The 57671-nt window shown below is 37.3% G+C and carries 43 protein-coding genes and 2 pseudogenes (1 of these 45 running past the window's edge); 27 read left to right on the top strand and 18 right to left on the bottom strand.

Annotation, left to right across the window (positions count from 1 at the left end; all coding sequences use genetic code 11):
- The 3 genes from FJR04_RS19250 to FJR04_RS19240 form a co-directional block, all read left to right on the top strand.
- Positions 1-247 carry the 3' portion of a hypothetical protein gene (locus tag FJR04_RS19250; RefSeq protein ID WP_168497736.1) on the top strand. Its footprint begins 197 nt before the window's first position, so only the last 247 of its 444 coding nucleotides appear in the window; its start codon lies beyond the left edge, outside the window; it ends in the stop codon at positions 245-247.
- A 214-nt stretch (positions 248-461) separates the two neighbouring features.
- A complete protein-coding gene (locus FJR04_RS19245) occupies positions 462-698 on the top strand; it encodes a hypothetical protein (RefSeq protein ID WP_168497734.1) in 237 nt (78 codons plus the stop codon).
- Positions 688-1050, top strand: a complete 363-nt coding sequence (locus FJR04_RS19240; protein WP_168497732.1) for a type II toxin-antitoxin system RelE/ParE family toxin — start codon at positions 688-690, stop codon at positions 1048-1050. Before FJR04_RS19245 ends, FJR04_RS19240 begins: the two co-directional genes overlap by 11 nt.
- A gap of 68 nt (positions 1051-1118) precedes the next feature.
- Here FJR04_RS19240 and FJR04_RS19235 read toward each other — a convergent pair whose 3' ends face one another.
- Positions 1119-2606: a DNA methyltransferase gene (locus FJR04_RS19235; protein ID WP_168497730.1), complete on the bottom strand. Its 1488-nt coding sequence runs from the start codon at positions 2604-2606 to the stop codon at positions 1119-1121.
- Positions 2607-2803: 197 nt separating this feature from the next.
- Here FJR04_RS19235 and FJR04_RS19230 point away from each other — a divergent pair, with 197 nt between their 5' ends.
- Both FJR04_RS19230 and FJR04_RS19225 read left to right on the top strand, forming a co-directional pair.
- Positions 2804-4156 (top strand): NB-ARC domain-containing protein, encoded by a 1353-nt coding sequence (locus FJR04_RS19230; protein WP_168497728.1) that lies wholly within the window; start codon positions 2804-2806, stop codon positions 4154-4156.
- 98 nt (positions 4157-4254) lie between these two features.
- A pseudogene (locus FJR04_RS19225) lies at positions 4255-4985 on the top strand (Uma2 family endonuclease).
- A gap of 103 nt (positions 4986-5088) precedes the next feature.
- Here FJR04_RS19225 and FJR04_RS26555 read toward each other — a convergent pair.
- A complete protein-coding gene (locus FJR04_RS26555; protein WP_168497726.1) occupies positions 5089-6471 on the bottom strand; it encodes a Rid family detoxifying hydrolase in 1383 nt (460 codons plus the stop codon).
- Positions 6472-6592: 121 nt separating this feature from the next.
- Between FJR04_RS26555 and FJR04_RS19215 the strand changes: the two genes are divergently transcribed.
- From FJR04_RS19215 to FJR04_RS19200, 5 genes are all read left to right on the top strand, one after another.
- Complete coding sequence (locus tag FJR04_RS19215) at positions 6593-6829, top strand: hypothetical protein (protein ID WP_168497724.1); 237 nt, start codon at positions 6593-6595, stop codon at positions 6827-6829.
- Entirely contained in the window at positions 6826-7179 is a 354-nt protein-coding gene (locus FJR04_RS19210) for a hypothetical protein (RefSeq protein WP_254445322.1), read from the top strand. The genes FJR04_RS19215 and FJR04_RS19210 overlap by 4 nt, the downstream gene beginning before the upstream one ends.
- Before the next feature lie 33 nt (positions 7180-7212).
- On the top strand, positions 7213-7341 hold the full coding sequence (locus tag FJR04_RS26520; RefSeq protein WP_256366802.1) for a hypothetical protein: 129 nt from the start codon (positions 7213-7215) through the stop codon (positions 7339-7341).
- A gap of 77 nt (positions 7342-7418) precedes the next feature.
- On the top strand, positions 7419-8120 hold the full coding sequence (locus FJR04_RS19205; protein WP_168497722.1) for a DUF433 domain-containing protein: 702 nt from the start codon (positions 7419-7421) through the stop codon (positions 8118-8120).
- The gene (locus FJR04_RS19200) at positions 8117-8362 is read left to right on the top strand and encodes a hypothetical protein (RefSeq protein ID WP_168497720.1); all 246 of its coding nucleotides are present in this window, start codon (positions 8117-8119) and stop codon (positions 8360-8362) included. Before FJR04_RS19205 ends, FJR04_RS19200 begins: the two co-directional genes overlap by 4 nt.
- A 170-nt stretch (positions 8363-8532) precedes the next feature.
- Here the strand turns inward: FJR04_RS19200 and gcvH are convergent, their stop codons facing one another.
- Together gcvH and gcvT are read right to left on the bottom strand one after the other, a co-directional pair.
- Complete coding sequence (gene gcvH / locus FJR04_RS19195; RefSeq protein ID WP_168497718.1) at positions 8533-8922, bottom strand: glycine cleavage system protein GcvH; 390 nt, start codon at positions 8920-8922, stop codon at positions 8533-8535.
- Positions 8923-9002: 80 nt separating this feature from the next.
- Positions 9003-10169 (bottom strand): glycine cleavage system aminomethyltransferase GcvT, encoded by a 1167-nt coding sequence (gene gcvT / locus FJR04_RS19190; protein WP_371718415.1) that lies wholly within the window; start codon positions 10167-10169, stop codon positions 9003-9005.
- Positions 10170-10356: 187 nt separating this feature from the next.
- Here gcvT and FJR04_RS19185 point away from each other — a divergent pair, with 187 nt between their 5' ends.
- Together FJR04_RS19185 and FJR04_RS19180 are read left to right on the top strand one after the other, a co-directional pair.
- Entirely contained in the window at positions 10357-10854 is a 498-nt protein-coding gene (locus tag FJR04_RS19185; RefSeq protein WP_168497714.1) for a pentapeptide repeat-containing protein, read from the top strand.
- Between the two features lie 134 nt (positions 10855-10988).
- Positions 10989-12341, top strand: a complete 1353-nt coding sequence (locus FJR04_RS19180; protein WP_168497712.1) for a C1 family peptidase — start codon at positions 10989-10991, stop codon at positions 12339-12341.
- Between the two features lie 159 nt (positions 12342-12500).
- On the opposite strand, the gene FJR04_RS19175 is transcribed toward FJR04_RS19180, so the two are convergent.
- Entirely contained in the window at positions 12501-13310 is an 810-nt protein-coding gene (locus FJR04_RS19175) for an alpha/beta fold hydrolase (RefSeq protein WP_168497710.1), read from the bottom strand.
- 94 nt (positions 13311-13404) lie between these two features.
- Positions 13405-13899, bottom strand: coding sequence for an NUDIX hydrolase (locus tag FJR04_RS19170; RefSeq protein WP_168497708.1), 495 nt, complete (start codon positions 13897-13899; stop codon positions 13405-13407).
- A 516-nt stretch (positions 13900-14415) separates the two neighbouring features.
- Here FJR04_RS19170 and FJR04_RS19165 point away from each other — a divergent pair.
- Positions 14416-14589 (top strand): hypothetical protein, encoded by a 174-nt coding sequence (locus FJR04_RS19165; protein WP_168497706.1) that lies wholly within the window; start codon positions 14416-14418, stop codon positions 14587-14589.
- 369 nt (positions 14590-14958) lie between these two features.
- Here FJR04_RS19165 and argH read toward each other — a convergent pair whose 3' ends face one another.
- The 8 genes from argH to trmD all read right to left on the bottom strand — a co-directional run bounded on the left by argH (position 14959) and on the right by trmD (position 21853).
- On the bottom strand, positions 14959-16347 hold the full coding sequence (argH, locus tag FJR04_RS19160) for an argininosuccinate lyase (protein ID WP_168497704.1): 1389 nt from the start codon (positions 16345-16347) through the stop codon (positions 14959-14961).
- 84 nt (positions 16348-16431) lie between these two features.
- Positions 16432-16644, bottom strand: coding sequence for a hypothetical protein (locus FJR04_RS19155; protein WP_168497702.1), 213 nt, complete (start codon positions 16642-16644; stop codon positions 16432-16434).
- 101 nt (positions 16645-16745) lie between these two features.
- Complete coding sequence (gene larB / locus FJR04_RS19150) at positions 16746-17531, bottom strand: nickel pincer cofactor biosynthesis protein LarB (RefSeq protein WP_168497700.1); 786 nt, start codon at positions 17529-17531, stop codon at positions 16746-16748.
- Positions 17532-17565: 34 nt separating this feature from the next.
- Positions 17566-19350 (bottom strand): ABC transporter substrate-binding protein, encoded by a 1785-nt coding sequence (locus FJR04_RS19145; protein ID WP_168497698.1) that lies wholly within the window; start codon positions 19348-19350, stop codon positions 17566-17568.
- 25 nt (positions 19351-19375) lie between these two features.
- Positions 19376-20008: a PIN domain-containing protein gene (locus FJR04_RS19140; protein ID WP_168497696.1), complete on the bottom strand. Its 633-nt coding sequence runs from the start codon at positions 20006-20008 to the stop codon at positions 19376-19378.
- Positions 20009-20058: 50 nt separating this feature from the next.
- A complete protein-coding gene (locus FJR04_RS19135; protein ID WP_168497694.1) occupies positions 20059-20535 on the bottom strand; it encodes a hypothetical protein in 477 nt (158 codons plus the stop codon).
- A gap of 34 nt (positions 20536-20569) precedes the next feature.
- The gene (gene ispF, locus FJR04_RS19130) at positions 20570-21052 is read right to left on the bottom strand and encodes a 2-C-methyl-D-erythritol 2,4-cyclodiphosphate synthase (protein WP_168497692.1); all 483 of its coding nucleotides are present in this window, start codon (positions 21050-21052) and stop codon (positions 20570-20572) included.
- A 90-nt stretch (positions 21053-21142) separates the two neighbouring features.
- Positions 21143-21853 carry a tRNA (guanosine(37)-N1)-methyltransferase TrmD gene (gene trmD / locus FJR04_RS19125; protein ID WP_168497690.1) on the bottom strand — a complete coding sequence of 237 codons (711 nt, stop codon included), beginning with the start codon at positions 21851-21853 and terminating at the stop codon, positions 21143-21145.
- Between the two features lie 515 nt (positions 21854-22368).
- Here trmD and FJR04_RS19120 point away from each other — a divergent pair.
- The 4 genes and pseudogenes from FJR04_RS19120 (at position 22369) to FJR04_RS26675 (ending at position 31489) form a co-directional block, all read left to right on the top strand.
- Positions 22369-23232, top strand: a complete 864-nt coding sequence (locus tag FJR04_RS19120) for a cyanophycinase (RefSeq protein WP_168497688.1) — start codon at positions 22369-22371, stop codon at positions 23230-23232.
- A 173-nt stretch (positions 23233-23405) separates the two neighbouring features.
- Positions 23406-26105, top strand: a complete 2700-nt coding sequence (gene cphA / locus FJR04_RS19115) for a cyanophycin synthetase (RefSeq protein WP_168497770.1) — start codon at positions 23406-23408, stop codon at positions 26103-26105.
- 407 nt (positions 26106-26512) lie between these two features.
- A pseudogene (locus tag FJR04_RS26680) lies at positions 26513-28420 on the top strand (PAS domain S-box protein); the annotation flags it as partial.
- A 60-nt stretch (positions 28421-28480) separates the two neighbouring features.
- Complete coding sequence (locus FJR04_RS26675) at positions 28481-31489, top strand: response regulator (RefSeq protein WP_371718412.1); 3009 nt, start codon at positions 28481-28483, stop codon at positions 31487-31489.
- A 232-nt stretch (positions 31490-31721) separates the two neighbouring features.
- Here FJR04_RS26675 and psb32 read toward each other — a convergent pair whose 3' ends face one another.
- On the bottom strand, positions 31722-32462 hold the full coding sequence (gene psb32, locus FJR04_RS19105) for a photosystem II repair protein Psb32 (RefSeq protein ID WP_168497683.1): 741 nt from the start codon (positions 32460-32462) through the stop codon (positions 31722-31724).
- 189 nt (positions 32463-32651) lie between these two features.
- Between psb32 and cysH the strand changes: the two genes are divergently transcribed.
- A complete protein-coding gene (gene cysH / locus FJR04_RS19100; RefSeq protein ID WP_168497681.1) occupies positions 32652-33356 on the top strand; it encodes a phosphoadenosine phosphosulfate reductase in 705 nt (234 codons plus the stop codon).
- A 102-nt stretch (positions 33357-33458) separates the two neighbouring features.
- Here the strand turns inward: cysH and FJR04_RS19095 are convergent, their stop codons facing one another.
- On the bottom strand, positions 33459-33905 hold the full coding sequence (locus tag FJR04_RS19095; RefSeq protein ID WP_168497679.1) for a type II toxin-antitoxin system VapC family toxin: 447 nt from the start codon (positions 33903-33905) through the stop codon (positions 33459-33461).
- A complete protein-coding gene (locus tag FJR04_RS19090; protein WP_168497676.1) occupies positions 33905-34189 on the bottom strand; it encodes a hypothetical protein in 285 nt (94 codons plus the stop codon). Before FJR04_RS19090 ends, FJR04_RS19095 begins: the two co-directional genes overlap by 1 nt.
- Positions 34190-34472: 283 nt before the next feature.
- Here FJR04_RS19090 and sbcD point away from each other — a divergent pair, with 283 nt between their 5' ends.
- Complete coding sequence (gene sbcD, locus FJR04_RS19085; protein ID WP_168497768.1) at positions 34473-35732, top strand: exonuclease SbcCD subunit D; 1260 nt, start codon at positions 34473-34475, stop codon at positions 35730-35732.
- A gap of 100 nt (positions 35733-35832) precedes the next feature.
- On the opposite strand, the gene FJR04_RS19080 is transcribed toward sbcD, so the two are convergent.
- Positions 35833-41280 carry a translocation/assembly module TamB gene (locus FJR04_RS19080; RefSeq protein ID WP_168497674.1) on the bottom strand — a complete coding sequence of 1816 codons (5448 nt, stop codon included), beginning with the start codon at positions 41278-41280 and terminating at the stop codon, positions 35833-35835.
- A 295-nt stretch (positions 41281-41575) separates the two neighbouring features.
- Between FJR04_RS19080 and FJR04_RS19075 the strand changes: the two genes are divergently transcribed.
- The 8 genes from FJR04_RS19075 to FJR04_RS19040 form a co-directional block, all read left to right on the top strand.
- Positions 41576-41995: a DUF3110 domain-containing protein gene (locus FJR04_RS19075; RefSeq protein WP_168497672.1), complete on the top strand. Its 420-nt coding sequence runs from the start codon at positions 41576-41578 to the stop codon at positions 41993-41995.
- A gap of 54 nt (positions 41996-42049) precedes the next feature.
- Positions 42050-42976 (top strand): N-acetylmuramic acid 6-phosphate etherase, encoded by a 927-nt coding sequence (gene murQ, locus FJR04_RS19070; RefSeq protein WP_168497670.1) that lies wholly within the window; start codon positions 42050-42052, stop codon positions 42974-42976.
- Positions 42977-43831: 855 nt separating this feature from the next.
- On the top strand, positions 43832-45040 hold the full coding sequence (locus FJR04_RS19065) for a response regulator (protein ID WP_168497668.1): 1209 nt from the start codon (positions 43832-43834) through the stop codon (positions 45038-45040).
- 357 nt (positions 45041-45397) lie between these two features.
- On the top strand, positions 45398-45760 hold the full coding sequence (locus FJR04_RS19060; RefSeq protein WP_168497666.1) for a response regulator transcription factor: 363 nt from the start codon (positions 45398-45400) through the stop codon (positions 45758-45760).
- Between the two features lie 71 nt (positions 45761-45831).
- Entirely contained in the window at positions 45832-46305 is a 474-nt protein-coding gene (locus tag FJR04_RS19055) for a chemotaxis protein CheW (RefSeq protein WP_168497664.1), read from the top strand.
- Between the two features lie 140 nt (positions 46306-46445).
- Positions 46446-51398, top strand: coding sequence for a GAF domain-containing protein (locus FJR04_RS26265; protein WP_217359429.1), 4953 nt, complete (start codon positions 46446-46448; stop codon positions 51396-51398).
- A gap of 89 nt (positions 51399-51487) precedes the next feature.
- Positions 51488-55153 (top strand): hybrid sensor histidine kinase/response regulator, encoded by a 3666-nt coding sequence (locus FJR04_RS19045; RefSeq protein ID WP_168497662.1) that lies wholly within the window; start codon positions 51488-51490, stop codon positions 55151-55153.
- Positions 55154-55310: 157 nt separating this feature from the next.
- Positions 55311-57671 (top strand): helicase (locus FJR04_RS19040; RefSeq protein ID WP_168497660.1); only part of this gene is annotated, 2361 nt, incomplete at its 3' end.

The following is a 57671-nucleotide window of genomic DNA, read 5'->3' as shown; positions in this document are numbered from 1 at the left end:
CTTTAAGAGTCCGACTTTTGAAGAAGTAGCAAGATTGGACACGAAAAAGGTTCTAGGGTATTATAATCCAAAAAGTATCGAAGGAATAATCTATCAATCTACCTTAATAACTTTAATTCAATCTTGGTTAAGAGATTTAGCTTATCATTGGAAAAGTGAAAATCCTCCTTACATTGAGGAAATGAAGGAAATTGGCTTATTTACTCTTTTGTTTGATTGCACTACAGAGGAGTTAGAACTATTATGATTATTATTTATTTAGAAACTAATTCAATTATGGCAATTGCTAAAGGAAGAAACAAAGAATTAGAAGATTTTGTCTATCATTCTTCAGACAATTTAAAATTTGTCATAATGATGAACTTGAATATAATTTTCATCTGATTATAGAATGATATAGTAAAATTTAATATAAATATCTTCTGTATCAAAATTAGTTAAACAAAAAGCAGCTAGAAACTATGAAAGCCTTAGAAGTTACTGGAAAAATACAAGAAGGACAATTAACCTTAGATTATCCTTTAGAGATTGATAATTTTAATACTGTCAAGGTAATTATTCTTTTACCAGAAGCGGATGATTTTGATGATACTCCAATTGAGGAAATAAAAGAGAGTTTAAAAATATCATTGCAAGAAGCAAAAGCCGGAAAAAGAATACCTTTAGAACAAATGTGGGAAGGAATTGATGCAGAATAATTCTTTCTTAATGAAGATTGATTTAACTCCTGAATATCAGAAAAATTTAAAAAATTTAGCTAAAAAATACCGAAATATTCGTTCTGATACTCAGTCTTTCATTACAGAATTGCAAAAAGGAAATTTATTAGGAGATAGGTTAACTGGTTTTGATGAAGATATTTATATTTATAAAGCTAGAGTCAAAAATAGTAATCTTCAAAAAGGTAAAAGTGCTGGTTATCGGGTAATTTATTTACTTGAATCGGAAACCAGCATTTTATTGTTAACAATTTACAGTAAATCTGAACAAGAAGATATTACTGATTATGAGATTAATTCTATTTTAGACGAGTTTTATAGAGATGAATGAAAAATGCCAATAAGAGAAATATCATAAATGTTGGGTTGACGCAAGGAAACCCAACCTACTAAAAGTTATCAAATATCTAATTCTATTTGATTAACTTTCACTTCTTTGTGTTTTTCTGCACTTTTAAGAACTTCATTAATTAAGGGAATATTTAATTTTTGTTTGTTTTCAATAATATCTTCAATGGTCACAATCTGTATTTTATCACAACTATAATTACTATAATGTTTGTTTTGATAAAATCCAGCAGATTTTGCTGTTTTAATCATATCTTTAGTAGGATTTTCTAAGGTTATAAATATAGCTATACTGGCATTTTCTAGCGTCATTGTTCCTAGTAAATCTCGGATGTCTCCCGATTTGACTTTACCTGACTTCACTTGAAAAATTACCTTTTCTGGTTCACCTTTATCACCATAAAATGAACCAATTCCATCTACACCTTTATCTGCACCTTTTTTAGTGTTAATTCTGGATCGATTATTAGTATAAGTTAATATTGCCCATTTTTCAAATTCTTTACGAGTGCGATCATCTGCTTTATTCGCTAATGCTTTTGCACTTTCTATATCTTTAGGAATACCATGAAGTTTGATAATATCTAAAACTCCTTTACCAAAGCTGTCTTCTAATCTTTTTAAAATTAAACTTATGCTTTGATAAGTAATATCAATCCCTATCCATTGTCGGTCTAATTTTTGGCAAACTGCAACAGTTGTACCACATCCACAATAAGCATCTAATATTACATCATTTTCATTAGAACTTGCTTTAATTATTCTTTCTAATAATGATTCTGGTTTCTGTGTTGGATAACCTAAACGTTCTGGATCATTAGCATTTAATATATTAATTAACCACCAGTCTTCAGGTATTTTTCCAAGAGGATGAGGTTTATAGACTTTATTAGTACCTTTATGTTTTCCCCACATTGCATCATCAGTTCGTCCAATTCCTTCCGCTTGATAGGGTATCCTAATTTTATCTGCGTTGAAAATGTAATCTTTTGTTTTTGAATATCTAAAAATTACATCATGTCGTCTACCAAAATCCTTTTTAGGAGAACCTCCACCACGATAACACCAAATAAGTTCATTTAAAAAATCTCCACCCTGAGAACAAAAGACAGCATCTAATATTAACTTTAAATAGTGACTAGAAGTAGGATCACAATGTAGATAAAAACTTCCTGTAGGTTTTAAAACTCGATGAATTTCTGTTATTCTTAAAGTCATACTCACTAAATAAGCAAGTAAACTTCCCTTTCCTAAAACATTACTTAAACCTGAAATTAAAGCAATACATTGCTGAGTGAATAAACCATGATAATTAGTAATAATTTCATCTATTCCATGAATAGCGTGATCATCCCATTCCCAAGTATCAATAAATGCTTGTGCTTGCGCTTTATCTTCTGAACCAATATTATTATAAATTTGATTATAATTTCGTTTGGAATTAAAAGGAGGATCAATATAACATAAGTCAACAGACTCATCTTTTATATAACGTCTTAAAACTTCTAAATTATCACCATAATAAAGTTGATTAACCATTATTTTTGTCAAATTACTTTGCTTAAATAAACCCTTATTAATCATTTTTATACCAAATTACTTTTTTGTCATGTCAGAAAATATGGGATATTCCCTGATATTTTATTAAAAAGTATGAAGAAAATACCTGATAATACCTGATAATCTGTTTCCAGATTGAGTTATAATGGCTAAAACTATTAACTCATCTAACTTTTATGACTGTTACAGAAATTTTACAATTTGTAGATAATTTAGTATTTACCAAAACTGATAAACATTTGGATGATCTCCAACAAAAGATAATTGAGGAACTATTTAATGGCAAAACTTATAAGCAAATTGCCAATATTTATGATTATGATGAAGGTTATATTGGTGATGAAAGTAGGAATTTATTTAAAATTTTGTCTGAAGGTTTAGGAGAAGATATTAATAAATCTAATTTTTGTTGGACTTTAGAAAGAGTTAAAAATTGTTCTAAAATTGTTAGCTTTGGAAATAATAATAATATTAATTGTTACTCTAATCATCAAAAATTAAATCATCAAGAACAGAATAATAATACAGAAGAATCTAAATCCTCTTACCATGATTTAACTTTAGCACCTAAAATTAATCGTTTTTACGGAAGAAAAAAAGATTTAGATTATTTATCTAATGGGATATTAAATCAAAACACTCATTTAATCTCTGTTTTAGGATTATCTGGAATTGGTAAAACTACCCTTGTAAAAAGATTTGTTGATCTAAATCTTCAACAATTTGAAGTAATTATTTGGAGAAGTTTAAAATTTCCTAAATCTCTGGATTTACTTATTGATGATTTATTGAATGTTTGCAAACAAGAAGCTAAAGAAACTATAGATAATAAATTAAAGCAATTATTTAATATTCTTAAAAATAAAAAATGCTTAATTATTTTAGATGATCTAGAAAATATCTTTGTTAATTGTCAATTTGCAGGACAATATAAACCTGAACATCAAGATTATAAAACCTTCTTACAAATGATCACAGAAATTGAACATCAAAGTTGTTTAATTCTGATCAGTCAAGAAAAATGCCAAGAAATGATATCATTAGATAGTGAACTTTACCCAATTCATTCCTTAGAACTATCAGGATTAAATAATGCAGCTACAGAAATATTAAAAAATCAAGGATTAAAAAATGAAGAAAATTGGTTAGACTTGATTAACTTATATGAAAGTCATCCTAAATATTTACAGTATATCAGCATCTTAATTAAAGAAGTATTTCAGGGAGAAGTTTCAGAATTTATCAAAGAAAATAATTTGATATTAACAGAAGACTTCAAATCTCTGTTTGATTCAATATGGATGAGATTATCTGATCTTGAAAAAGAGATATTATTAAAAATAAGTCAACATAATCAACCTATATCTAGAGATGAGATAAAACAGTCTTTATCATTGTCATCAATGGATATAATTAACGGGTTACAATCACTAACAAGAAGATTTCTATTAACAAAATTAGAAAGTGATCAAAAATCATATACTCTCTCTGCTGTTTTTAGAGAATATCTAAGAATTTATCATCAGTAATCAGACTTATTTATTCTCAAAGTTCGAGTACATTGAAAGAATTAATTTCAATAACTAGTTAAACTAGAATTTACAACCTGAATACAGGAAAACCCATCATGATCATTGCTACCCAAGACTACCAAATCACTTGGGAAAAACTACCTGATGATTACATCCTCCCAGATGATCCAGTGGACAATATCTACCAACCAGCCCAAGCCGCAGCATTGACTGAAAGCCTCCAACTAGCAGGTAAACTTTCCCCCAATTGCCTCACACCGACTAACTACGGTATCTGTGCCACCGTAAATGGCAAAATTGTTGTGAAAGAACCTGATTGGGCTTATATACCGGAAATTTGGGCAACTAAAAAAGAAGTCTTTCGTAGTTATACACCCCAACTACAGGGAGATATTCCGGTTATCGTTATGGAATTTATTTCTGATACAGACGGAACAGAATATTCTATTAAACCAACTTATCCGCCTGGAAAATGGTTTTTTTATGAAAAAATCTTAAAAGTATCCAATTACGCCATTTTTGAACCAGATAGCGGTAGTTTAGAATTTTACCAGCTAAACTCTAATACAGGTTTGTACACTTTGCAAAATCCTCACGAAAACCAACTTTACTGGATAGAGGAAATGAACCTTTACTTGGGAGTGTGGGAAGGGACAAGAGAAAACCTAACTGGTAAATGGTTAAGGTGGTGGGATAAACAGGGAAATTTGTTGTTGTGGAGTTCAGAGTTAGTAGAACAAAAACAACAAGAGATAGAAAAAGAAAACAGCGTGCTGACAAATTAGCAGCCCAATTAAAAGCATTAGGTATTGAACCAGAAAATTAGGAAATTATCAATAGACATTTCTAACAAAGAATGTAGAGACGTTCCATGGAACGTCTCTACAAGGGTTATGAATGACGAATATTGAATTTTACCAGGTGTCTATTTAACCACCAATCACTGCGATACACTCAATCTCTACCAACACATTTTTAGGTAAACGAGAAACCTCCACACAAGCACGCGCTGGGGCGGTATCTTCGGAAAAATATTTTGCATAAACCGCATTTACAGCGGCGAAATCATTCATATCAGCTAAAAATACACCAGTTTTTACCACATCTTTAAATGTAGCCCCTGCTTCTGTCAGGATAGCTTCAAGATTTCTCATTACTTGTTCAGTTTGCTTGACAACATCTTCGGTATAGACAACATCACCTAAACGAGGATCTATGGCAATTTGTCCAGCTACAAACAACATTTGCCCAGAAGCGAGAATTGCTTGATTATATGGTCCAACTGGTGCAGGTGCTTTATCGGTGCGGATTACTTTACGAGTCATAATATTTATCTCTTTTGGCTCTTTTGCTAATGGTGTTTCTGGTTTACCGAATTCTAAATCTGTAGATGTTTGATAAACTTCTCCATCTGGCATTATCGCACCTGTGAGGTCAGCATTTTCAAAGGTTGCACCGTAAATATTCGCGCCGGTTAAATCTGCTTTTTTGAGATTTGCATTGTCCAGATTTGCTCTAATCAAATTTACTCTTTGTAGTTCGGCTTTCCCTAAATTTATACCTTTCAGACAAGTTTTTTGGAAATTTACACCATTGAGGTTTGCCGCACCCAAATCAGCTTCAGAAAAATTCATACCTGATAAATTTTTCTGTGATAAATTAACACCCCGAATCTTTGCTCGTAGACAATTCGTATTTTTGAGCGCGATATTAGTGAGATTTATTGCTTGACTCAAATCGCAATCTGTCAAATTAGCTTCACTAAAATTAGCAGAACTGAGGTTAGTTCTGGCAAGGTTTGCATCTATCAAAGAGGCTTCAGTGAAATTTGTATTTTGTAGAATGGCATCTCTCAAGTTAGCACTATCCAAGTGCGCGTTACTAAAATTAGCACTATCTAACTTTGCTTTGCTCAAATTGGCATTATCCAAGTTAGCATTACTAAAATTAGCACTATTTACAGTTGCTTCCCTCAAGTTTAAATTGTCGAGGTTAGCATTACTAAAATTAGCACTACTTATATCTGCTTTACTCAAATTAGCACCACTCAGGTCTGCCCAGGTTAAATTCATCCCCGAACTATTTACCAACTCACTTAAATTAGCATTTATCAGAGATGCCCTAGTGAGATTTGTATTTCTAAGATTTGCTTTACTCAAATTTGCATCATTCAAATCTACCCCTGTTAAATCTGCACTTGTGAAGTCTATTCCACTCAAATTTGCACCTATAAGATTCACCCCTCTCAGATTTACAGAATGAAACTGGCGTTCCCCAGCGGCGTATTTTTCTAAAAGTTCTTCAGCGTCCATAATGCACCATTGAATACTATTGCAATAGTATAAAACAATGCCTAACGCTAAAATACAGGTATTGATAGCAATATTGCCTAATGACTAATTGTAGTGTTACAATAGCACCATCCAACACTATATGACAAAAATAGGAAAATCAAGAGAAAATGAAAGTATAGAAATACTAAGCATTGCCATTATGCCTGAAGGAAAAAGACTAAACATATATTTCACTGATGAAGATGATTTAAAGCTTTATGCAGAAATATCAACAGAAGCGAAAAACGAAAAACGCTCGATGAGCCAAATGGTAAAAATACTTGTCAGTGATGCGATCGCGAAGCGCCAACACCAAAAACAAAAAGAACTAACATGACTACAGAGCAAAGACTTGACCGCGTAGAAAGTGAATTTGCTACCATCCGTCAACTACTAATCTCAGCCGCTACCTATGCTGAGTCAGCCAATCGGCGGATTGATGAGTTAGGTATAAAACAAGACCGCACTCAAATCATGCTGGATGAGTTAGGTGCAAAACAAGACCGCACTCAAATTATGCTGGATGAGTTAGGAATGCGGGTTGATGATTTGGGTATGAAACAAGACCGCACCCAGACACAACTTGACCAACTAGGAATGCGAGTTGACCAATTATCAAGTAGAGTAGATGAGTTTATCTTTCATACTCAGCGCCTATTTAACAAAGCAGGTAGTGAGATAGAGTAAACAAAGGTAAGAACTGAAAGATTAGAAGTATTAATGTTAAAACTTGATCGGAACTATGAAGAGCAGAAATTGCAGTTTCAGGAGTTTCAATTGACAACTAATGCAGCACTAGAACGGATTGACAGAGTTTTAGACTATTTGTTGAGACAGTCAGGAAGTTGAACAGCTTGGGTTTAGCGATGCTAAACCCCTGAATATAGCTAATAATTAAAAATAAACGTCTCTGGTAGGTACATAAAATGATGCAACTTTATGGAAAAACTGATCCAAGAGATATTCCTTCCTACTCTATTAGAGATGCAGCTAAGTATCTCCGTATTCCAGCAGGAACAATTCGCTCTTGGACAGTGGGTAGAAATTATCCCACTATTAATGGTGCGACTTTCTTTAAACCAGTTATTGCTACAAAGGACTTTAAACCAACGTTACTTTCATTTACTAATTTAGTTGAAGTTCATGTTTTAAGAGCAATTCGTCAACATCATAAAATTCAACTAGATAATGTCAGAAAAGCTCTTGACTACATTGATGAGCATTTTCAACTACCGCACCCCCTAGCGCGTGAAAAATTCCGAACTGATGGTGTTGATTTATTTATTGAAAGATACGGTTCTTTAATTAATGCTTCTAAAGCTGGACAAACAGATTTAAAAGAGGCTTTAAATGCTCATCTTCAACGTATTGAACCAGATGATACTGGATTAGCAATTAAACTCTATCCTTTCACTCGCTCTCACGAAGAAAATAACCCTCGTATTGTTGTTATTGATCCTCGGATTGCTTTTGGTCGTCTTGTAATTGCTGATACCGGAATTGCTACCAGTATTTTGGCAGAACGATTGAAAGCCGGTGATTCTATTGAGGATTTATGCGATGATTATGACTGCGATTCAGTAACAATTGTAGAAGCTATTCGTTGTGAATTACCTAATGCTGCATGACCCAACCCCAATCAATTACATTTTTCATAGATAGATGCTTAGGTAAAAAATCTATTCCCGAAACACTTCGCACAGCAGGTATCACTATTGAAATTCATGATGATCACTTTGATAAAGGGGCTTTAGATGTAGATTGGCTACCACAAGAAGGAGTTTTGATGAATCTATCTGAGTCTTCCTCTCTTCTCTCCGTGTCCTCTGCGCCTGGAGCGGTTCGTTTCTCTTACCCCAACCTCGAATGAATCGCATAATGCCGATATTGCCAAGAGTCCAGGAAAATCTGGTCATAATCAAAACACAATACTAATTGTCTGCTGAGGGCGATCGCTACTAGGATCAGAATATACTCTTTTCCATAGAGATGTTCCAATGGAACACCTCTAAGTTATTGAGAATATGAATGTTAAATTATTTACTCCCCTTCTACCAAAGCCCGATATTCATCTGCTGTCATAGCTTCCTCAATTTCACCAGGATCATTAACACGGACTTTAATAAACCAACCTTCACCATAAGGATCATCAGCTACTTGTTCAGGATCGTTAATTAACATTTCATTCCGTTCTATAACAGTACCAGTAACTGGTGAATTCAGTTCTTCTACGGCTTTTACTGATTCAATTGTACCAAATCTTTCTCCTAACTCAATAGCATCACCCATCTCTGGTAGTTCTAAAAAGACAATATCACCTAATTGATCAATAGCAAATTCGGAAATACCAATAGTACCAATGTCGCCATCTAGACGAACATATTCATGAGAATCTAAGTATCTCAAATCCTGGGGATATTCAAAAGACATATCACTTCCTCTTCCACGTTAAAAAATAGTGTTACAAGAGTAACCTAAAACACATTATTCCTCAAAAATCGCAAAGGTTATCAGTTAGTAACACGATTCTTTGCACGATAAAATGGGCGTTTCACCACTGTGGCGGGGTAAGATTTGCCGCGAATTTCCACTTCTAGCTGCTGTTTAAGGGTTGCTAACTGAATGGGAACGTAAGCTAAGGCTATGGGATAACCAAGTGTAGGTGAGAGAGTACCACTTGTTACTTCTCCCACAACTTGATTTGATGATAATACGGAGTAGCCGTGGCGGGGAATATTCCGTCCTTGTGTTTGTAAACCTACCAGTTTACGCTGCACTCCTTGGGCTTTTTGCTGTATTAAAACTTCCCGCCCCATAAAATCACCTTTGGTATCTAAATGTAACAGCCAACCTAAACCAGCTTCTAGAGGAGTAGTAGTATCGTCTATATCTTGTCCATAAAGTGCCATTGCAGCTTCTAAACGTAGAGTATCTCTACAACCAAGCCCACATGGAACAACACCAACATTATATAAACTTTGCCACAAATCTATCCCCACAGTAGAATCTACCATCACCTCAAAGCCATCTTCTCCGGTATAACCTGTACGTGCCAGAAATGCGTGTTTACCAAAAATGGTGGTTTCTAAATGTCCAAAAGCCTTAATGGGAGTTAAGTCTGCTGTGACTAAGGATTGGAGATGATTAGTAGCTGTTGGACCTTGAACAGCAATTAATATCTTATCCCGTGAAAGGTCTTGGAAGTGAACTACATCAGGATCAAGATGTGCCAATATCCATATTTTGTCTTTATCAATAGTTGCAGCATTGACGATAATTACTACCTTTTGGCTATCAGTGCTGTCTGTGCCTTGGTAGTAAATAATGATGTCGTCAATAATTCCGCCTTGAGGATTTAGTAATACTGTATATTGTGCCTGTCCAGGTTGTAAACGACTCAAATCCGAAGGAACTAAATACTCAAGTTGAGAAATTAGATTTTTACCTTGGAGGGTAAATTTGCCCATGTGGGAAATATCAAACATCCCCGCAGTGTTTCTAACAGCATGGTGTTCTTGGGTAATACTGCCATATTGTATGGGCATTTCCCAACCACCAAAGCTGGTAAATTTGGCTTTGAGTTCTATACCTATTTGATATAGGGGGGTTCGCGCTAGAGATTGGGATGCGGTGAGGTTTTGGGGGTTTTCCTCATGCGGGACTGCCGACGGGGTAATATTTTTTTGATTAGCCACAGATGGTTATTTATATTTATGGGCGATGCTGACGACGAGGGAAGCGATCGCACTTCAACTTCTATTCATCCTACGGGATAGCTTCTAATTTAGCAGAGAATTATTTATAACTCCTTCCTGCGGTTAAATTATTAATAGTGGAATTGTTGAGATTTATTAAGTGAAGATTATGAAGTATCAACCAATATTGGCGAGTGTGATTTTAGCCTTAGTGCTGTTTGTGTTTCCTTTCTCAGCCCAAGCGGCAAGTTCTTCTAATGTCACCAGTTCCATTATGAACCAGGGAGTCGCAGGTAATGACTTTTCTGGTCAAAGTTTAATTGGAACTGAGTTTACGAGTGTGAAATTAGAGAATACCAACTTTAGCAATGCTGATTTGCGTGGTGCTGTATTTAACGGTACTTTGTTGGATACTGCTAATTTACACGGTGTAGATTTTAGTCAAGGCATTGCCTATTTAACAAAATTCAAAGACGCTGATTTAAGTGACGCAATATTTACCGACGCAATGATGTTGCGTTCGGTTTTTGATAACGTTGATATTACTAATGCTGATTTTACTGATGCGATATTAGACATGGTACAGGTAAAAAAGCTCTGTATTAATGCCAGTGGGATTAATTCTAAAACAGGTGTAGATACTCGCCAATCTCTCAAATGTAAGTAAAAACCTTAACCCCTTCCCTACTTTAGAAGGGGTATTAAGAATAATTGAGTAATTCTAAAATTGTTACATCTGTCTGAAGACATATTTTATAATTTTTATACTTTATCACCTGTGGATAACCCCCATAAAATTTTATGTCTAAAAAAGCTGTATTATCTTATGTCGTAGATCGAAATACAGGTTTATGGAAAGCATTGAGCGGTTGTAGTGCTTCCCAGCAAGAAATCCCCGGTTCTCACGTCTATGAGACTGAGCGATTTACAGAAGCAGAATTACCACCACAGGTTGATCTCCGTCCCTTTATGACTCCTGTAGAAAATCAAGCAGGTGCTAACAGTTGTACAGCAAATGCAGTTGTGGGAGGATACGAGTATATCATGAATCGTGTTGGACAAGAGATTGATTTTAGTCGTCTTTTTGTCTATTACAATGCCCGATTACTAGGACTAGAATACTTTGGTCAAACAAAAATTCAAGACCAAGGAAGTAGCATTACTTTAGCATTAATGAGCTTGCAAGAAAAAGGCATTTGTCATGAATCAACCTGGTCTTATGAAGTGACAGATAGCGGTAAAGTTAAAAATGTTAATATTAAACCTATTTTTCATGCCTATAACGAGGCTACCGAACTTCTAAATGTTCCTGATTTTCAATGGGAAACACCAGAAGAAGTTCCTATTGATCTTTATGCCATGAAACATTGTTTAGCAGAAGGTTATCCTTTTGTTTTTGGACTCACTTTGTTTAAGTCTTTTGATCAAGTGACTGCCAAAGGAAGAGTACCAATGCCAGATTTAAACAGTGATTCAGGCAGAGAAGAACATGGTAAACACGCTATGCTTTGCGTAGGTTATAAAGATAGCGCGGAAGTTTTTATTGTTCGTAACTCATGGGGAGAAGAGTGGGGAGAAGACGGGTATTGCTATATTCCCTATGAGTATATGACTAACCCCGAATTATGTTTTGAATGCTGGAAAATTAAAGGGACGACTGAATTTGATTTAACTGCGGATATTTGGGTTGAAGAAGATGAAGATTTTGATGAAGAATTTTATGAAGAAGAAGATGAAGAAGAAACAGATAATTGCTATTTAACTCTTGTTGAATCCATTGCAGTTATTTGTTTATATGGTGCGGCTGTAGATGGCTTATCTGATGAAGAGTCCGAATTATTAGCAGGACTTTATGAAACTTATGAAATTGATACTGAACTACTAGAAGAGAAAATCAATAATCTCATAGAAATTGGAGGATTTGAACTGCTTTATAATGCGGCAGTGCAAATTATTCTAGCCGAAGATGCAGCCGAAGAAACTTTCCAAATGTCTGTAGAATTTGCTCTTGCTGATGAATGTTTTAGTGATGAAGAATATGAATATTGGTCTCAGTTAGCACAAGATTTAGAACTTGATAACGATAGAGCAACAGAACTCTTTAATGAGATTCTAGAAGAATATGATTATGAACCATTTGATACTCTGTTTTAAAAGATAGCAAATTTATCTGCGTTTATCCGCGTCCATCATCTTCTATCTGCGGTTAATTCTTTCCTTCCTGTACCTGACAGAGATAGAAATCGCTATATTCGCAAATAACAATATCCCTGATTGATTAGAGAACTCAGGGATATAACTCTAGCAAATTCCCTATTGATTAATGAAATCCCCAATAGCTTCAGCGACAACTCCAGCACAAGATTCAGGTAAATTACTTTCTCCATGAGCAATCATCTTTAACTGAATATTAGGAATTAGTCGAGCATAAGTATTACTTCTTGATATAGCGATCGCATCATCTTCACCACCTTGTAAAATTAAACAGGGAACTTTAATTTCAGGTAAGTTTTTTTCCAGTAATTCCGCTTCTATTTCTGGTTGCTTACGATTAAAGAGTAACTGACAAGCGGTAGAGTATTGCAACAATGTTTTTCTTAAATCTAAATCAGCAGCAATTTTTTCTTCCCAACCAATCAATTTAATTAAGGGACGAATAAAACGTAAAAACTTAATTATTAAGGGAGAAACATTAAATAAGCGCCGTCTTTTTTGCCAATATTCTTCTTGTCCTTCTGCTGTTACACCTTCAGGCGCTAACAATATCAAACCATAGATTTGCTCTGGATATTTTAAAGCATAACTAGCAGCAATCCAAGCGCCTAAAGAATTACCCACTAAATAAACTTTTTCTAATTTTAAAGCTTCTAGAAAATGGGATAAACATTCTACTTGCAAATCTATGGAATAGTGAACATTAGGATGTGCTGATTCACCAAAACCTAATAAATCTGGTGCAAAACAATGGTTATTTTGCGCCATTATTTCCATTATTGATACCCATTCACTACCATCATTCCATGCACCATGTAGAAAAACTGTGGGTATTCCTGAACCAACCTCACGCCAAAACAATACCCCTTGAGAAAGTTTTCTGCGGGAGTTGCGAAATAATATATTCATCTTAAATTTACTAATTTACTTATCCAAGTTTGGCAATTCCCAATTATAGATTTTGGATTTAATTTAAAAACCCAAAATCTTAAATCTTCATCTTTTATGCAAGTGTAGTTAATCCATTCAAATAGTCTTGTAACTGACGACAATGATCATGAGACATATCTGGTTTCGGTAAAGAAACCGGGGGGAAAGCTTGAATTTCTATGACTTCTAAAGGATCTTTAATAACCATTTCTCCTTGGACTTCGGCTTCAACAGTAATACAAATGGAGTGAATGCGGGGATCACGGTTTGGTGAAGAATAAACTCCGACTAAACGGCGAATTTGGACTAATTCTAGCCCTGTTTCCTCCATCAATTCCCGACCAACTGCATGAGGAACATCTTCTCCCCAGTCCACCATACCACCAGGCAATGACCAAAGACCATCATCCTTCCTTCTAATTAACACAATCTGGCCATCAGGTAAAATGGGGATAATACTTGTACCAGTAATGGGATGGCGAAATATAATACCCAATACCGTTTGTCCAAAGTGCCATAAGCTACGAGTGGACTGAATCATTGGCTTAAAAAAAGCAAGAATGTTCAAGTTTCAAATTGCTTTATTGTATTCTAGATTTTACTAATACTTGTATAGTCTCAATTACCAAAATTATAATCAAGTTTTTATTTATACAAATATGTGTGATTTAGTTGATTACCCTAGAAATATTCCTAGAATAACCTAATTTTACCATTTGCTTTAAATAACTGCATTATTAGTATCGAAAGCAGTTTATATGGATATTTAAATAACATTATATCCATGACCATCAATTATAAATACCCAGATACTGAGATTGATTCAGGACATTTTTCGTAATTGTCTAAACTTATCAAATATATGGCTTATATGTAAGAAAAATAACAGACAATAGGGAGTAATACCCATGATCAGCCCAAATTTAGTTTGACAATAAGCTTTTTCGTAAGATATAATGGTATGCTGTTTCAAGTGTATTGATTGCTGCACTAGGCTAGAAAAGTATATCAATAACATCGGTAGCTGATATGGCCTAAGTAATGCCTAGATGCCAATTTTTTGTTGTTTATTCATGAGGTGAATATGGCAAAGCGCCGTAACCCGAAAAAAGAGAAGGCGCTACGAAACCAGGCTTACGCCAGAAAGTTTCGTAAACGGACTACTACAGGTAGAATGGGCAGACGATTCCAACAAAGACCGCCCAAGAGTGAAGAGGAAGAATCAACAGGGGCAGCAGCAATGGACGCTGCTGATTAATGTATAGCAGGTGACAGGGAACAGGTGACAGGTGACAGTGCTATAAGCCTTTTATTGTCTAAGTTCTAGGATTAGTTGATGTCCTAACCGCCTTGCCCATAGCTATATCTGGTTAAATTTTATCCTTTCATATTTTGAATTTTTAGGGTGTACATGAGTACACCCTTATTTGTTTTGAGTTGTCAGTTGTCAGTTGTCAGTTGTCAGTTGTCAGTTGTCATTGGGAATACATAGTATTTATTTTCCCCCTGCTCCCTTCCCCCTGCTTCCCTGTCTCTTCTCTGTCACCTGTCACCTGTAACCTGTCACCTTCCCCCTGCTCCCCTGTCTCTTCTCTGTCACCTGTCACCTTCCCCCTGAATTTGGAAATTAACTCACACCGAGTTGAGTACGGGCGTTGATAATAGCTTGTCTGACTTGTACAAAACCTGTACCTCCATAGCTGTTGCGGGCTGCAACTACTTGACGAGGGGAAATTGCTTCATAAATATCAGCGGCAAATGCAGGATGGATTTGTTGCCACTCTTCTAGCTGCAAATCTTTAAGCAGTTTACCAGCAGCAATACTGGTTTTGACGACTTTGCCCACAATGTTATAAGCTTCTCGGAAGGGTACACCCCGCGCGGCGAGATAATCTGCGACATCTGTAGCGTTAGCAAAGTCTTCTGTAACCGCTGTTGCTAATCGCTGGTGACGAAATTCTAAACCTTCTTGTAGCAAAATTGTCATTGCTTCTAAACAGGCTTTGACTGTATTTACGCTGTCAAATATGCCTTCTTTATCTTCTTGGAGGTCTTTGTTATAAGCCAGGGGTAAACCCTTCATAATCACTAACATAGCCTGGAGATGACCAAAGACTCGCCCTGTTTTGCCTCGAACTAATTCTGGTACGTCAGGGTTTTTCTTTTGGGGCATAATGCTAGAACCAGTGGCACAGCTATCTTTGAGGGTGACAAAGCGAAATTCTTCTGATGCCCACAGAATGACTTCTTCGGAAAGACGGCTGAGGTGAACCATGATTATACTAGCAGCACAGAGGAATTCTATAGCAAAGTCGCGATCGCTCACTCCATCCAAACTGTTAGCATAAACATGATCAAAATCCAATAATTTGGCTGTATAGTGGCGGTCAATAGGAAAAGTTGTCCCCGCTAAAGCACCACAACCCAAGGGAGAGATATTCACTCGGCTATAAACATCTGCCAAGCGTTCCCAATCCCGTTGTGCCATCTGAAAGTACGCCAGTAAATGGTGGGCTAAACTCAGTGGTTGGGCGCGTTGGAGGTGGGTATAACCAGGAATTAAGGTTTCGACATTTTTTTCAGCGATATCAACTAAAACTGTTTGAAAATCTCGTAATAGTTGCCGAATTTGGTGAATTTGATCGCGGAGATACAATCTCGTATCAGTCCCTACTTGGTCATTGCGAGAACGGGCTGTATGGAGCTTTTTACCTACATCCCCGACAATTTCCGTCAGGCGTTTTTCTACGGCAAAATGGACATCTTCGGCATCAATACCGGGCTGAAATTGTCCTTGACGATATTCTTGACGAACTTGTTCTAAACCTGAGAATAGAGCTTCCCCTTCTGCATGGGAAATTATCCCCGTGTGAGCCAGCATTTTGGCATGGGCTTGAGAACCAGTAATGTCATATTCGATGAGTTCAATGTCAAAACTGATACTAGCATTAAAACGAGCGATCGCCGGATGCAGCGCGGATTCAAACCGCTGACTCCAAGTTTGTTTTTCGGTCATAAATCTGAAGGGAAAGGAAGAAATTCTTTCTAGATGTTAGATTTTGAATCCTGATCAATCCAAAATCTAAAATCTAAAATTACTTTAACCGTAACTAGTTAAACTTTTGAACAAATAACCGACTACTACACCAATAAACATAGCCCAAATTTGTCCAGTTTTGACAAAGTGATTCCAAGCACCTTGCATTTGAGCTAAAATGTCCGGGTCTTTAATATTACTGTAATTAGCAAGAAAAGTGAGATGTTCGTGTAAGTTTCCTAGTGTTGGCAATAGTGAATCATTCCAATATTCCATAATGCTGTTACCAAAAGTTTATAACCTGTAGGAAAGAGTTGAAGTAACTAATCAAATATAAAGTTACCGCGATTCTACTTATTCTTTACTCTTTTAGTTTACTATGTTTCTGCTGCCAAGCGTAATTTTTCTGAAGTTCGTAAAATTTGTCCTGCTAAAACCGCCGCACCAAAGCCATTATCTATATTTACAACACCTATACCAGCAGCACAAGAATTGAGCATTGTCAATAAAGGCGCTAAACCGGAAAAACTTGCACCATAACCAATACTGGTAGGAACAGCAATTACTGGACAGTCTGTTAAACCCGCCACCACACTAGGTAAAGCCCCTTCCATACCCGCGACGACAATTAAAACTGATGATGATGCTAATAGGTGACGGTTACTCAGTAAACGGTGAATTCCCGCCACACCTACATCCCAAAGACGCTGTACAGAGAAACCAGAAAGTTCAGCAGTGACAGCGGCTTCTTCCGCAACAGCTAAATCCGCCGTACCAGCCGAAAGAATGCCAATTTTGCCAGGAAATCTGACTTCAATCACAGAGGGAACGATCGCACAAATTCGCGCTTGTTCGTAATATTGGATACCTCTAACTTTTTTTTGTAATGCAGAATATACTTGTGGTTCAATGCGGGTAGCCATAACCACAGAAGTACGGTGACGCATTACTTCCATAATTTGAGAAATTTGATCAGGTGTTTTACCCGGTCCCCAAATTACTTCCGGGAAACCTGTTCTTAATTGACGATGATTGTCTATTTTTGCGAACTCACCTACAGATTCATAAGCTAAATCTTTGAGTGAGTCGAATGCTATCTCTGGGGTAATTTTACCATTAGCGACCGATTCTAAGAGCGATCGCAAAGTTTCAGGTTGAGTCACAGCAATTTAATAACTGACAAATATTAATTATCACCTACTTTATCACTTTTATTTCATGAATATTCCAAAAAGCACCACCAAGAGCAGAATATTGGATTCCTTGAAAACGATTTCTGATTGCAGATAGAGAATAGGAATTAACCAAGTAAATAAATGGTAAATACTCCTGTGTTAATTTTTGACTTTCTGCATAAATTTCCTTCACTTTCCCATCATCAAATTCCTGTGCGCCTTGAATATAAAGTTCATGAATTTTCACCTCCCAATCAGCAACTTCTCTTCCTTGGATTGGCTTTTGTCCTGCTTGAGGCTTTTGATTAAACATATGTAATCCCCCATCAGGAGACCAAACATTAGCCCCATCATTTGGTTCTAATCCACCCGTTAAACCTATTAAACAAGCATCCCAATCTAAAGTATTAGATAACTTGTCTATAAAGGTATTCCAGGCCAAAGGAGTAAAATCCACTTGAATACCAATTTTACTCAAATCTTGTTTAATTTGCGAACCCATTGACTCCCGAATTTTATTACCAGCATTTGTCAGTAAAGTAAATCTGACTTGGTTTCCTTGCTGATCTTCTAGTAAATTTCGAGAATTATATTTAAACCCAGCCTTAATTAATAATTCCTTAGCTTTTTCTACGTTATAGTTATAAACTTTTAATCCTTTTTCTGGTGTAAGATAGTATGGACTTTGGACAGAGATTGGTGAATTCTGCGGTTGTCCTAAACCACGAAAGGTATTATTGATCATCGTTTGTCTATCAATAGCATAAGCTACCGCTTGGCGGAATTCTACAGTATTGAACCAACGAGATTTCACAGGATCAACAAGTGGCTTACCATCTCTTTTACCTTTATTCAAATTTAAAGAAATAAAACTTGTAGTAGCACTAGGACCACCATTATAGATTTGAAAATTTCCCTGTTTCTCTTGTACTTTTAACAAAGAAAAGTAATCAGGTGAAACACCTACCGAATCTAATCCACCAGAACGAAATTGCAATAAGGAAGTATCTGTTGATTCGACAATTTGCCAAATAATTCGTTCAATATAGGGTTGAGAATTACCCTGATCATCTTTACGCCAATAATAGGGATTACGGCGAAAAATTATCCGTTGGCTCGTATCATACCTTTCTAGTTTGTAAGGTCCGTTGACAACAATTTCTGCTGGTGGAGTATCAACACCCCATTTTGATAAAAACTCTGGTTTCCCATCTTGGTCTTTAGTTTCTATTGATTTTCTGAGTGCATGGGCTGGTAAAATAGCTGCACTAGCATTTTGTAAAAAAGGTCTAAAAGGCTCTGGTACACTAAATTCAACTCGACGCTGATCTAGTTTTTTGACATTAGGAAATTTGCGACTTTTACCAATTCTCAATATATCTCTAATATCTGTTGGTATAGCTTCATTCAAATAAACATTGTTATATGTAAATACCACATCATCTACAGTCAGTGGTTTTCCATCAGACCATTTTAACCCCTCACGCATGGTAAAAATAATCTTTGATTTATCATCAGAAACCTGCCATGATTCAGCTAAAGCTGGTTCTAATTTACCCGTAATAGGATTTTGGTTAATTAATCCTTCATAAGTATAACCAAAAATATTGGGAGATTCAGAACTGAGAGCATAGTTAAAGGTTTTAGGATCACTAAGAATGCTATTTACTAATTGCGGTACTTGAGTTGCATTAGTTTTAAATTGAGAGAGGTTACAGCCAGTAATTGAAATCCCTGTAAATGACAGGAGTGTGATAATTAAGAAAAAGCGTTTTGTGTGATTGAGAAGATTTTTAATAAATGTCATAATCTATTGACCTAAAATAATTAAATTATGATGATTGAGACTCTAACCAACCTAGAAAATCCTTGGTATTGCTAAAGTATTGTACACCTGCACTATTTAAAATTTGTGTCACATTCTCATTCTTTTTCCCAAAGTCCTTAGTATTACCACTTAGGAATACTTTTCGCTCATTAGGATGCTGATCTGCATGATCAAGAATACTTTGTAAAATCAAGTTATCCATCAGATCATTCTTTATAAATAATGTTTCTTTCTCCAGGAAAACTTGCTCTGAAATTGTCTTAATTATGCTGCCATTAAAATTTATATTTTCTGCACTTTCAATTAGTAAATTTATGATTTCCGAGAAACGGTTTTGGATATCATTTAATAATAGTGTGTTTTCAATTGATGCTTTTTGTAAATGCCGAGAAAAAGATTTAGCATGAATAGATGTTTGATCACGTATTGATTCGTTAAGTTGTTTATCCATTTCTGCTTGGAATTTTAATTGATATTCCTTAACCTTCCTGTATGTATTAATGGCTTCAATATAACAAATAGCAGGTATGACTATACGTATTGATGGATGAGAATCACGCAGTAACTTTTCTGCTTCTAAGTCTCTTCCTTTGGCGACAGCCATGATAATATTAGTCTCTATGTATAGTATAAGCACTGAATTTTCCTAATAACCTAATCAAAAGTATGTAAGTGTAAATATGTTACTCAATTTCTGATTATGTAAGTATGTTCTTCTCCTTCTATTAATGACAACAAACCAATTTTGGCTATTTCATCATATGCCGGTGGACTATCCAAATTCCAATGATATGCTAAATCTCTGAGCCAAGATTGAACAAGAGTTTCTAGATGAAAATTAAATATTCTTTTGTGACTAAATTCCGGATCATAGGTGCTGAGTATATCATTTGTTTTCAACGATATTGAATTTTTGATATTTTGCTCTTCTGTCAATGAGAAAATGTTAATTTCTTCCAAATCAACTAACATACCGAAAGGAATATCTTTTGTGATATCCTGTTTAATATTCTGCAAGTAGTGTGTTTTCAATTGAGAAATAGCATTCTGTCTGAAAATAGTGTTTAGTTTTTCGGCTTTTGTTTCAAAAAATAAAACAATATTTTCATTCCTGTTCCGAAAAGGGACATATTGTGGAATATTATCAGAAAATTTGATAGACATATCTTTGTTTCCTCTAGTTCAGTAAATAATTTAACTAATAACTCCCCACCAACAAAACTACAGCATAAGCACAAATCCCTTCTTCTCTGCCAGTGGGACCCAATTTTTCATTAGTAGTAGCTTTGACACCAATTTGATTGGGTTCTACTTCTAAAACTGCTGCTAATTTATCCCGCATTTTAGAAATATGGGGTTTTAATTTTGGACGTTCTGCAACAACAACAGAATCAATATTGCCAATTTTCCAACCTTGATCCCGAATTAGCTGATGGACTTGCTCTAATAGTACAAGACTATCAGCCCCAGCCCATTGGGGATCTGTCGGGGGGAAATAATGGCCAATATCACCTAATGATAACGCGCCGAGCATTGCGTCCATGATGGCGTGTGTGAGAACATCAGCATCACTATGTCCTAACAAACCGAGTTCATGGGGAATGTGAATACCGCCTAGAATTAAATTGCGATCGCTCACCAATCTGTGAATATCGTACCCGTTACCAATTCTGATGTTCATAGTTAGTTGTTAGTTGTTAGTTGTCCGTTGTCAGTTGCAAAAGAATATTTTCCTCCCCTACTCCCCTGCTCCCCTGCTCCCTGTCACCTGTCACCTGTCACCTGTCACCTGTTCCCTCTCCTCTTGCCATTTTTTCAGCAAATCGGGACGACGGAAAGCTGTGCGCTCTATTTGTTGTTGACAGCGCCAACGAGCGATCGCTGCATGATTACCACTTAGTAGCACATCTGGAACTTGCCAACCGCGAAAATTAGCAGGACGGGTGTATTGAGGAAAATCTAATAAACCTTCTTCAAAACTTTCCGTTTTCAGAGATTCTTCCTTTCCCACAGTTCCGGGGAGGAGACGTACCACACCGTTAATCAAAGCCATAGAGGGAATTTCTCCTCCAGTGAGGATAAAATCGCCCAAAGATATTTCCCGAGTCACTAAATTTAGAACTCTGTCATCTACCCCTTCATAATGACCACAGATGACAATTAATTGGTCGTAATTTGTGGCTAATTCGCGCAGCAAGGGCTGGTTAATCGTTTGTCCTTGGGGACTCATCAAAATCACATCTCGACGGGGTATAATCGGCAAAGACTCCACAGCGGCAAAGATCGGTTCTGGTTTCATCAGCATTCCTACACCACCACCATAGGGTTCGTCATCTACCTTGTGGTGCTTGTCGGTGGTAAAGTCTCTGGGGTTAATCAGATGTACTTGAGCAATCTGTTTAGCTAAGGCCTTACCCAATAAACCAGAATTGAGAATTGACGTAAAACAGTCAGGAAAAAGTGTAACTATATCAAAACGCACAGTAATTCGTATTCGATAGAACTAATTTTAAGGGTAGATACCTAGCAAACACAATAACTGATAGCGCCCCGTGGCGTAAGCCATGAAACCACTAAAAATAGCGCAAAAATCTGCCAATAGTATCTAAAAGTACCAAAACTTCTAGTTCTTTAGAGAGATCAAAAGTTTTTCTAATTACTTAATTTATGTTTAAATATTGTCACCACTAAATTTAAATTAATAATCCCACCAGAGTTAACAACTTCAAAGGATGCATCCAGCTAGCCCCAGAAGTAAAAGTGTCAAGACAGGCTAAACCCTAAGTCTAAAAGGGAATTATATTTACCCTAGCACTATGAAAGCTCCCTAGAAAAGTGGATAGGTAAAAAATAAGGCGCTGGCTATGAGAAAGACACAATTGAGGCATCTTAACCTTAAAGCAGTGTCTTCTCACACCAAGCAAAGGGCAAAAATTAACAAGTAGAAAACCTTGTTTAATTAACCTGAAGTTGTTGACTCCCTCAAGCAGAAACATAATGCCGCAGTTAGAAGTTAAATCGCTGGAAATGAGGACACCCCAAGCAACTAAAACCGCCGTTCTGGTTATCGGAGGCGCAGAAGATAAAGTTCATGGACGAGAAATTCTGAGAACTTTTTTTGTTCGTGCTGGTGGTAACAAGGCGTATATTACAATAATTCCATCAGCCTCCCGCGAGCCTGCCATTATTGGTGGTAGGTATATTCGCATTTTTGAAGAAATGGGTGCGGAAAAGGTTGAAATTTTAGACATTCGTGAACGGGAACAATGCGAAAATCCTGAGATTAAAGCATCCCTCGAAGCCTGTAGCGGTGTCTTCTTGACAGGAGGAGACCAACTGCGCCTTTGTGGAGTCCTATCCGACACACCAGCCATGGAAATTATCCGCCAACGGGTAAGAGCCGGACAACTGACTTTAGCAGGAACAAGTGCTGGAGCAGCGGTAATGGGACATCACATGATCGCCGGCGGCGGCTCTGGAGAAACACCTAATCGTTCTCTAGTAGATATGGCCACAGGCTTGGGATTTATTCCTGAAGTTGTAGTTGATCAACATTTCCATAACCGCAATCGGATGGGGCGACTTGTTAGTGCGATCGCTGCACACCCTGATCGATTAGGCATTGGTATTGACGAAGATACTTGTGCTGTATTTGAACGGGATGGTTGGCTACAAGTTATGGGCAAAGGCAGCGTCACTATTGTTGACCCTACAGAACTTACCCATACCAACGAACCCAGCGTTAGTGCTAATGAACCCTTGACCGTACATAATTTACGACTACATATCCTCAGTTACGGAGATCGTTTCCATCTTTACCAACGTACTGTTTTACCTGCTGTGCATCGCATCTCTAGCTGACGGTATAGAGTATCTCAGGTTACACTGATTTGACCGCGCTTTAATTTCTTCTTACCCAAAAATTTTAGCCAAATACTATCCAAAAAGAAAAAACTGTTCACCTAGAACAGTTTGGCGGTCAATTTCAGTAAGAAACTAGAATTTTGGTTCCGAATCTCCATCTACCTATTCCCATGAGAATCCTCAAGATCCAAACCTTACGCGGTCCAAACTACTGGAGCATTCGACGCCACAAGCTGATCGTTATGCGCCTCGATCTGGAAAACCTTGCCGAAACGCCCTCAAATGAAATACCTGGCTTTTATGAAGGATTAGTAGAGGCGCTGCCAAGTTTGGAGGGTCACTATTGCTCCCCTGGTTGTCGTGGTGGTTTTCTAATGCGGGTGCGAGAAGGCACTATGATGGGCCATATAGTAGAACACGTAGCCTTGGAACTCCAGGAATTAGCAGGAATGCACGTAGGTTTCGGTCGCACCCGTGAAACTGCCACACCTGGAATATTTCAGGTAGTAATCGAGTACCTAAATGAAGAAGCGGGTCGCTATGCGGGACGTGCAGCAGTTAGGCTATGTCAAAGTATTATTGACCGTGGTCGTTATCCCAAAGCCGAATTAGAGCAAGATATCCAAGACCTAAAAGACTTTTGGCGTGATGCTTCTCTGGGTCCTTCAACAGAAGCAATCATTAAAGAAGCCGAAAAAAAAGGTATTCCTTGGATGCCCTTACCAGCTAGGTTTCTGATTCAGTTGGGCTATGGTGTCCATCAAAAACGGATTCAGGCCACAATGACCCATAACACAGGCATTCTGGGCGTTGAACTAGCTTGTGATAAAGAAGCCACGAAACGGATTCTAGATGCCAATGGTGTACCAGTTCCTAGAGGTACAGTCATCAATTTCTTTGATGATTTGGAAGAAGCCATTGAATATGTCGGTGGTTATCCCATCGTGATTAAACCATTAGATGGTAATCATGGCCGGGGTATCACCATTGATATCACAAAATGGGAAGACGCAGAAGCCGCTTATGAGATGGCTAGACAAGTTTCTCGCTCAATCATTGTCGAACGATATTATGTTGGCCGTGACCATAGAGTATTGGTTGTAAATGGCAAGGTAGTAGCCGTAGCAGAACGCATTCCTGCCCATGTCGTAGGTAATGGTAAATCTACTATTGCAGAACTAATTGAAGAAACAAACCAAGACCCCAATCGTGGTGACGGTCATGATAATGTTCTCACAAAGATTGAACTAGATCGTAACAGCTACCAGCTACTAGAGAGACAAGGGTACACAATCAATAGTGTGCCACCCCAAGGGGAAATGTGCTATCTCCGAGCCACAGCTAACCTCAGCACAGGTGGTAGTGCCGTAGATCGCACAGACGAAATTCACCCAGAAAACCTTTGGTTAGCTCAAAGGGTAGTCAGAATCATCGGTTTAGATGTGGCGGGAATAGATATTGTGACTTCGGATATTAGCCGCCCTTTACGGGAACTAGATGGTGTCATTGTTGAAGTCAACGCTGCACCCGGTTTCCGAATGCACGTCGCCCCCAGCATTGGCATTCCCCGTAATGTCGCCGGCGCAGTCATGGATATGCTATTCCCCAACGAACAAGCCAGCCGGATTCCTATCCTCTCAGTCACAGGCACAAATGGCAAAACCACTACTACCCGATTGTTAGCTCACATTTACAAGCAGACAGGAAAGGTGGTTGGATATACGACTACAGACGGTACTTATATTGGTGATTACTTAGTAGAAGCAGGAGATAATACTGGTCCACAAAGCGCCCATGTTATCCTCCAAGATCCGACTGTAGAAGTAGCAGTATTAGAATCGGCACGTGGTGGTATTCTTCGCTCTGGGCTGGGATTTGAAAATGCTAATGTAGGTGTGGTATTAAATGTATCTGCTGACCATCTGGGCATCGGCGATATAGATACCATTGAACAATTAGCTCATCTCAAAAGTGTAGTTGCAGAAGCTGTATTCCCTGATGGTTATGCCGTTCTCAATGCCGATGATCATCGCGTTGCTGCTATGGCAGAGAAAACTAAGGCTAATATTGCTTACTTTACTATGAACCCCGACTCAGAACTGGTAAGAAAGCATATCCAGAAGGGAGGAGTGGCAGCAGTTTATGAACATGGTTATCTCTCAATTGTCAAAGGTGATTGGACACACCGGATCGAAAGAGCCGAAAATATTCCCTTGACAATGGGTGCAAGAGCGCCATTTATGATTGCTAATGCTTTAGCTGCTAGTTTGGCTGCGTTTGTAGAGAATGTCACCATTGAACAAATTCGCTCCGGTTTAAGGAGTTTTCGTGCTTCTGTAAGTCAAACACCAGGACGAATGAATTTGTTTAATTTGGGTAAATACCATGCTTTGGTAGATTATGCCCATAATGCTGCTAGTTACGAGGCTTTGGGATCATTTGTCCGCAATTGGACTACAGGACAACGCATTGGTGTAGTTGGTGGTCCGGGCGATCGCCGTGACGAAGATTTTATCATGCTAGGTAAGTTAGCAGCAGATATCTTTGACTACATCATTGTTAAAGAAGATGATGATACTAGAGGCCGACCCCGTGGTTCAGCTTCTGATTTGATTACTACAGGCATCACCCAAGGTCAACCTAATAGTCGTTATGAATCTGTCTTGGATGAAACCCAAGCTATCAACAAAGCCTTAGACATGGCTCCTGATGGAAGTTTGGTGGTAATTTTGCCAGAAAGTGTCAACCGAGCTATCAAGTTAATTAAGCTACGTGGTGTAATTGATGAGGAGATACAACCACAAAACTTAAATACCAATGATTCGCAAAATGGGGTAGCACCTTCTTCTGTGATGAATACGCTAATTTAGATGACGTACACCACACACTCCCCTCTCAGGGTGAGTGTGGACATCTGGTTAAAAGCTAATACCTGAGTTCAACGGAAGAAAATAGTCTGCAAGTGTTGATTGACCATAGTTTCAGGATTTAATAACTTTTTATTAATTGTCAATAAATGGAAATTATTGACAATTAGTTAGAAATAAACAATATAAACTGTAAATTGTGCTTAAAAAGCATTAAATAATATTACTAATTATTCTCAAGATGACACCAAAGATTTAAGAATAAAGAGTACATCACAGCGGAAATAAACCAATTAGTCCCAATTTCACAAAAGATTTACACAATATCAATTTTGTTGATGTAGCCTGTGATTGGCATTATTTTTAATTTACTACAATTCTATCACTTTAAATAACAACAAAATTATAATATGAAAGGATCATTGTCTAATGATGAAGCCGCAAGAATAGACGCACTTTTGCAGTACAAGATTCTTGATACTCCACCTGAAGTTGCTTTTGATGAGCTAACTCGTTTAGCTGCTTATATTTGTGAAACTCCTATAGCCTTAGTAACTTTGATTGATACAAATCGTCAGTGGTTTAAGTCTAAAATTGGGTTAACAACTTCAGAAACGCCTCGTGAAATTGCCTTTTGTAATCATGCTATTGGCCAAAAAGATATTTTTATTGTTCCTAATGCTTCTCTTGATCCCAGATTTGCTAATAATACCCTAGTAACATCCGAGCCTAATATCCGGTTTTATGCAGGTGTACCTTTAATTAATGCCGAAGGTTACGCTTTAGGAACGCTGTGTGTAATTGATAATGTGCCAAGAGAACTGACAAATCAACAGTTGGACGCATTGCATATATTAAGCCGTCAAGTAATGAAGCAGTTGGAAATGCGCCGCAATTTAGATTCCTTACTGCTGGTAAATAAAGAACGTCAACAACAAGAAAAAGTCAACCGCAAATTTTTAGTCAAAATTGGCGGTTACTTTGGTTTAACATCATCCATTCTGCTGATGATTGGGATATTTTCTTATCAAAATATTCAAGGATTTATAAATATATATAATCAGCAAAAACAAACTTTAGAGATAATAAATTCTCAAAAAGAACTTATATTCTATCTTCAGTCTGCTGGAAATGAACATAAGAATTATATCTTGACAGGAGAACAGCTTCATTTACAAAAGTATCAAAATGCAGTTAATAAAATTGATCAAGAACTTAAAGTATTAAAAAAAATAAGTTCATCCGAACCAAAATCACAGGAAAAAATTGCCAATATTGAAAAACAGATAACAGTAAAAATATATAAAATTCAAGAAATTATTGATTTACGCCAAAACAAGAGTGCGGAAATAGCATTGCAGAGTTTTGTAGCTAATCAGAAAAAAAATCCTCATAACAATATATATGAATATATCCATGAATTTAATAAACAACAAAAAGAACTATTTCAACAGCAGTCTAGACAATTAACCAATAATACACACAATATGGTTTTCGCATTAGCGATCGCGATTGGATTGTGTGTAATTATTTTTATGATAATTTATTACCTAATATACAGAGAAATTACTGAACGTAAATGGGCAGAAAAATCTCTCAAACAAGAACGCAACTTTATTACCAGCGTTCTGGATACAGCCAACGTTTTAGTCATGGTTCTCGATTCTCAAGGGCAAATTGTCCGCTTTAATCGAGCCTGTGAGCAAACCACAGGTTACAGCTTTGATGAAGTGTTAGGTAGCTGTTTTTGGAATGTATTTTTAGCTGAGAAGGATAAACAATCAAGTTCAGCTATGTTCCAGCAATTAATATTAGGTAAAGGACAAAAAGAATACGAAACTCAATGGATTACCAAAGACGGAAAACAAAGATTAATTATTTGGTCATATACTCCTCTTCTAGATCACGAAAATAAAATAGAATACATTGTTAGCACAGGCATAGATATTACTGAACGCAAGCAGTCTGAAGCTTCCCTCCAACAACAAATCACAGCAATAGAAGCAGCAAATGATGGCATTGGTATCCTTGATGCTGATGGTAAATATATTTATGTAAATAGCTCTTATATAAATATATTTGGATATAGTAATGCCTCCGAAATTCTAGATCAAAAGTGGGAACATTTTAAAAATCAAGAAGATATTACATGGTTCAATGACCAGATTTTTCCCGTATTGAGAGAAAATGGTTATTGGCATGGTGAAACAATAGCTAAAAGAAAAGATGGTAGTACATTTACTCAAGAACTTTCTTTGACATTGCTCGAATCTAGAGGACTAATTTGTGTTTTTCGTGATATTAGTGAACGCAAACAAGCTGAACAATATCTCAGTTTACAGTATGCTGTAACCGGTTCTTTAGCAGGAGCTAGAAATATTCAAAATGCCACCCATCGCATCTTAAAAGTAATTTGTCAAAATTTGAACTGGGATTGGGGAGAAATTTGGATTATAGACAAATCTAACAATGTTCTTCGTTATCTAGATATGTGGTGTGAAGCATCTTCAGAACTGAAACAGTTAGAAGAAATAACTAGACAAATAACGTTTGCTCCAGGAGTTGGATTACCTGGACGGATTTGGTCTAACTTTGAACCTGTATGGCTAACTAATGTTTGTAATGATCAGAATTTTCTGCGGATAGATATTGCTGCTCAAATAGGATTGCATACAGCTTTTGGTTTTCCCATTCGTAGTGGGAATACAAACATTGGTGTGATGGTTTTCTTTACTAAAAGTATTCAGCCAGAAAATACAGATTTGCTGCAAGTAATGATGTCTATTGGCAACCAAGTTGGTCAATTTATTAAGCGAAAACAGGCAGAAGAAGAACTAAATCTGCAAAATTTGCGATCGCAACTACTAGCCGATATCACCCTCAAAATCCGCGAATCTTTACAAATTGATGACATCCTCAACACCAGTGTTACTGAAGTTCAAAAATTACTAAAAGCTGATCGTGTCCTGATCTTAGAATTAGAAGCCAATGAATCTTTAACAGCACGAAAAGAAGCATTAATTCCTGGTATCCCTGTCGTCATAGGAGAGAATATTATTGATTCTTGTTTTATAGAAAAACACGTCCATAAATATCGTCAAGGATGGATTACCAGCATTAATGATATAGAAACAGCTAACATCCAACCTTGTCATCGGCAACTATTAGAAAGATTTCAAGTCAAAGCTAACCTTGTGATTCCCATTTTTCTGAAAGATCAATTTTGGGGATTGTTGATTGCTCACCAGTGTACTCAACCCCGTCATTGGAATAGTTGGGAAACAGAATTATTGCGATCGCTTGCGGATCAAATAGGTATTGCTTTAGCTCAAGCTAAACTACTAGAAGCCGAAACTCATCAACGTCAAGAACTAGAAATAGCTCGACATCAAGCCGAGTTAGCTTCTCAAGCCAAAAGTAGTTTTCTGGCGAATATGAGTCATGAAATTCGTACTCCCATGAATGCCGTTTTGGGAATGACAGGCTTACTATTAGAAACTCCCCTCAACCCCGAACAACAAGATTTTGTAGAAACAATTCGTGTTAGTGGTGATGCTCTGCTATGTCTAATTAACGAGATTTTGGATTTATCTAAACTAGAAGCTGGAGAAATGCTCCTGGAAACTCTAGATTTTGATCTATCTACTTGCATTGAAGAAATTTTAGAATTGTTAGCACCCCAAGCTCATCATAAAGGATTAGAAATAGCCGCCTTAATTCCTGCTAATATTCCTACACAACTCCAAGGAGATGCTAGTCGTCTTCGCCAAATTTTAATGAATTTAATGGGTAATGCTATCAAATTTACCACCACAGGCGAAGTAATTATCAGTGTAGAATTAACCTCAGAAAACTATCATGCCGCTACCATTAATTTTGCTGTGATAGATACAGGAATTGGAATTACTCCTGAAGATCAAAATAAACTCTTTCAACCATTCTCTCAAGTTGATGCTTCTATTACCCGTAAATATGGTGGTACAGGTTTGGGATTAGCAATTTGTCAACAATTAGTAACATTAATGGGAGGAGAAATAGGCATTAACAGTCAAATTGGTAAAGGCTCTAATTTTTGGTTTGAATTACCTTTTACTAAACAACCTGAATCTGTTTCTCAAAATCAAGATTATCATCTTCTCAGTCAACGACGCTTATTAGTAGTAGATGACAATGCTACCAATCGAAAAATTCTCCACCACCAAGCTACCCGTTGGGGAATGCAGGTAGATGAAGCTGATTCGGCAATTGCTGGATTGGCAGCCTTAACAGCCGCTGTAGAAGCACAAATTCCCTATGATATCGCCGTCATTGATATGCAAATGCCTGATGTAGATGGCATGACATTGGGAGTACAAATTAAGGGTAATCCAGCGATCGCTCATACCCCTTTAATTATGTTGACTTCTACTAATCAAAGAGATGAAGTAAAACGAGCATTAAATATAGGCTTCACTAGTTATTTAGTTAAACCTGTCAAGCCTTCCCGGCTGCTGGATACAATTATGAATATCTTAGCGAAGCAATCAAAATCAGATATGCCTCAACCTTATAAAATTGAGCATAAATCTATTAAATTATTAGGCGAAAAAACCACTAAAGAGAATAAATCTAAATTAAAATTACTTTTGGCAGAAGATAATTTAGTTAATCAAAAAGTTTTTCTCAAACAACTATATAGTCTAGGATATCAAGCGGATATAGTAGCTAATGGACAAGAAGTATTACAGTTATTAGATCAAATTTCCTACGATTTAATTTTCATGGATTGTCAAATGCCAATTCTTGATGGTTTGGAAACCACTAAAGCAATTCGGCTTCGTCCCCTTAGTTCTTTTCCTAAACATCGCCAACCTGTAGTTATTGCAATTACAGCTAATGCCATGAAGGAAGACCAAAGACGGTGTTTAGATGCGGGTATGGATGACTATTTAAGTAAACCAGTAGTTAAAGATAAATTAGCTGCAATGTTAGAAAATTGGAGTCACAAAATACTTACACAACAAGAAATAAATATTTCTGAAGTAACAAATTCTCCAGTCAATCACAGTAATTTTGACATACCAATTGACTGGGAATATCTACATCAACTTTCTGAAAATAACCCAGAATTTGAGTTTGAACTATTAAAAATGTTTACAGAAAATACCCAATCTCATTTAGAAGAAATCAAAGCCGCAATTATCGCCAACGACTTTCAGAAAATTGCCTGGGAAGCTCATTATATTAAAGGTTCTAGTGCTAATATTGGTGCAACAACCATGCAAAATGCCGCAGCTAAATTGGAACAACTGAGTAAAAAACAAACTTGTGCAGGTGCATCCGCATTGTTAACAGAATTAGTAGAATTTGTCAACCAAATTCAAGCATTTTTAAATAGGGATTGCTGAGAAAGTCTTTTTGTCCGTTGTCCGTTGTTCGTTGTCCGTTGTCCGTTGCAAATATTTTTCTCCCCTACTTCCCCTACTTCCCCTGCTCCTCTGCCCCCCTGCTCCCCTGCCCCCCTGCTCCTCTGCCCCCCTGCTCCCCTGCCCCCCTGCTCCCCTGCCCCCCTGCTCCTCTGCTCCTCTGCTCCTCTGCTCCTCTGCTCCCCTGCTCCCCTGCCCCTCTGCCCCCTTCCCCCTACTCCCCAGATTCTGGAGTTGAAGGTTGAAACACTTGGTAAAGATAATATGTTGCCATGGGAATGACAGTAGCTGCAATTAACAGCCCTACAACCCAAGCAGTTGCATTACCTTGATCAGTTTCTTCGGCTTTTGTGAAAGTTCCTTCCACCTTGACAGTTTCTATGATTTCTGGTGGACCTGGATCTGGTTTACCAGACAAAACAGCAACCAAGCGATCGCTCACATCTAAAAAACCTTGGTTATATTTATTACCATCACGCAACGCTGTACCCAATGTTTCTTCCGCCACACTTTGAGCAATAGAATCAGTCAATAGAGATTTGACTTGATTACCACTAACCAAAGCAGTTCCATTAGTAACAGTATCTACTAGTAACAATACTTGATTAGCTTGTGCTTCTGCCGTCGGAAACCATTTACTAAATAGTCCTTTCGCAAAACTTTCCGGTGTTTCCCCATAGTCAAGGCGGCGAATAGTCACAATTCTGGCTTCATTACCAGTTTCCTGCGCCAAATCCTTGAAAGTCTTGCTAATCTGACCTTCATTCAATCGGCTAATCACATCACCTTGATCTAAAATCCAAGTATCTGCTGTGAGACTGGGTATTTCGTATACACCAGTAGCAGCAGCAGGTAAGACAAACAGCGAAGTCGCCATTATCATTACCAATACTGGTAAAATTAGACGAGTAACGTATTTTTGATTACTAAATAATTGCTTCAGTAACTGTTGCATGGGATGAATCCTTAAACAGACTTGCAATTAAAATAGTACACAATTAGGTGACAGGAAATAAGTGACAGGAAACAGGTGTTTTTTCACCTCAACTGCTTTTGCTTCTGGTTAAGTCAGGCGGGATATGTACCTGGATACGATAATATTAAATTTAATAAAAGGTAAAAAATCTTTGTTTAGAGAAATATCATGACAGCTTCTACCACATTTGACTTAGCAGCACTAAATCAACAATTTGAAACCGCAAGCCCTACAGAAATCTTAGCCTGGTCTGTTCAGAATATTCCCACAGGACTGGTACAAACTAGCGCCTTTAATGTTGATGACATTATCTTGACACATATCCTCTATACCATACTTGAGCATCCCACCCCTGTAATTTTCCTTGATACTCTCTATCACTTCCCCCAAACCCTAGAATTGGTTGCTAAAGTCAAAGAAATCTATAACCTAGATTTACAAACCTATAAAACACCAGATGTCAATAGCCGTGAAGCCTTCGCTGCTAAATTCGGCGAAGCCCTTTGGGATACAGATATTGCTAAATTCCACGACATTACCAAAATCGAACCACTGCTGAGGGGTTTAGACGAACTCAACACCGTTGCTTGGATTACAGGCCGCCGTCGTGATCAAGCCGTTACTCGTGCTACTATGCCCGTATTTGAATTAGATGGTAAGGGAAGATTAAAAATTAACCCCCTAGCTACTTGGACCCGCAAACAAAGCTGGGCGTATGTAGCCGAACATAAAGTAATTTACAATCCTCTCCATGACGAAGGTTATCCTAGTATTGGTGACGAACCCATTACCACCAAAGTAGCCGACGGTGAAGACGAACGCGCTGGACGTTGGCGCGGAAGCGAAAAAACCGAGTGTGGAATTCACATTTAATTCTCAAAGTAGGGTGTGTTAGCGATCGCGTAACGCACCTTTTTTGTGAACAGAAAAATTTAAAGGTATGTGAAGAAAAGTCCACCTACTTATTGATATTCATCAGATTAATAAAGTATTTGGATGTACTGGGGTAATTTTATTTTCATAGCGTTTAAAGTCACTCATATTGAAAGTAAGAAGGTGAGTTATTTGATTAGCAAACATAACTGCTACTAATCTTGCATCATGAACATTGACACCCATCACACCGTATTCCATTACAATCTGTTTCCAATGCTGATAAATTTCCGGTATATCTGGTAATATAGGAAAGAAATTTTCTAATTTTTGTAGTTCTGCTTCTGCTGCAATTAAACTCAATCCTAAGCCATTTTTTTCTACAGGACGAGTAGCACTACGCCAAAATTCTACTAAATTTTGATGTGTTAAATAACAAGTTTCTTGTTTTCTTCGGAGTGTAGCAAGGGCATTTAAAGATTCAGCACACATTGGATGATGTGGTTGTGCTATTATCAAAATGATATTAGTATCAATTAAATATGCCACTATATTTCCTCTTCTTCATAAATACCTGCTCGACTTACAGCGTAGTCAGATAAAATAGGTGTATTTTTTGTATGACTAGAACTCCATTCATTTAGTGCTGTAATCCATTCTTCATCGGAAACTGTTTGATAAAACGGAAGTTTTGTAGTTTTAACTAATTGTTCTAGCATTGCATCAAGATGAGGTTTAACTGCTTCTGCTGGAAGTTGAGTTATTTTTGCTAATGTTTCGGTAACTTGTTGTAATTCTTGAGAATGAGATTGTTGCCATGTTTGTAAGATCATAATTTTGAAAATATGATTTTTTACAACTTATATTTTAGCACAATATTGTCTGAATTAGGACAAATTTCGGTAATTCAAAATTCAGAATTTTTCTGTCTGAATCAGGATTTACAGGATTAAACTACCCATATAGAGTATCTTTGTAACCTCTTACCTTCGTGTCCTTCGCTTCTTCGTGGTTCAATAAAAAAGATAGAATATGTCATGAGGATTTATAGGATGTGATTGTTTGTTGGGAAGTTGGGATTTTCAGGATGTTATAATGACTAATAAGCACTGAAAAATTATGAAAATCCTCCACCTTTCAGATATCCATATTGGTAGCGGTTTTTGCCACGGACGAATTAATTCAGCCACAGGATTAAATACACGGTTAGAAGATTTTGTTAAAACATTATCTTTGTGTATTGACCGGGCGCTACTTGATAATGTAGATTTAGTTTTATTTGGTGGTGATGCTTTTCCGAATGCCACACCTGCACCTTATGTCCAAGAAGCTTTTGCTAATCAATTCCGCCGTTTAGTAGATGCAGATATCCCCACCGTCTTATTAGTGGGAAATCATGACCAACATTCCCAAGGTTTAGGCGGTGCAAGTTTAAATATTTACCGGACTTTGGGCGTACCAGGATTTGTAGTTGGTGACACTTTAACGACTCACCGCATTTCCACTCGGAACGGAGATATACAAATAATTACTCTTCCTTGGTTAACTCGTTCCACTTTAATGACTCGTCAAGAAACTCAGGGTTCATCTTTGGCGGAAGTTAATCAACTGCTAACAGACCGTTTAGAAGTGGTGATAGAAGGGGAAATTCGCCGCCTTGACCCCACTATACCAACGGTGCTTTTAGCCCATTTAATGGCTGATAATGCCACTTTAGGGGCAGAACGTTTATTAGCAGTGGGTAAGGGTTTTACTTTACCTTTATCTTTGTTAACTCGACCATGTTTTGATTATGTAGCTTTAGGTCATGTTCATAAACACCAAAATCTCAATAAATCCAATGACCCACCAGTGATTTATCCTGGAAGTATTGAACGGGTAGATTTTAGTGAAGAGAAAGAAGACAAAGGTTATGTAATGATTGAGTTGGAAAAAGGGAAAGTAAATTGGGAATTTTGTCCCTTACCTGTGCGCGTATTTCGGACTATTGAAGTAGATTTATCTAAGAAAGATGATCCGCAAACAGCATTATTGAAAGCGATCGCTAAATATGATATTCAAGATAATGTCGTCCGACTAATTTACAAATTGCGGTCAGAACAGTTAGATGTAATTGATAATTCTTCCCTTCACCAAGCTTTAAGCATAGCGCACACTTACACAATTCAAGCCGAACTAGTTAGTCAATTAGCAAAACCCCGCATTCCTGAATTAACGGCCAGTAGCAGTATTGACCCCATGGAAGCTTTGAAAACTTACTTAAATAATCGGGAAGACTTAAAAGATATCGCCCCTTCTATGTTAGAAGCAGCACAGACTTTATTAACAGATGATCAAGAAATTTTGCTAGTACCACAGGGAAGAATTAAAAATTAGGGCTAGAAGTCAGGAGGTAGGGACGCAGGGCCTGCGCCCATTCAGGAGTCAGGAGGAAGAAGATCAGAATAGTCTCGAATCTGGGTGACAACTGACTTCTTCAAAATCTCCGTTCAAACTCAAGTACAGCCCGACTATCATCAGTTAAATTAGTAGAAGAACGAAGACGGAATTCATTGTTTATTCGGTAATTAAGACCCCATTGCAAAGGATCACCCGCAGTCAAGATTTTAATAGTAGAAATAGAAATTTTCGGAGAAATATCAATTCCTGCTTCTAACGCTAATTCTAAAGATGAGTTATTTCTTCCTGCTTCAGGTCTTTCCGAAAGAACTGTGGGAAATATTCTCAATTCACTTAAACCAATAGTATCACCAATTTGATTAAATGCACCTTGGAAATTTCTGAAAACAGCCGAACCGGCAATATTAATTAAACCCAGGGTACTATCACCACGGCCTTGAGTATCAACAAACCCACCTCCTAATAAAGTGACAATTTGTGTTTCTGAACGGGAGGGATTACTTTTGAGTTCCAAATTATCATTAATTTGACTGGCTAAACCATCAATACTTGCTTCTACTCGGACTGATTCTAAACCTGATAAACCGGAAGAACCTTGTCTGCTGAGGTCGCTATTTTGAACCACATCTAGAATCTTCGCAAATAGCCGAATATCCAAATTAGGATCACGGGGTTGACGGCTACTAAAAGTCGCAGTGTGTTCATGACCACGGGCTAAATTTAATTGGGTAGTGAACAAATTCACGCCACCTTTAGTTAACTTAATAGTTCCTTCTGGAATAGGGTCAGTTAAAGAACCATTCACAATTAAATTTCCAGAAGTTTGGAACTCGAAAACTGGTGGTCTAGCAATTTGCACATTTTTACCAAGTTTCAGTTCTAAATTATTTAACCTAGTAATTTTATTTTCTGTGTTTGCTTGATTTTGATTGTCAATTTGAGTAGTTGATAAGTTAGATTTGTTATTTCCTGAATCTACATCCTGAGAGTCTGACAATAATACTTGACCATCAAATAATTCTATATTCCCGCCAATTATTGGTCGAATCAAAGAACCAGTAATTTCTAAATTACCACTAGCACCTCCTTGATATAATCCCTTGAGATTTAAAGCTAATTGTTCTAAATTTACAGTTAGCGGATTATCTAGTTTAATATTTCGAGCAGTAAAAATAGGTAGTTCACCAACAGCCTCAATTTTACCATCACTAAATCTACCTTCGAGACTTTCTACAAAGATACGGGTTAAATCAAATTTGGCGCTACCAGTCACATTTGTTAACTTTCCTGGTAAAGCTTGGGCGCTAAAGGTAGCATCATTCAGAGAAGCAATACCTTGAACTAAAGGTTTTTCTTTAGTTCCCTCAACTTTTAAGTTTAATTCTCCTTCTCCATTCTCAAAAGCTATCTCATTAGTGAAGAGATTTAAAAGTGTTAAACCTTCATTTTTAACTTGTACATCTAGAGTAATTTGATCATCTCCTGAATTTCCAGCAGCAAAGGGTAATTGATAGGGAATACTACCAGTAATATTTGCGGGTTCTTTTCCTACTCCTAAGACATTACTCCCAAAATTCAAACGTCCATTAGAATAGCTGAAACTAGCAGTAGCTGATTCGACTGGTTTTTGATAAATTGTCCCTTCTGTAATGTTTAATTCTCCTCTAGCTTGAGGATTGTTAATACTACCTGCTAAAGCTGCGGTAGCATTTAGTTTACCTGCAATTCCTTCTGGTAATTTTACTAAATTTCTGACTAGCTGAATCGGGAAATTTTTGACTTTTAATTGACCTGATTGTTCTTTACCACCAAGATTACCTGTAAAAGCAATTAGCTTTTCTTGGGATTGAATTCGTAAAGGTTGTAACCGGAAAATTCCTTGTTCAAAACTACCTTTAGCTATAACTTCTTCGGCGCGATAAAAACGACCGACTTCTGTTGGTTTACCCCAGGTAAAGTTTTTGCCTTCGAGGTTAAATGTTATGCTTGGTTCGTCGGCTGTGGCGGTATTAATAGCAATATCACCATTAAAAATTCCCTTTAAGTCTATTAAATCTGGAATTGGTTTACCATCTATTCGTTCTTGTTCTTGATTAGCTAGGAGGATATCAATCTCTGCTAACCGCTGAATTTGGTTGAATAAAGACTGATTTGGTAATCCTTGGGAGTTGGTGGTCAAGTCCGCAGATGTGCCGTAGCTAGGTGCTGTCAAACCACGTTGTAGATCTCCCAATTCAAATATTTGGGCTGCTGCGAGAACATCTTGAATATTGCCTTTCTCAATGTTGATATTCGCTTGCAGTTGTGGTTTTTGTGTTGCTTGTTTAATGTTGACATCAAAGGTATATTTGCTGTCACCTTTGAGAAATTCGCTATTGTTGAGGAGGGCTGTATCGTTATTGTAGCTGAATTGGGTTGTAAAGCGATCGCCTTTAATACGACCAAGTTCTGGGTTGTCAATGGCTATCTTCCCGGCTGTGGCTAATGTCTGCAAATTAAGTTGCAAGTCTCCTGTTAATAATCCTGTCACTCTCCCCGGACTTAAAGGCGTATTCTCCGGTAAGGCTATATTTAATGCTTGTAAGGGAAAATTAGCCAAATCCATCTGCCAATCAACCCCTTTGGCTACACCTGATAATAAGGCTTGTTGCCACTGGACTAGAAAGGATTGGGGACTGTTTTTACCATCTAGGTTAACTGCTATGCGATCGCTTTGTCCGGTAATATCTAAACTTAACCCTTGTCCTGATACAGAATTAATGTTACCAGTTAACAATGGCTCAAAAGCAAATTCCTGTACTTTTAAATCTCTTAATCCCAATTTACCAATAATATTTGGTGCTGTGGGTTTTCCTGTCAACTGGCCATTAAAATCTAAATTACCAGCAATATCTACCATATTAGGGATATTCACGGGCAACTGTTGAAGACTATAATTTTTAGCCTGGACATTCAGATTCAATTCCGTAAATTCGGGGATTCCTGTAGTTTGGGCATTGGCTAATACATAACCTTTAGCTTGAAAATTAGGGTTATTAGAACTATCAATAGTCAACTTCTCGCCATTCCAACCAATATTTGCTTGCAGAGGTGAATCCATACCTTGCAAACCCTTACTAAATCTGACCTGACCAACAGCAGCTATATCTGCTAATTTAGTAGCAGCCAAATTTCCGGCTACTTGTAATTTTCCACCTAACTGTCCTCTCAACTGCTTGTTGAAGCGACTTAATTGTAACCCGGAAGTAGCCACTAATGCTTGATAATTACCCTTATTCAATTGAATATAAGAAGCTGTAACTAGACCACTAGGCAGCCTTAACCTACCTTCACCCAAGCCTTGAATAGTTTCCGGTTGGAATGACTCTACAGAACCTGCTACTTGCAACTGACCAGCCAAAATACCCGACAATTCCGGAGGTACAGAGGCTAACTTTGTCAAAGGTACATTATCAGCTTGAATTTTCGTCTGATAGCGACCTTGGGCAACTTGAATATTGGCGGCTTTAATTGTTCCCCCACCCACAGAGAGAACAGCTTCACCCAGCCCTGTGAAGGTTTGCAGGTTAAAATTTTCCAGATTACCGGCAATCATGAAATTACCAGCCAGGGGATTATTTAAAACCGGGTTAGCTTGTTTTAATATTTTGCTAAGACGTAAACCTTTACCGACTAACAGGGCTGTAAAATTTTGATTTCGTAACTGGATTTGGGAAATATTAACGTTACCACCAGCAATATTCACATTGGCATTTTCAGGAATAATTGTTTCGATGGCAAATGGTGAGGAACTTCCTGATAAACGTAGACGACCATTAAATTCTGACCCAGCTAGAGAAATATTTTCCTGTTGTTTTTGGTCAACCAAAGACGTTAATTTGATCTTACTAGCTTGAGCTAAAGCTTGCCAACGCCCATTAGCATAAGTCCCACTACCCCTGACCACACCACCACCAAAGTCTGCAAGGATATCACGGAAAGAAACTGTTTGGTCAGGATTAATAATAGTTGCACCCGTGGCGGGGTATTTGGCTTGAGGCGCTTGCCATTTTACTACAGTTCGGGTATCATCAGCCACACCTTTGATTTCTGCGGTGGCTGTCATCTGGCCAATGGGAAATCCTGTTTTGAGATTATATACTTGAGCGATCGCATCTCCAGGAATATTTGCGGCTTGTAGTTGAAAATTCAGTTGGGGTACTTCACCGAGTTTAATTGTTCCCCCACCTTTCACTTCGCCCCCATAAGTAGTTTTTCCGTAAATATCCGTAATACTCAACAGCGATTTACTACTTATTAGCTGAAATTTACTCCTAACTTGCTGAAAATCAACTTGATCAATCCGGGCAGTTTTTAAGCTACTCACAGTCCCCGATAGCACTGGTTGAGCAATATCTCCTAATATCTGTACATCGGCTTGAGCTATACCACTCACAGGTACTGGTAACTTGACTTTCAAGGTTGATTGGGCATTGGCCAAACTTACCGCATTCACACGCCCTTTTAAATTAAATCCTGCTTCTTGATCAATCGTTCCTGATGCTATAACAGGTATTTTTCCGTAGCTGGTAACTATATTATCTAGTGTAATTAGCAGTCCATCAAAAATAAGATTCCCCTGACTATTGTTTAATAGTTGCGGGATTTTGGGGATTTGTGCTGTCACCCCTGTGATCGAAGTATTACCGTATAATAAGGTTTTTTGATTTGGTGTCACCTTAATTTGCAAATCACCACTGACTCTACCTGTTTGTAAATTCAGTGGTAAAGTAACAATTTTGGTAATATCTGCGGCAAGGAGGTTTTGCGATCGCAAGCGAAAATCTCCTGCTAAAGTCTTCTGAGGAATTAAATCTCCAGCTATGGAAATATCACCCCCGCTTACGGACTTACCCACCAAATCTAATTTAATCCGTTTATTTTTATTGAGGAGTTTAGCCGTGCCATTAATCTCTGAAAATCCTACAGGCACAAGTTCAGAATTTTTTTTCTCTCCACTGCCTTTCGGGACTAACACTAAATTACCATTACGAAACCGCAACCTATTCAAATCAGTCTTGATCAGTCCCCCACCCTTTTCTGGCGCTATAGTTGTACTTAACCAACTGCCTTGATTATCCTGTTGAACATAAATCTCTGGGTTAACTAAAGTTACATCTAATTGAAGATTGCGGTTAATAACTAACTTCCCCAGATCAAATCCCACTTCTACTGCTTTGATATTTGCTTTATCTGGATCTGTGGGTGTAGCAGGTATTTCTGAAGCAGCAAATTTTACTCCATTCAGTGAAAAAGACTCAACTGCACCTAGTTTTACAGGACGGTTAAGTGTAGTAGTTAAACTTTCGCTGGCTAATGGTACTAATTCCTGGTAAACAAAATTTCGTAATCGCCAAATACCACCAATCACTCCCAACAGCAACAAAGCACCTACAGTCATACCACCGCGACTGAAAATCATCAACCACAGGCGTTTGAATCCAGAGTTGACGGAACGAGAATTTTGACTAGAAGAGTTAGACATAGGTTTTCACTCTTTAACTACCATATACCTGGCAAAATAATAACTAATGGCACAATACAATACTGAGATTTATCTATGGGGCTGGGAATATAAATTAATTTTGACTTTTATGTTTAACTATTAGAGTATAACGGTCTGGGAACAAAAATTACAGATTAAGTTTTCGCAAAGTTGCCAATTATATCTTTTGGTTCATCACTGAGTTTCTACAAATGCACAAAAATGATCTGTAACTTTCGTGGATAAACAGCCGAAAACTTTAATATAAATTAGAGAACCGATCAAAGGATGAATAATGCGTGTTTTTGTACTGATTTTTAACGCTGGTACTGATAATGAGGGGATTCACAGCATTCGGATTAGCAATGCTCAAGGGTTAGAAGGCAATAAAATCCTCATGTTTGAGTCAGAAGACGATGCCACCCGTTTTGCTTTAATGTTAGAAGCTCAAGACTTCGCTATCCCCACAGTGGAGATGATGAATGCTGATGATGTCAAGGAATTTTGCGAAAGCACTGGCTATTTTTGGGAACTTGTTCCCGAAAACAGTGAATTAGTCATTCCCCCGGAAACGAACGTCGAACAAACCGATTGGCAAGCCGAACCAGAAATAGAGGATACTAAGGAAGACTTATTTCCTCCCAGTCCATCTGTCCCAGAAATTGCTAATTCTGATTTAGACAGCATTCGTCGCCAACTGGAAGGGTTATTGTAATTTTGTCATTAGTTATCACTGACTACTGACCACTGACACAGGATACACAAGATCATGACAAATTTCCAGGAACGCGGGCATCTACTCACCGAACAAGTCAATCCTCATAGTCTCAACTTAGACCAACTCAACTCTCTAGAATTGGTAGAGTTATTTAATAGCGAAGACCAAAAAGCTGTAGCCGCAGTCGCAGAAGCTAAAGTTCAATTAGCAGCAGCTATTGATCGTACAGCCCACAGGCTCAGTCAAGGTGGCCGTTTATTTTATGTGGGTGCAGGAACAAGTGGCAGGTTAGGAGTATTAGATGCGGCCGAGTGTCCACCCACCTTCTGTACTCCTCCAGAATTGGTACAGGGAATTATTGCTGGGGGGGCTGGTGCATTAGTCCGCAGTTCCGAAGATTTAGAAGATCGGGCTGAAGATGGAGAAACAGCGATCGCTCAACGTCAAATTACTCAACTAGATGTAGTCGTCGGTATTACCGCAGGGGGAACAACTCCTTTTGTTCACGGTGCTATTAATGCCGCTCGTCAACGTGGATCGCTGACTATTTTTATTGCTTGTGTTCCCAGTGAACAAGTCAGTTTTGAGGCGGATATTGATATTCGTCTCTTGACAGGTCCAGAAGTTTTAGCTGGTTCTACACGCCTCAAAGCTGGTACAGCTACCAAATTAGTCCTCAATATCCTTTCTACAGGGGTAATGGTCAAATTAGGTAAGGTCTACGGTAATCGCATGGTTGATGTCGCTGTCACTAATCAAAAGTTACGCGATCGCGCTCTGCGGATTTTACAAGACTTCACCGGCTTAAGTCGAGAAGCCGCAGGTTTTTTACTAGAACGCAGCGGTAAATGGGTCAAATTGGCTCTATTAATCCACTCGACAGGTCTAGATCCAGAAGCTGGTAAGCAACTACTAGCCGCACATCAAGGTAATATCCGCGCGGCTGTCACCACCCATAACCAAGAAACTTCTAAATAGGGCAAAAGTCATGAGGTAGGGGCGCAGGGCCTGCGCCCAGTCAATATCCACTGCGCCCAGTTAAGATTCACTGCGCCCAGCCAGGAGTCACCGAGAAAGAATTACAGAAACTCGGAAACAATTTATGCCATTAGCAGTCTAAGTAATTGTCTTATTCTGAACACTTGTAGGGAGCAGTGGAAAAATTTATACATTACAAAGGAAATATGCTTGACTTTGCTATTTAATTTTGTGTATTTTTTTGTGAAAGAAGAAGACTAAATTAACATAATACTCGTAAAATTCAAAAAATCCTTAATTGAAAACATGGAATCAGGTACATAATGAAATATAACTAATAACCTAAGTTGCTAGTACACAATTGCGTAAATAAACCAACCATTAAAGATTTACACAAAGCTTGTATTATCTAGTTTTTTAACTGTTAATTGTTAATTTTGCCCTGCAATCCTAGTCAGGAAACTCCTTACTAGGAAAAGGTACAAGAGAGAATAATTACCAACTTGGACGAATAGTAAAAATAATTAAAATAAGGATTATTACTGATATAAATTGAGGTTAACAAGAGTATAATATTACAGGTGAATCAAATAGGACAGCTTATTTCAGTTAAAATATACTTGATTTAGTATAAGCAAACTTACTAAATCAGATTATCATCCGCTCTAAAGCATCAAATTCTTTTAATACTTATCCAGAGCCTGACTACAAAGAAAATTATAGACCAAAGTGCGAGCTTAGACGAGCCGACTGTATTTAATTCCCTCATCGAATCATTAGCTAGTTTACTAATGAACGTATGAATATCACCGCTTTTATCAATTACTTAATTAATAAATTCTCAAGAAGGAAACTATGACCAACCAAAACGTGATAGAAGCACAAAACCTCTTCAGTGAGTTTAAAAAATGTACTCAGTTACAATACAACGGACAACTAAATATTAAAAGTTCTAAAGGGAAACAATGGGTTTTCTACTATCGGCTGGGTAGAATAGTCTGGGCTACAGGTAGTGATCATCCCTTCCGTCGTTGGCGTAGAAACATCGCTCAATATTCTTCTGGTATTGATTTGGATAAAATGCGTTGTCGTTATGAAGATATCGCCATTGACTACTGGGATTATAATCTCCTAAATATTTTATACAAAAGACAGAAAATTCAAAGAGAAAAAATTCACGCCATTGTCGAAAGTACCATAGCAGAGCTATTTTTTGACCTAGCTCAAGAGCTAGATTTTAGCTCCATTACTTGTAGTCGCAGTCAGCAAGTCATCTTAGAAATGCCAATGAGCTTTACCAGTGCAGATATGTCCATCAAGCAAATGCAAGACGCATGGGCAATTTGGTCACAAGCTGGGTTAGCAAATATTTCTCCTAATTTAGCACCCGTGCTGCGCCGACCAGAACAACTACAACAACTCGTAAATCAATCCGTATACAGGAATTTCGTGAGTTTAATTAATGGTAAATTTACTTTACGAGAGTTAGCCGTCAGAATGAAACAGGATGTTATGCCTGTGGCTCGTTCCTTACTTCCCTATATCCTCAAAGGCATTATTGAATTAGTAGAAGTACCTGATTTACCTCTCACAGTTACCGATGTTAACTCTACCTCTAAACAACCCAGAAATCAAATTCCCCCTTTAGTAGCTTGTGTGGATGATAGCCCCCAGGTTTGTAAAATTTTAGAAGAAATTATGACCGGTTACGGATTGAGATTTATTAAAATCCAAGACGCTGTACAAGCCTTACCTATCATTATTCAAGAAAAACCAGACTTAATTTTCTTAGACCTAATTATGCCCATAGCCAGCGGCTATGAAATCTGTACACAATTACGCAGAATTTCTGCTTTTGCGGAGACACCAGTAATTATCTTAACTGGTAATGATGGCTTGGTTGATAGAGTTCGCGCTAAAGTCGTTGGTTCTACAGACTTTATTTCTAAACCCATAGTTGCTGATCGAGTCATGAACGTAGTTCGTAAATATATACGCGTACCTGGTCTATCAAATAATAACAATGGATCTCATGTAGAAACTGCCAGTGATCAGAATTTATAACCTCAATCCCTCTCTAAAAGAGGCAATATACCGGATAGTAAAGTTCTACGGACTTTTATATTTATAAATCTCTCCAAAAGTTCATAATTTTTACGGAGATAATAATAGTAAGATGGTGTTAACATTAACAAAGTCATCTGCAATTAACTTTGATTCTTGCTACGACTAGAAACCTTTTTTAATCAGAACTTATCAAACCTAAACTTAATGATTAGGTATGTTAATTTATGTTGAATACGTAGATTTGATGGAGGAATATCTATACAATGTATCAAGTGAGATAAAATAAAGCGCCAAAAAGTGTTTATTTGATCTGTTTTTGTTAACTTTCTTAAAAGAATTAAATAGGTAGTTATCATGAGTACGGTATTAGTAGTGGAAGATGGCTTGACTGATATGGAAATTATCAGTCGTTACTTGCAGCAAGAAGGTTATGCTGTAATATGTGCGAAAAGTAGTGAAGAAGCACAATCTAAAATAGTTAAAAATAAACCAGATATCATCGTTCTAGATGTGATCTTACCTGATAAAAGTGGCTATGAAATTTGTCGGGAATTAAAAGATAATGCCGATACTAGTAACATTCCTGTAATCTTCTGCTCCACTAAAAGCAGTGATGTTGATAAAATGTGGGGAAATATGTTAGGCGCTGATGCTTATCTGGCTAAACCAGTAGATAAGGAAGAATTGATGCGGACTTTGAAAGGATTGATTAAATAAAAATAGATTGCACATTAGTCACTAATTTATAGTGACTAAGCAGAATTATCTAGGGTAAAGGAAAATTAATTTTGGAAACCAAACAGAAATTTTTAAGCTTTTCTTTAGGAGTAAGAGATACCGCAGTCATTCCCCTAGAACAAATTACAGAAGTTGTGCAAATACCACTCACAGAAATATGTGGTGTTCCACAAATGCCTAATTGTGTTGTCGGAATTTATAATTGGCGGGGGGAAATGTTGTGGTTGGTTGATTTGGAAGAAATGCTAGGTTATCCACCACTTTTACAAGGATCAAATTTCTTGTCGAAAATGATGGCTTTAGTTCTCGAAAATGACGGAAAATATTTGGGAATATTAATTCGTCAACTCATAGATATTGATTGGTTAGATACCCAACAAATGAAACAACCTTCAGGAGAGGTATTCTATCCAGAAATGACACCTTTTTTACAGGGTTATTTTATTAATGATTCTGAACAAATGATTTTCAATTTGGATGCTTCAGCAATGCTGCAAACTTCTATGTGGACAATACATAATTGAAGAAGGAGTCAGCACTATGGCTAACGCCACGCTACGCTATCGACTTCGCTCAGTGTCCAGTCAGGAGGAAGGAAGAAGGAAGGAGTTGAGAATGTTTATCCAGTTTTTCGTTACCTACTATAATTATTGAGGTTCATAGCATGACGACTTTATATCAAAACCCAAATGAAGATGCTGGAAATGTTTTTACTACAGCACAAAGCGAAGAAAAGAAAAAAGATAATGGCAATGTAGCCAACGGTAATCATCAAGATTCATCGAGTAAAACTTTAATAGCCCAAGAATTTAAAATCTGGAGACAGCGGTTTCAGGAAATAACAACCAGAATGCGCCAAGTTCCTGATTTGGAAAAGTTATTATCCGTCACCGTAGCAGAAGTTAGAGATAAATTGGTGGGCGATCGCGTCCTGATCTACCAATTTACCACAGATGATATCGGTACTGTCTTAGCAGAATCTAGAGCCACAGGTTGGACACCTGCGATTAATGAAAGTCTGGCTGCTATCTTGTTTGGTGTTTATACCAGTCAAGATTATGCAGAACCCGTAATTATTGACGATATCAATCAAATTCAAGTCACTCCCTACCAAAAGCAACTACTAGAAAAATTTCAAGTCAGAGCTAGTTTAAGTTTACCAATTTTTGTTGATAGTAAAGTTTGGGGTTTATTGGTAATTCATAGTTGTGGCATACCGCGACAGTGGCAAGAAACAGAAACTACCCTGTTATCACAAATTGCCACAGAAATTACTTACCGAGTTCAGGGGTTTAAGTTACAAAGAGAACTGCAACAATCTTCTCTAGCTAAACAATCAGCAGCGAAAGTTATAACTAAGATTTTACAACAGCCAGATGTTGAAAAAATCTTTCAAACCACTACTCAAGAAGTTCGGCAATTATTGAAATGCGATCGCGTCGGCGTTTATCGTTTTAATGATGATTGGAGTGGTCAATTTGTATCTGAGTCAGTTGGTAATAATTGGGTGAAAGTGGTAACTCCAGGTTACAAAATGGTCTGGGAAGATACTCACCTCCAAGAAACCAAAGGTGGTAGATATGCCAAAGGAGAAACCTTTGTTGTTAATGACACCTATAAAGTCGGTTTGGCTCAATGTCATATTGATATTTTAGAACAGTTTGAAGCTAAAGCTTATATCATTTCTCCCATCTTCTCTGGAGAAAAATTATGGGGTTTACTCGCAGCTTATCAAAATACTGGAACGCGGGAATGGCAAGATTGGGAAGTTAGCTTTTTAAATCAAATTGGTTCACAATTTGGTGTAGCTGTTTCCCAAGGAGAATATCTAGGAACAGTACAGAAACAAACAGAACAATTAGGACAAATAGCTAAACAAGAAAAAGCATTAACAAAGATAGTTAGTCGCATTCGACAATCCTTAGATATGGGAGAAATCTTTAAGATTGCTACCCAAGAAATGCGTCAGGTTTTGAAATGCGATCGCGTCGCTGTGTTTAAATTTCACCCTGATTTTAGTGGAGAATTTGTAGCTGAATCAGTCAGTCATGGTTGGGTAAGATTAGTTAATACTGAACGGAAAGAACTGGTTGAAGATACATTTTTTCAAGAAACCAAAGGAGCGCGATTTGCTAAGGGAGAAACCATTGCAGTTAATGATATCTATGCTGCTAATATTACCCCTTGCTATTTAGAATTGCTGGAACAATTTGAAACCAAAGCTTATATTAATGTGCCGATTTTCTTTGGTGATCAATTATGGGGATTATTAGCCGCTTATCAAAATAGTAATCCTCGTGAATGGCAAACATCAGAAGTGAGTTTCTTGAGTCAAGTAGCCCTGCAATTTAGTTTAGCAAAAACCCAGATAGATTATTTAACAGAACTCACACAAAGAGCAGAACAAGAAAAAGCGATTAATAGGATTGTCAATAGAATCCGTCAATCCTTAGATACAGAAGAGATATTCAGAACCACTACCCAAGAAGTGCGGGCGGCTTTACAATGCGATCGCGTTGCTGTATATCAATTTACAGCAGATTGGGGTGGCGAATTTGTCTCTGAGTCAGTAGGTGTTGGTTGGACACAATTAGTTGGTCCAAATATTAAAACCGTTTTGGATGATACCTACTTACAAGATACCAAAGGTGGTAGATATGCCAAAGGTGAAACCTTTGTGGTTAATGACACATATAAAATAGGTTTGGCTGATTGTCATATTAAAATCTTGGAACAATTTGAAGCTAAATCCTATGTGATTATTCCCATCTTCTTTGGCGATAAACTATGGGGTTTATTAGGAGCATATCAAAATACTGGAGCGCGAGAATGGAAACCTTCAGAAGTTAACTTCTTGAATCAAATTGCTTTGCAATTTAGCCTAGCTAAATCCCAAATTGATTATGTGCAGAAAGTCCAGGAACAATCAGCAGAATTAGCGAAAGTAGCCGAACAAGAAAAAACAGTTAATAAGATTGTTAACCGCATTCGTCAAGCCGGAAATGTCGAAGAAATCTTCAAAAATACCACCCAAGAAGTGCGCCAAGCATTAAAATGCGATCGCGTCGGAGTCTATCAATTTGAATCTGATTGGAGTGGTAAATTTATCGCTGAATCAGTGGGTAGTGGTTGGACAAAAATAGTTACACCAGACTTCCAAATGGTTTGGCCAGATAGCCACCTCCAAGAAACCCAAGGTGGTAGATATGCCAAAGGTGAAAGTTTTGCAGTTAATGACATCTATCAAGTCGGCCATGCTCAATGTCATATCGAAATTTTAGAGCAGATAGAAGTTAAAGCCTACATGATTGTTCCCATCTTCTTTGAAGAAAAATTATGGGGCTTATTAGCAGCTTATCAAAACTCTGCATCCAGGGAATGGCAACCTTCAGAAATCAACTTTTTGACCCAAATAGGCTTACAATTTAGCCTCGCAAAATCTCAAATTGACTATATCCAAAAGATTCAAGAACAAACTGCCGAATTAGCGAAAGTAGCCGAACAAGAAAAAGCAGTTAATAAAATAGTTGGGCGGATTCGTCAAGCTATCGGTGTGGAAGATATCTTTAAAACTACCACCCAAGAAGTGCGCCAAGCATTAAAATGCGATCGCGTCGGAGTCTATCAATTTGAATCTGATTGGAGTGGTAAATTTATCGCCGAATCAGTGGCTAGTGGTTGGACAAAAGTAGTAACACCAGACTTCCAAATGGTTTGGCCAGATAGCCACCTCCAAGAAACCCAAGGTGGTAGATATGCCAAAGGTGAAACTTTCGTAGTTAATGACATCTATCAAGTCGGCCATGCTCAATGTCATATCGAGATTTTAGAGCAGATAGAAGTCAAAGCCTACATGATCGTTCCCATCTTCTTTGAAGAAAAATTATGGGGCTTATTAGCAGCTTATCAAAACTCTGCACCAAGGGAATGGCAATCTTCAGAAGTTAACTTTTTAATTCAAATAGGCTTACAATTTAGCCTTGCTAAATCTCAAGTTGATTATCTCGATAAATTACGCCAACAATCAGCAAAAATCGCCCAGACAGTTGAACAGGAAAAAACCTTTTCCAAGATAGTTAACCAAATTCGTCAATCCTTAAATTCTGGAATCGAAGAAATTTTCAAATCCACAACTCAGGATATCCGTCAACTCTTCAAATGCGATCGCGCCGCAGTCTATAAATTTACATCTGATTGGGGTGGTAATTTCGTCGCGGAATCAGTAGCCACAGGTTGGATAAAACTGGTTACACCTGAACTGAAAACTGCCTTTGATGACCCTTGTTTACAAGCAATGAACGGCGGTGAATATAAAAAAGGTAACAAGTTAATAGTCAGTGACATTTATGAAGCCAGTTTTGATACTTGCTACATTGAAATTCTGGAAAGATTTGAAGCCAGAGCCTATGCAATTGTTCCCATTCTCTTCGGTGAAAAACTTTGGGGATTATTGGCAGTTTATCAAAACTCTAGTACCCGTCATTGGGAAGAGTCAGAAACCAACCTGTTAGCGCGGATTGGTGATCAACTAGGACTAGCTTTGCAACAAACGGAATTCTTGCAACAGTTACAAACCCAATCGGCTAAACTATCAGAAGCAGCTACTAGAGAAAAAGCAGCTAAAGAATTACTCCAACAGCGTTCTATTCAACTGCTGATGGCTGTTAAACCCGCTCTCAAAGGGGATTTGACGGTTCGCGCCCCCATTACAGAAGATGAAGTAGGGACTATTGCTGACGCTTATAACGGCACTCTGCAAGCACTACAACAAATCGTTCTCCAGGTGCAATCATCTTCTCAAAAAGTAGCCGAAACCTCTACTAACAGCAGTACCTCACTGGTGGGATTGACTCATTTAGCTAAACAACAATCTGACGAAATCACTACAGCCTTGGGTGATTTGCAACAGATGGTAAATTCTACCCAAGCGGTAGTTAACAACGCCCAATTAGTGCAGATAGCCGTTCAACAAGCCAATAAAACTGTAGATTCTGGTGATACCGCCATGAATGAAACAGTTAATGCTATTCAAGCCATTCGAGAAACCGTAGCTCAAACCAGTAAAAAGATTAAACGTCTAAGTGAGTCATCGCAAAAAATCTCCAAAGTGGTAAATTTGATTAGTAGCTTTGCAACTCAAACCAACGTTCTCGCTCTGAATGCGGCTATTGAAGCAACTAGGGCTGGTGAATATGGTAAAGGCTTTGCAGTGGTAGCTGATGAAGTCCGTTCTTTATCTCGTCAGTCAGCAGCAGCAACTATCGAAATTGAAAAATTAGTCCAGGAGATTCAAGCAGAAACTGGAGAAGTGGCCGTAGCTATGGAAACAGGGATTCAGCAAGTTGTGGAAGGGACAAATTTAGTTAATGACACTCGCCAAAACCTGAATGCGATCGTTTCTGCAACGGCGGAAATTAGTCAATTGATTGAACGCATTACTGAAGCCACCCAAACACAAATGCAGCAATCTGGTACAGTCACTAAATCTATGAATGATGTGGCAGAAATTGCTAACAAAACCTTTGGAGAATCGCAGGAAATTGCCAATGTCTTCCAAAGTTTAACCGGAATGGCACAGGATTTATTAGCAACTGCTAGTAAGTTTAAGGTCAAATAGTTAATTGATAATTGACAATTGATAATTGACAATTATCAATTGTCCATTCTTCGTTGTCCATTGTCAATTGTAAATTTTCCATTATTATTATGATTACAGATCCAGCAATTCGAGAACAGGGCTATGCCTATTTCCTCGGTGAAGCCCCCGAATTATTACAAACTATTGAACAAGATTTATTTACTTTAGTTGACAATTCTAGTACAGCTAAAGTCCATAATTTAATGCGGGCAACCCACACGATTAAGGGTGGAGCAGCCAATGTTGGACTCGATACCATCATGACAATTGCCCATTCTTTGGAAGATATATTTAAGGCTTTATATAGTCCCAATGTTGTTATTGATGGGGAATTACAAGCTCTATTAGTTGAAGGTTATGAATGCTTGCAATTAGCAGTTACAGCCGAAGTTACTAATAGTAATATTAATGCTGACGGACTTTTGAACCGAGCAACTACAGCATTTGCCCAAATTCAAGAAAAATTAGGTGATGCTTTTGGGGCGGAAACTCATATTCCCACATCAGAAGAATTAGGATTTGATATTGTTAAATCTATTTTTGAAGTCGGAGTAAAACAACGTTTAGATAGTCTGAATCAAGCTATTAATAATCCACCAGATCGGGCTGAATTTTGTGAATTATTACACTCTCAAAGTGAAGTATTTATCGGCTTGGCAGAATCTTTAAATCTCCCCGGATTGGAAAAACTGGCACGCACAATTGTGGCGGCTGTAGATGCTAATCCTCAACAGATATTCAAAATTGCTAAAATTGCTTTATCTGACTTACAAGCAGCACAAATAGATGTTTTGGCAGGCGATCGCAGTTCCGGAGGTTCACCATCTCCAGAATTACAAGCACTGGCACAGATTACAGACGATTATTCCTCTCCTGTATCAACAACCAGTTCCTTGGCTACAGTCCCCAAATATGAGCCGTCTATTACATCTATTCACCAATCTTTTGCAGAGACATTTTTTAATCTTACTGCTAATTTTTATCAGTTTTTAATCACACTTAGTAATGGCAATAATGAACCTTTAAAACCAGCTAATGCCAAGTTTTATTTAAAAGTAATTCGTTATATTTTTGGCTGGTTTAACCACTACAGAGAAACACCAGAGTTAGAACTAAATCTCTCTTTATTAATTCCTCCACCTAGTGAAAAATCTCCTGTAAATTATCTAGAAGGGTGGTTAGAAGAATTTCTTTTCTTTATAGAAAATGAAGAAGATAGTCACTCTTTATCTCTTTATCGTCGTGGTGTAATTTTAATTATTATCCTCGCAATTGCTAAATTCCAATACACTATTGAGCAAAATAACAGTGCTATCCCTATTATCAAAAGATTAAGGCAGCAAATCCGCGAATTAGGCAAAGAATATAAAAATTACCCCCCAGTCACTGAAGCCGAAAAGAAATGGCTTGATCATCCTAAGTTACAAGATTTGCTAGTTATCAAAGAAATATCTCCTGCGTTGTTCCTTGAAGATAGTAATAATCTCTTGGAATCAATATGGGGAGGAGAAACTATTGCAGATAGTAATGAGGAAATAGTCACCACGCAAATTATAGAAACAGCCGAAGCTGTTAATCATGATAGTTATTTAGAAAGTGTGACATTATCAGCAGTCAGTGAAGAGGTGATCACAGATGATGAGACTACAAAAATTAATCAACAAGTAGAAGAGAAAACAACCGATACTGTTAATAAAAACTCCCGTCAACCATCTTTTGTGAGGGTAGATGTTGAAGGATTACAACGCCTTAATTACCTCACAGGTGAATTATTAATTTATCAAAAAAGACGGACTTTATACGATGATCAAGTTATAGAACTAATTGATAGATTAAGCCAGCAACTTAACCAACACCAACTAACTTTATATCAATTACGGGATTTACCATTACAAGGGAATAATGTCACATCTGACAATACTCAATCAGTGAGTACAGTAAATTTCGATTCTTTAGAAATGGATGTATATTCAGAGTTTCAATTGACATTACACACAGCAATGGAAGAAACTCTGCAAATCCAAGAAACTTCGGAATCTCTGGAATTGTTGATGAGACAAGCTACTCAAATCAGTGACAAAAAACAGACTTTAACCCTGAATATTATAGATAACTTGGTAGAAGCGAGAATGTTACCTTTAGGAACTATCCTGAGTCGCTTCCCGCAAATGGTGCAAAATCTAGCCAACGTTTATAGAAAACAGGTAGAATTAAAACTTACTGGTACACAAGTTCTAGTTGATAAAGCGATCGCGGAAAAGCTGTATGATCCTCTCTTACAACTAGTACGCAACTCTTTTGATCATGGTATTGAACTTCCCGAACTTCGTCAAGAAAGAGGTAAACCAGTCCAAGGTATTATTGAAATTCGCGCCTATAATCAGGGTAGTCAAACTGTTATTGAAATCCATGATGATGGACAAGGTTTAAACTTAGAAAAAGTCCGGACTAGAGCCATAGAACTGAATCTGATTCCCGATGATCATAGTGGAGATTATGTTCATCACCTCAGCGAATCTGAACTAATAGAAATGATGTTTGCTCCTGGATTTTCTACCGCTGGTAAAGTCAGTGAAATCTCAGGCCGCGGTATGGGTTTAGATATTGTGCGTACCCAGTTACAATCACTAAACGGCTCAATTTCAGTGCAATCATCTCCGCATCAGGGAACAACATTTATCCTTAAAATTCCTTTTTCTATGACTACAGATAAACTCATGTTAGTTCAGGCAGGTGGCGTTATTTATGCTTTACTACAAGATAGTATTGAAAAAATAGTTATTCCCTCTGCTCAACAAATCAAAGAATTTGAAGGCAAACAATTTTTACATTGGCGCACAGATGATGATGAATTGATGGTCAGCCTCCAAAAATTAGAGAGTTTGATGTATTACAATGGCGCAGTTCTGAGTACCAATAATCTGCAAAATATCCACGATGCTTCAGACGCAGGAATGGTAAAAAATCCCATCATTTTACTGCGTCGTCATCATGGAATGGTAGGGGTAGAAGTTGACCAAATTATTGGGGAACAAGAATTAGTAATTAGACCATTAGGAAATTCTCTGACTCCACCAAAATATGTTTATGGTTGTAGTAGTTTAGCTAATGGTAACTTGATCTTAGTTATTGATGGAACTTTGTTGATTGATACTAAAGAAATGCAAGCCACATTGGATGTCATGTCACTACCTATGACATCCCCACAAGCTTTGCCAATGTCAGAGGAAACTATTACCTCTACACCATTGATTACTACATCTACTCCAGCAATTAATACCCAAAAACAGCTAACTGCTAATGTGTCAGGAAATAGCAAATTACCAAAGGTGATTTTAGTAGTAGATGATGCCATTAGTTTGCGGCAAACTCTTTCTTTGACTTTGCAAAAATCTGGCTATCAAGTATTACAAGCCCAAAATGGTGTAGAAGCTTTAGAACAATTGCAGTTACATCCAGAAATTGAAGTAATTATTTCTGATTTAGAGATGCCGCGCATGAACGGATTTGAATTATTAAGCCATATCCGTCAAAACCCAGATTTTGCTAAGAAACCAGTTGTTGTTCTCACTTCTCGGAGTGCGGAGAAACATCGTCAATTAGCTTACGAATTAGGGGCAAATTCCTATTTAACTAAACCTTATTTAGAACATGAGTTTCTCTCTACTGTTGATAGTTTAGCTAACAAAAATCAGGAAAATTCAACTCAAGGATTAATAACAGCAGGTAAATAAAAATTTCCAAATTACAGCAGTTTTCATGTATTTGTACCACACGCTAATTTTTCTATTCCTTTCTTCCTTTGCGTCTTTGCGCCTTTGCGTGAGATATAAAATGTGATTCATTTACCCGAAAATCGCTGTAAGTATGTGAACGGAAACAAACCAAAATATGACAGCAAAAATAGCAGATGATTTAGGAAGATTATTTGAAGTAGGATTTAATATTGGTATTTTATCTTATATTCACAAAAACCAAATCAAAAATTGCTTTGGAAATTTATACCATGATGAACTTAAACATCTCAAATTTTCGGAAATTAGAAAAACCATAGTTAGGAAAGTTATCAGCAACCTAGACAGAGAAATAGCTGATACCTGGTGTCAATTTTTTGTTCAGAAAGGGTTTTTATGTGGTTTAAATTTCTTTCAGGAATATATCAACTCTATTGGATGTAATGAACCAGCAAAATTTCGACATTTAGACATTTTATATTATCAATGTTGTTTTAATGGGGATAACAGCATTGGTACTCATGAAGTTAATCATCAACAATGGTTTAAAGATGTTTTTTCCCAGTTTAAAAATTTAGAAAATCCTGCAAATTATATTGATACATATAAAGGTAAAGGTGATTTTCTCAATGCTGATAGTTTAATTTTATTGAAATATAAACGCAAATATCGGGTTTTATGTCTTGACTTGTCAGTATTTTCGATTCACACTGACGAAGATATGGAAAATATTGATTATGTAGAAATTATTCGTCGCTTATTAATGCGAGATGTTAACTATATTCGTTCTAAAAGTGTATTTTCTAGTTTGCGAATTGATACCGAATCTTTAGGTTTAGATTTTTCCCCAAGTTTAAAGGAATATTTTACAGCTTTTAAATTGAAGGATAAAGAAAGCGCGAAATTAATTCAAGCTGCTGGTTATATTTATAGCTTTTGTCAGTTTCTGGAAAAAACGACGATGATTCCAGATATATCACAGTTGGTATGTAATGCAGTTGGATATAGCGATCGCTCATTCAATACCATCTCTATTCCAGCACAGGATCTCGACATTTTCCAAACCTGTTATCAAATCTATAAATATGATAGCAGTCCCGCAGAAATTACCGACGCACGCCACAAAGTTCTCGATAGAATTAAACGTGCTGCTTGTACTAGTTTTGATCAAGGAAAGGAATTTGTTAACTCACTTTTAGAAATTAGTCCAGATACCATCAACATATTACCAACTTACACCGAAAAAATCACAGAATTTTACAACTCTGTCGCAACCGTACCCCCAGAGTTAATTTCTACTTTGAATTTAACCGGAAATCCCAACTTCCGACAAGCACATAATCAACTAATTAAACAATATCTCCTTTCCAAAAATACCTACATCTTCTTAACTGGAAATCCGGGAATTGGAAAAACTACTGCTATCGTGGATTTTCTCACACAACACAAAGATGATGGTTTTCTTTTATTCTACGTTAGTCCCCGTAAACAAGTCAATCTTGACATTATCGAGAAATTTAAAAATCACGAAACTGGAAAATTAGTTGATAACAGAATTTTTGCAATCAATTCCCACAGTCATTTAATTCAAGATAACTGGGGTAAATATTCAGTCGCATACACATCAAACCAACATCAAGATGATTTTACTTTAGGAGGAGTTCATTTTCTCAACAGTGAAAATATTCAAAGAAAAGCTAGACGCAAAGATAGACTTAAACATATTACTGATGATACATTTCAAGATATAGGACAAAAAACCAAAGGAGTTCTAAATAGTATCTGTGAAGGTTTATATAACCTCATTAGCTGTGAAAAATATAACCAAATTATTGCTACTACTTCCACACAGTCATTGAAAAAAACAGATTATGGGGATACTTTAAAACATCTCACTAAAATATTTAGTGACGCATATAATACAACAGAGAATACAGTTTTCCCAGAGAAAATGCGAAAAATTTCTCGTCGTATCAAACATCTATTTATTATGATAGATGAAATTACTGGAGATGAAGGAGGAGTAGAATTTTTAGATGGAATTCACAAAATAGTGAGAGAATATAAATTAGCATCTCTCGAAAATGGTTTCAATACTAAAATTATTGTTGCTGATGCTTCTATAGTTGATAAAAATGTCATTCGTCAACATTTAGAAGATACTACTCCCGAACCAAATAAAGTCTTTTTTCGGAAAGCAGAAGCAAACATTGAACCTCTGTCAGTGGAATCTTTCACATTTAAAAATTTACCTGCTATCATCATTAATACCAATACATATCCAGCGAAAAGTCTAACTATCAATTATCAAATTATTATTGAATCTTGTAGGTTTACCGATAAAGTCAAATTACGCGATAAATCTAACTTGGAGAAAAAAATCCAAGAGCAAATTTTTCAAGATATTCAAAATCTTCTCCAAAAATCCGCAGTTGAACAATTTATAGTTTATATCCAAAATAAGCGTAAATTAGCAGAATTCATTGATAAAATTCAAGCAAAGTTAGGAAAAGATAAC

Origin of the sequence: Anabaena sp. UHCC 0204 (assembly GCF_009711975.1) — a bacterium.
Lineage (GTDB): Bacteria > Cyanobacteriota > Cyanobacteriia > Cyanobacteriales > Nostocaceae > Dolichospermum.
The sequence above is the reverse complement of the archived record's forward strand: the minus strand, read 5'-3'. Positions and strand labels throughout refer to the sequence as shown.

Bases quoted from the DNA above. Each gene is read 5' to 3' on its own strand.
- FJR04_RS19235 (WP_168497730.1), bottom strand. From the start codon at position 2,606: ATGGTTAATCAACTTTATTATGGTGATAATTTAGAAGTTTTAAGACGT.
- FJR04_RS26265 (WP_217359429.1), top strand. From the start codon at position 46,446: ATGACGACTTTATATCAAAACCCAAATGAAGATGCTGGAAATGTTTTT.
- FJR04_RS19120 (WP_168497688.1), top strand. From the start codon at position 22,369: ATGCCGCAGTTAGAAGTTAAATCGCTGGAAATGAGGACACCCCAAGCA.
- FJR04_RS19135 (WP_168497694.1), bottom strand. From the start codon at position 20,535: ATGTCTATCAAATTTTCTGATAATATTCCACAATATGTCCCTTTTCGG.
- FJR04_RS19080 (WP_168497674.1), bottom strand. From the start codon at position 41,280: ATGTCTAACTCTTCTAGTCAAAATTCTCGTTCCGTCAACTCTGGATTC.
- psb32 (WP_168497683.1), bottom strand. From the start codon at position 32,462: ATGCAACAGTTACTGAAGCAATTATTTAGTAATCAAAAATACGTTACT.
- FJR04_RS19245 (WP_168497734.1), top strand. From the start codon at position 462: ATGAAAGCCTTAGAAGTTACTGGAAAAATACAAGAAGGACAATTAACC.
- FJR04_RS19180 (WP_168497712.1), top strand. From the start codon at position 10,989: ATGTCTAAAAAAGCTGTATTATCTTATGTCGTAGATCGAAATACAGGT.
- murQ (WP_168497670.1), top strand. From the start codon at position 42,050: ATGACAAATTTCCAGGAACGCGGGCATCTACTCACCGAACAAGTCAAT.
- cphA (WP_168497770.1), top strand. From the start codon at position 23,406: ATGAGAATCCTCAAGATCCAAACCTTACGCGGTCCAAACTACTGGAGC.
- FJR04_RS19145 (WP_168497698.1), bottom strand. From the start codon at position 19,350: ATGACATTTATTAAAAATCTTCTCAATCACACAAAACGCTTTTTCTTA.
- FJR04_RS19240 (WP_168497732.1), top strand. From the start codon at position 688: ATGCAGAATAATTCTTTCTTAATGAAGATTGATTTAACTCCTGAATAT.
- ispF (WP_168497692.1), bottom strand. From the start codon at position 21,052: ATGAACATCAGAATTGGTAACGGGTACGATATTCACAGATTGGTGAGC.
- FJR04_RS19045 (WP_168497662.1), top strand. From the start codon at position 51,488: ATGATTACAGATCCAGCAATTCGAGAACAGGGCTATGCCTATTTCCTC.
- FJR04_RS19210 (WP_254445322.1), top strand. From the start codon at position 6,826: ATGACTACAGAGCAAAGACTTGACCGCGTAGAAAGTGAATTTGCTACC.
- FJR04_RS19065 (WP_168497668.1), top strand. From the start codon at position 43,832: ATGACCAACCAAAACGTGATAGAAGCACAAAACCTCTTCAGTGAGTTT.
- FJR04_RS19060 (WP_168497666.1), top strand. From the start codon at position 45,398: ATGAGTACGGTATTAGTAGTGGAAGATGGCTTGACTGATATGGAAATT.
- FJR04_RS26520 (WP_256366802.1), top strand. From the start codon at position 7,213: ATGTTAAAACTTGATCGGAACTATGAAGAGCAGAAATTGCAGTTTCAG.
- FJR04_RS19185 (WP_168497714.1), top strand. From the start codon at position 10,357: ATGAAGTATCAACCAATATTGGCGAGTGTGATTTTAGCCTTAGTGCTG.
- gcvH (WP_168497718.1), bottom strand. From the start codon at position 8,922: ATGTCTTTTGAATATCCCCAGGATTTGAGATACTTAGATTCTCATGAA.
- FJR04_RS19200 (WP_168497720.1), top strand. From the start codon at position 8,117: ATGACCCAACCCCAATCAATTACATTTTTCATAGATAGATGCTTAGGT.
- FJR04_RS26555 (WP_168497726.1), bottom strand. From the start codon at position 6,471: ATGGACGCTGAAGAACTTTTAGAAAAATACGCCGCTGGGGAACGCCAG.
- FJR04_RS19075 (WP_168497672.1), top strand. From the start codon at position 41,576: ATGCGTGTTTTTGTACTGATTTTTAACGCTGGTACTGATAATGAGGGG.
- FJR04_RS19165 (WP_168497706.1), top strand. From the start codon at position 14,416: ATGGCAAAGCGCCGTAACCCGAAAAAAGAGAAGGCGCTACGAAACCAG.
- FJR04_RS19155 (WP_168497702.1), bottom strand. From the start codon at position 16,644: ATGGAATATTGGAATGATTCACTATTGCCAACACTAGGAAACTTACAC.
- FJR04_RS19090 (WP_168497676.1), bottom strand. From the start codon at position 34,189: ATGATCTTACAAACATGGCAACAATCTCATTCTCAAGAATTACAACAA.
- argH (WP_168497704.1), bottom strand. From the start codon at position 16,347: ATGACCGAAAAACAAACTTGGAGTCAGCGGTTTGAATCCGCGCTGCAT.
- cysH (WP_168497681.1), top strand. From the start codon at position 32,652: ATGACAGCTTCTACCACATTTGACTTAGCAGCACTAAATCAACAATTT.
- FJR04_RS19205 (WP_168497722.1), top strand. From the start codon at position 7,419: ATGATGCAACTTTATGGAAAAACTGATCCAAGAGATATTCCTTCCTAC.
- FJR04_RS19215 (WP_168497724.1), top strand. From the start codon at position 6,593: ATGACAAAAATAGGAAAATCAAGAGAAAATGAAAGTATAGAAATACTA.
- FJR04_RS19175 (WP_168497710.1), bottom strand. From the start codon at position 13,310: ATGAATATATTATTTCGCAACTCCCGCAGAAAACTTTCTCAAGGGGTA.
- FJR04_RS19230 (WP_168497728.1), top strand. From the start codon at position 2,804: ATGACTGTTACAGAAATTTTACAATTTGTAGATAATTTAGTATTTACC.